Source organism: Geitlerinema sp. PCC 7407 (assembly GCF_000317045.1).
GTDB lineage: Bacteria > Cyanobacteriota > Cyanobacteriia > PCC-7407 > PCC-7407 > PCC-7407.
Genome location: NC_019703.1, coordinates 1 through 54,861, shown reverse-complemented (window position 1 = coordinate 54,861; position 54,861 = coordinate 1). Strand labels below are relative to the sequence as shown.

Annotated in this window: 58 protein-coding genes; 30 read left to right on the top strand and 28 right to left on the bottom strand. The window is 59.8% G+C overall.

Features of this window, described 5'->3' with window-relative positions; all coding sequences use genetic code 11:
* Window positions 1-355 precede the first annotated feature (355 nt).
* The 9 genes from GEI7407_RS00290 to GEI7407_RS00250 all read left to right on the top strand — a co-directional run bounded on the left by GEI7407_RS00290 (window position 356) and on the right by GEI7407_RS00250 (window position 8,422).
* Window positions 356-853: an HNH endonuclease gene (locus GEI7407_RS00290; protein WP_015170130.1), complete on the top strand. Its 498-nt coding sequence runs from the start codon at window positions 356-358 to the stop codon at window positions 851-853.
* A 235-nt stretch (window positions 854-1,088) separates the two neighbouring features.
* Window positions 1,089-2,360: a bifunctional oligoribonuclease/PAP phosphatase NrnA gene (locus tag GEI7407_RS00285; protein ID WP_015170129.1), complete on the top strand. Its 1,272-nt coding sequence runs from the start codon at window positions 1,089-1,091 to the stop codon at window positions 2,358-2,360.
* Between the two features lie 59 nt (window positions 2,361-2,419).
* The gene (gene sixA / locus GEI7407_RS00280; RefSeq protein WP_015170128.1) at window positions 2,420-2,911 is read left to right on the top strand and encodes a phosphohistidine phosphatase SixA; all 492 of its coding nucleotides are present in this window, start codon (window positions 2,420-2,422) and stop codon (window positions 2,909-2,911) included.
* Between the two features lie 102 nt (window positions 2,912-3,013).
* Window positions 3,014-4,186, top strand: a complete 1,173-nt coding sequence (locus GEI7407_RS00275) for a citrate synthase (protein WP_015170127.1) — start codon at window positions 3,014-3,016, stop codon at window positions 4,184-4,186.
* Between the two features lie 364 nt (window positions 4,187-4,550).
* On the top strand, window positions 4,551-5,669 hold the full coding sequence (gene nuoH, locus GEI7407_RS00270; RefSeq protein WP_015170126.1) for an NADH-quinone oxidoreductase subunit NuoH: 1,119 nt from the start codon (window positions 4,551-4,553) through the stop codon (window positions 5,667-5,669).
* Between the two features lie 84 nt (window positions 5,670-5,753).
* Window positions 5,754-6,368, top strand: a complete 615-nt coding sequence (gene ndhI, locus GEI7407_RS00265) for an NAD(P)H-quinone oxidoreductase subunit I (protein ID WP_015170125.1) — start codon at window positions 5,754-5,756, stop codon at window positions 6,366-6,368.
* Between the two features lie 44 nt (window positions 6,369-6,412).
* On the top strand, window positions 6,413-7,030 hold the full coding sequence (locus GEI7407_RS00260) for an NADH-quinone oxidoreductase subunit J (RefSeq protein ID WP_015170124.1): 618 nt from the start codon (window positions 6,413-6,415) through the stop codon (window positions 7,028-7,030).
* An 82-nt stretch (window positions 7,031-7,112) separates the two neighbouring features.
* Window positions 7,113-7,418: an NADH-quinone oxidoreductase subunit NuoK gene (gene nuoK / locus GEI7407_RS00255; RefSeq protein ID WP_015170123.1), complete on the top strand. Its 306-nt coding sequence runs from the start codon at window positions 7,113-7,115 to the stop codon at window positions 7,416-7,418.
* A gap of 80 nt (window positions 7,419-7,498) precedes the next feature.
* A complete protein-coding gene (locus GEI7407_RS00250) occupies window positions 7,499-8,422 on the top strand; it encodes an NAD(+) kinase (protein ID WP_015170122.1) in 924 nt (307 codons plus the stop codon).
* Between the two features lie 34 nt (window positions 8,423-8,456).
* Here GEI7407_RS00250 and GEI7407_RS00245 read toward each other — a convergent pair whose 3' ends face one another.
* From GEI7407_RS00245 to chlP, 3 genes are all read right to left on the bottom strand, one after another.
* Window positions 8,457-9,086 carry a class I SAM-dependent methyltransferase gene (locus GEI7407_RS00245; protein ID WP_015170121.1) on the bottom strand — a complete coding sequence of 210 codons (630 nt, stop codon included), beginning with the start codon at window positions 9,084-9,086 and terminating at the stop codon, window positions 8,457-8,459.
* An 8-nt stretch (window positions 9,087-9,094) separates the two neighbouring features.
* Window positions 9,095-9,577 carry an adenosine-specific kinase gene (locus GEI7407_RS00240; protein ID WP_015170120.1) on the bottom strand — a complete coding sequence of 161 codons (483 nt, stop codon included), beginning with the start codon at window positions 9,575-9,577 and terminating at the stop codon, window positions 9,095-9,097.
* A 192-nt stretch (window positions 9,578-9,769) separates the two neighbouring features.
* Window positions 9,770-10,990, bottom strand: coding sequence for a geranylgeranyl reductase (chlP, locus tag GEI7407_RS00235; RefSeq protein WP_015170119.1), 1,221 nt, complete (start codon window positions 10,988-10,990; stop codon window positions 9,770-9,772).
* 222 nt (window positions 10,991-11,212) lie between these two features.
* On the opposite strand from chlP, the gene yidD reads away from it, so the two are divergent.
* From yidD to GEI7407_RS00215, 4 genes are all read left to right on the top strand, one after another.
* On the top strand, window positions 11,213-11,686 hold the full coding sequence (yidD, locus tag GEI7407_RS00230; protein ID WP_015170118.1) for a membrane protein insertion efficiency factor YidD: 474 nt from the start codon (window positions 11,213-11,215) through the stop codon (window positions 11,684-11,686).
* A 219-nt stretch (window positions 11,687-11,905) separates the two neighbouring features.
* The gene (locus GEI7407_RS00225; protein WP_015170117.1) at window positions 11,906-12,922 is read left to right on the top strand and encodes a sulfate/molybdate ABC transporter ATP-binding protein; all 1,017 of its coding nucleotides are present in this window, start codon (window positions 11,906-11,908) and stop codon (window positions 12,920-12,922) included.
* Window positions 12,923-13,156: 234 nt separating this feature from the next.
* The gene (locus tag GEI7407_RS00220) at window positions 13,157-14,830 is read left to right on the top strand and encodes an ABC transporter substrate-binding protein (protein WP_015170116.1); all 1,674 of its coding nucleotides are present in this window, start codon (window positions 13,157-13,159) and stop codon (window positions 14,828-14,830) included.
* Between the two features lie 30 nt (window positions 14,831-14,860).
* The gene (locus GEI7407_RS00215) at window positions 14,861-15,886 is read left to right on the top strand and encodes an ABC transporter permease (RefSeq protein ID WP_015170115.1); all 1,026 of its coding nucleotides are present in this window, start codon (window positions 14,861-14,863) and stop codon (window positions 15,884-15,886) included.
* A gap of 105 nt (window positions 15,887-15,991) precedes the next feature.
* Here GEI7407_RS00215 and GEI7407_RS00210 read toward each other — a convergent pair whose 3' ends face one another.
* The gene (locus GEI7407_RS00210; protein WP_150109698.1) at window positions 15,992-17,653 is read right to left on the bottom strand and encodes a lipopolysaccharide assembly protein LapB; all 1,662 of its coding nucleotides are present in this window, start codon (window positions 17,651-17,653) and stop codon (window positions 15,992-15,994) included.
* A gap of 9 nt (window positions 17,654-17,662) precedes the next feature.
* On the opposite strand from GEI7407_RS00210, the gene GEI7407_RS20825 reads away from it, so the two are divergent.
* The 3 genes from GEI7407_RS20825 (at window position 17,663) to GEI7407_RS00195 (ending at window position 20,135) form a co-directional block, all read left to right on the top strand.
* Complete coding sequence (locus tag GEI7407_RS20825) at window positions 17,663-17,905, top strand: hypothetical protein (protein ID WP_150109697.1); 243 nt, start codon at window positions 17,663-17,665, stop codon at window positions 17,903-17,905.
* 95 nt (window positions 17,906-18,000) lie between these two features.
* A complete protein-coding gene (gene purD / locus GEI7407_RS00200) occupies window positions 18,001-19,290 on the top strand; it encodes a phosphoribosylamine--glycine ligase (protein WP_041268549.1) in 1,290 nt (429 codons plus the stop codon).
* A 104-nt stretch (window positions 19,291-19,394) separates the two neighbouring features.
* Window positions 19,395-20,135: a choice-of-anchor W domain-containing protein gene (locus GEI7407_RS00195; RefSeq protein ID WP_015170112.1), complete on the top strand. Its 741-nt coding sequence runs from the start codon at window positions 19,395-19,397 to the stop codon at window positions 20,133-20,135.
* An 82-nt stretch (window positions 20,136-20,217) separates the two neighbouring features.
* Here the strand turns inward: GEI7407_RS00195 and GEI7407_RS00190 are convergent, their stop codons facing one another.
* A complete protein-coding gene (locus tag GEI7407_RS00190; RefSeq protein WP_015170111.1) occupies window positions 20,218-22,434 on the bottom strand; it encodes a transketolase in 2,217 nt (738 codons plus the stop codon).
* Window positions 22,435-22,802: 368 nt separating this feature from the next.
* On the opposite strand from GEI7407_RS00190, the gene GEI7407_RS00185 reads away from it, so the two are divergent.
* A complete protein-coding gene (locus GEI7407_RS00185) occupies window positions 22,803-24,188 on the top strand; it encodes a cytochrome P450 (protein ID WP_015170110.1) in 1,386 nt (461 codons plus the stop codon).
* Between the two features lie 59 nt (window positions 24,189-24,247).
* Here the strand turns inward: GEI7407_RS00185 and GEI7407_RS00180 are convergent, their stop codons facing one another.
* From GEI7407_RS00180 to lgt, 3 genes are all read right to left on the bottom strand, one after another.
* Window positions 24,248-25,084 carry a dienelactone hydrolase family protein gene (locus GEI7407_RS00180; protein WP_015170109.1) on the bottom strand — a complete coding sequence of 279 codons (837 nt, stop codon included), beginning with the start codon at window positions 25,082-25,084 and terminating at the stop codon, window positions 24,248-24,250.
* Between the two features lie 40 nt (window positions 25,085-25,124).
* A complete protein-coding gene (gene cobM, locus GEI7407_RS00175) occupies window positions 25,125-25,934 on the bottom strand; it encodes a precorrin-4 C(11)-methyltransferase (RefSeq protein WP_015170108.1) in 810 nt (269 codons plus the stop codon).
* 228 nt (window positions 25,935-26,162) lie between these two features.
* On the bottom strand, window positions 26,163-27,047 hold the full coding sequence (lgt, locus tag GEI7407_RS00170; RefSeq protein ID WP_051030640.1) for a prolipoprotein diacylglyceryl transferase: 885 nt from the start codon (window positions 27,045-27,047) through the stop codon (window positions 26,163-26,165).
* Window positions 27,048-27,565: 518 nt separating this feature from the next.
* Here lgt and GEI7407_RS00165 point away from each other — a divergent pair.
* The 3 genes from GEI7407_RS00165 (at window position 27,566) to GEI7407_RS00155 (ending at window position 30,005) form a co-directional block, all read left to right on the top strand.
* Window positions 27,566-28,945: an NAD(P)/FAD-dependent oxidoreductase gene (locus GEI7407_RS00165; RefSeq protein ID WP_015170106.1), complete on the top strand. Its 1,380-nt coding sequence runs from the start codon at window positions 27,566-27,568 to the stop codon at window positions 28,943-28,945.
* A gap of 175 nt (window positions 28,946-29,120) precedes the next feature.
* Complete coding sequence (locus GEI7407_RS00160) at window positions 29,121-29,603, top strand: flavin reductase family protein (RefSeq protein ID WP_015170105.1); 483 nt, start codon at window positions 29,121-29,123, stop codon at window positions 29,601-29,603.
* Window positions 29,604-29,651: 48 nt separating this feature from the next.
* Window positions 29,652-30,005 carry a phenylpyruvate tautomerase MIF-related protein gene (locus GEI7407_RS00155; RefSeq protein WP_015170104.1) on the top strand — a complete coding sequence of 118 codons (354 nt, stop codon included), beginning with the start codon at window positions 29,652-29,654 and terminating at the stop codon, window positions 30,003-30,005.
* 81 nt (window positions 30,006-30,086) lie between these two features.
* On the opposite strand, the gene GEI7407_RS00150 is transcribed toward GEI7407_RS00155, so the two are convergent.
* The 4 genes from GEI7407_RS00150 to GEI7407_RS00135 all read right to left on the bottom strand — a co-directional run bounded on the left by GEI7407_RS00150 (window position 30,087) and on the right by GEI7407_RS00135 (window position 31,870).
* Window positions 30,087-30,452 (bottom strand): hypothetical protein, encoded by a 366-nt coding sequence (locus GEI7407_RS00150; RefSeq protein ID WP_015170103.1) that lies wholly within the window; start codon window positions 30,450-30,452, stop codon window positions 30,087-30,089.
* 61 nt (window positions 30,453-30,513) lie between these two features.
* The gene (locus GEI7407_RS00145; RefSeq protein ID WP_015170102.1) at window positions 30,514-30,774 is read right to left on the bottom strand and encodes a hypothetical protein; all 261 of its coding nucleotides are present in this window, start codon (window positions 30,772-30,774) and stop codon (window positions 30,514-30,516) included.
* 110 nt (window positions 30,775-30,884) lie between these two features.
* Entirely contained in the window at window positions 30,885-31,247 is a 363-nt protein-coding gene (locus GEI7407_RS00140; protein ID WP_015170101.1) for a hypothetical protein, read from the bottom strand.
* A gap of 251 nt (window positions 31,248-31,498) precedes the next feature.
* Entirely contained in the window at window positions 31,499-31,870 is a 372-nt protein-coding gene (locus tag GEI7407_RS00135) for a hypothetical protein (RefSeq protein WP_015170100.1), read from the bottom strand.
* A gap of 218 nt (window positions 31,871-32,088) precedes the next feature.
* Between GEI7407_RS00135 and GEI7407_RS00130 the strand changes: the two genes are divergently transcribed.
* The 4 genes from GEI7407_RS00130 to egtD all read left to right on the top strand — a co-directional run bounded on the left by GEI7407_RS00130 (window position 32,089) and on the right by egtD (window position 35,930).
* The gene (locus tag GEI7407_RS00130) at window positions 32,089-32,466 is read left to right on the top strand and encodes a DUF423 domain-containing protein (RefSeq protein WP_015170099.1); all 378 of its coding nucleotides are present in this window, start codon (window positions 32,089-32,091) and stop codon (window positions 32,464-32,466) included.
* Between the two features lie 117 nt (window positions 32,467-32,583).
* Complete coding sequence (gene egtC / locus GEI7407_RS00125) at window positions 32,584-33,372, top strand: ergothioneine biosynthesis protein EgtC (protein ID WP_015170098.1); 789 nt, start codon at window positions 32,584-32,586, stop codon at window positions 33,370-33,372.
* Window positions 33,347-34,669: an SUMF1/EgtB/PvdO family nonheme iron enzyme gene (locus GEI7407_RS00120; protein ID WP_015170097.1), complete on the top strand. Its 1,323-nt coding sequence runs from the start codon at window positions 33,347-33,349 to the stop codon at window positions 34,667-34,669. The genes egtC and GEI7407_RS00120 overlap by 26 nt, the downstream gene beginning before the upstream one ends.
* A 217-nt stretch (window positions 34,670-34,886) precedes the next feature.
* Complete coding sequence (gene egtD / locus GEI7407_RS00115) at window positions 34,887-35,930, top strand: L-histidine N(alpha)-methyltransferase (protein WP_015170096.1); 1,044 nt, start codon at window positions 34,887-34,889, stop codon at window positions 35,928-35,930.
* Here the strand turns inward: egtD and GEI7407_RS00110 are convergent.
* From GEI7407_RS00110 to coaD, 5 genes are all read right to left on the bottom strand, one after another.
* Complete coding sequence (locus GEI7407_RS00110; protein ID WP_015170095.1) at window positions 35,927-36,583, bottom strand: metalloregulator ArsR/SmtB family transcription factor; 657 nt, start codon at window positions 36,581-36,583, stop codon at window positions 35,927-35,929. The genes egtD and GEI7407_RS00110 overlap by 4 nt on opposite strands.
* Window positions 36,580-37,230, bottom strand: coding sequence for a GDYXXLXY domain-containing protein (locus GEI7407_RS00105; RefSeq protein WP_015170094.1), 651 nt, complete (start codon window positions 37,228-37,230; stop codon window positions 36,580-36,582). The genes GEI7407_RS00110 and GEI7407_RS00105 overlap by 4 nt, the downstream gene beginning before the upstream one ends.
* On the bottom strand, window positions 37,227-38,729 hold the full coding sequence (locus GEI7407_RS00100) for a DUF2157 domain-containing protein (RefSeq protein WP_015170093.1): 1,503 nt from the start codon (window positions 38,727-38,729) through the stop codon (window positions 37,227-37,229). The genes GEI7407_RS00105 and GEI7407_RS00100 overlap by 4 nt, the downstream gene beginning before the upstream one ends.
* A 277-nt stretch (window positions 38,730-39,006) precedes the next feature.
* The gene (locus tag GEI7407_RS00095) at window positions 39,007-39,762 is read right to left on the bottom strand and encodes a hypothetical protein (RefSeq protein ID WP_223294455.1); all 756 of its coding nucleotides are present in this window, start codon (window positions 39,760-39,762) and stop codon (window positions 39,007-39,009) included.
* Window positions 39,672-40,226, bottom strand: a complete 555-nt coding sequence (gene coaD, locus GEI7407_RS00090; RefSeq protein WP_015170091.1) for a pantetheine-phosphate adenylyltransferase — start codon at window positions 40,224-40,226, stop codon at window positions 39,672-39,674. Before coaD ends, GEI7407_RS00095 begins: the two co-directional genes overlap by 91 nt.
* A 224-nt stretch (window positions 40,227-40,450) precedes the next feature.
* Here coaD and GEI7407_RS00085 point away from each other — a divergent pair, with 224 nt between their 5' ends.
* On the top strand, window positions 40,451-40,696 hold the full coding sequence (locus GEI7407_RS00085) for a hypothetical protein (RefSeq protein ID WP_015170090.1): 246 nt from the start codon (window positions 40,451-40,453) through the stop codon (window positions 40,694-40,696).
* 160 nt (window positions 40,697-40,856) lie between these two features.
* Here GEI7407_RS00085 and GEI7407_RS00080 read toward each other — a convergent pair whose 3' ends face one another.
* Window positions 40,857-41,129: a GlsB/YeaQ/YmgE family stress response membrane protein gene (locus GEI7407_RS00080; protein WP_015170089.1), complete on the bottom strand. Its 273-nt coding sequence runs from the start codon at window positions 41,127-41,129 to the stop codon at window positions 40,857-40,859.
* A gap of 566 nt (window positions 41,130-41,695) precedes the next feature.
* Between GEI7407_RS00080 and GEI7407_RS00075 the strand changes: the two genes are divergently transcribed.
* The gene (locus GEI7407_RS00075) at window positions 41,696-43,015 is read left to right on the top strand and encodes a hypothetical protein (RefSeq protein WP_015170088.1); all 1,320 of its coding nucleotides are present in this window, start codon (window positions 41,696-41,698) and stop codon (window positions 43,013-43,015) included.
* Here the strand turns inward: GEI7407_RS00075 and GEI7407_RS00070 are convergent.
* On the bottom strand, window positions 42,987-43,499 hold the full coding sequence (locus tag GEI7407_RS00070; protein WP_015170087.1) for a GNAT family N-acetyltransferase: 513 nt from the start codon (window positions 43,497-43,499) through the stop codon (window positions 42,987-42,989). The genes GEI7407_RS00075 and GEI7407_RS00070 overlap by 29 nt on opposite strands.
* A gap of 181 nt (window positions 43,500-43,680) precedes the next feature.
* Between GEI7407_RS00070 and GEI7407_RS00065 the strand changes: the two genes are divergently transcribed.
* Complete coding sequence (locus tag GEI7407_RS00065) at window positions 43,681-43,896, top strand: DUF2949 domain-containing protein (protein WP_015170086.1); 216 nt, start codon at window positions 43,681-43,683, stop codon at window positions 43,894-43,896.
* On the opposite strand, the gene GEI7407_RS00060 is transcribed toward GEI7407_RS00065, so the two are convergent.
* The 6 genes from GEI7407_RS00060 to glyA all read right to left on the bottom strand — a co-directional run bounded on the left by GEI7407_RS00060 (window position 43,893) and on the right by glyA (window position 49,359).
* The gene (locus GEI7407_RS00060; RefSeq protein WP_015170085.1) at window positions 43,893-44,498 is read right to left on the bottom strand and encodes a tRNA-(ms[2]io[6]A)-hydroxylase; all 606 of its coding nucleotides are present in this window, start codon (window positions 44,496-44,498) and stop codon (window positions 43,893-43,895) included. The genes GEI7407_RS00065 and GEI7407_RS00060 overlap by 4 nt on opposite strands.
* 148 nt (window positions 44,499-44,646) lie before the next feature.
* Entirely contained in the window at window positions 44,647-45,096 is a 450-nt protein-coding gene (gene aroQ, locus GEI7407_RS00055; protein ID WP_015170084.1) for a type II 3-dehydroquinate dehydratase, read from the bottom strand.
* A gap of 33 nt (window positions 45,097-45,129) precedes the next feature.
* The gene (locus GEI7407_RS21235) at window positions 45,130-45,267 is read right to left on the bottom strand and encodes a hypothetical protein (RefSeq protein WP_015170083.1); all 138 of its coding nucleotides are present in this window, start codon (window positions 45,265-45,267) and stop codon (window positions 45,130-45,132) included.
* A 128-nt stretch (window positions 45,268-45,395) separates the two neighbouring features.
* A complete protein-coding gene (locus GEI7407_RS00050; RefSeq protein ID WP_015170082.1) occupies window positions 45,396-46,667 on the bottom strand; it encodes a competence/damage-inducible protein A in 1,272 nt (423 codons plus the stop codon).
* Window positions 46,668-46,745: 78 nt separating this feature from the next.
* Window positions 46,746-47,789 carry a glycosyltransferase family 4 protein gene (locus GEI7407_RS00045; RefSeq protein WP_015170081.1) on the bottom strand — a complete coding sequence of 348 codons (1,044 nt, stop codon included), beginning with the start codon at window positions 47,787-47,789 and terminating at the stop codon, window positions 46,746-46,748.
* Window positions 47,790-48,075: 286 nt separating this feature from the next.
* The gene (gene glyA, locus GEI7407_RS00040) at window positions 48,076-49,359 is read right to left on the bottom strand and encodes a serine hydroxymethyltransferase (RefSeq protein WP_015170080.1); all 1,284 of its coding nucleotides are present in this window, start codon (window positions 49,357-49,359) and stop codon (window positions 48,076-48,078) included.
* Window positions 49,360-49,686: 327 nt separating this feature from the next.
* On the opposite strand from glyA, the gene GEI7407_RS00035 reads away from it, so the two are divergent.
* Together GEI7407_RS00035 and GEI7407_RS00030 are read left to right on the top strand one after the other, a co-directional pair.
* Entirely contained in the window at window positions 49,687-49,884 is a 198-nt protein-coding gene (locus GEI7407_RS00035) for a hypothetical protein (RefSeq protein ID WP_015170079.1), read from the top strand.
* 137 nt (window positions 49,885-50,021) lie between these two features.
* The gene (locus GEI7407_RS00030; protein ID WP_015170078.1) at window positions 50,022-50,498 is read left to right on the top strand and encodes a Tic20 family protein; all 477 of its coding nucleotides are present in this window, start codon (window positions 50,022-50,024) and stop codon (window positions 50,496-50,498) included.
* Here GEI7407_RS00030 and GEI7407_RS00025 read toward each other — a convergent pair.
* The gene (locus GEI7407_RS00025; protein WP_015170077.1) at window positions 50,495-51,313 is read right to left on the bottom strand and encodes a fumarylacetoacetate hydrolase family protein; all 819 of its coding nucleotides are present in this window, start codon (window positions 51,311-51,313) and stop codon (window positions 50,495-50,497) included. The two genes, GEI7407_RS00030 and GEI7407_RS00025, sit on opposite strands and share 4 nt — an antisense overlap.
* 223 nt (window positions 51,314-51,536) lie before the next feature.
* On the opposite strand from GEI7407_RS00025, the gene rpsF reads away from it, so the two are divergent.
* Window positions 51,537-51,857 (top strand): 30S ribosomal protein S6, encoded by a 321-nt coding sequence (gene rpsF, locus GEI7407_RS00020; protein ID WP_015170076.1) that lies wholly within the window; start codon window positions 51,537-51,539, stop codon window positions 51,855-51,857.
* A gap of 632 nt (window positions 51,858-52,489) precedes the next feature.
* Here rpsF and GEI7407_RS00015 read toward each other — a convergent pair.
* On the bottom strand, window positions 52,490-52,759 hold the full coding sequence (locus tag GEI7407_RS00015; RefSeq protein WP_041268209.1) for a hypothetical protein: 270 nt from the start codon (window positions 52,757-52,759) through the stop codon (window positions 52,490-52,492).
* Window positions 52,760-53,436: 677 nt separating this feature from the next.
* Entirely contained in the window at window positions 53,437-54,849 is a 1,413-nt protein-coding gene (gene dnaA / locus GEI7407_RS00010; protein WP_015170075.1) for a chromosomal replication initiator protein DnaA, read from the bottom strand.
* Between the last annotated feature and the right edge of the window lie 12 nt (window positions 54,850-54,861).

Below are 54,861 nucleotides of genomic sequence, written 5' to 3'. Positions count from 1 at the left end.
ACCTAGCGAACCTAAACGCTCTAGCACGTCCGCTCACTCCTTGCTTTGTCACACCACAGGAAGCATTACACCTAGAGCCCGCCTGCATCCGTATCCACAGCGCCTCTCGGCCAAGCTGCAAACTGGGTTTCTGGGCGCTTCCCTTGAGAGGCAGTCTAGCCAGGGCCTCCCGTTCGCACAAGGGACAGTTGGCAGGTTTTCGGGCCTCAAGTGTCTTGCGATCGCCCCGAGTCGGCCCCAGCCACCAGCGCCACGCCAAAATTTCTTGGCAGATCCCCCGGGCCGATCCCCAGAACCCAAACCAGCTGTGCTAACATCTGTGAAAAATTCTTTAACTCAATAACCTGTAGACTCGATGGGCAAGGTCTTAGTCCTGAATGCCTCCTACGAGCCGCTCAATATTACGAGCTGGCGAAGGGCGGTTGTTCTGCTATTGAAGGGCAAGGCAGAACAAGTTGAGCACAATGGTAAGGTTCTTTACACCGGGCTGCCGCTTCCGACCGTTATTCGGCTCCGCCACTACATCCGAGTTCCTTACAAGGAGATTCCGCTCACTCGCCGGAATATCCTCCACCGAGACGGCCACTCTTGTCAATATTGCGGCTACACCGGTGACGAGCTGACCCTAGATCACGTCTTACCGCGATCGCGCGGCGGCGACGACTCCTGGGAAAACATGGTCACTGCCTGCGTCCGCTGCAACGTCAAGAAAGGAAACCGCACCCCCAAAGAAGCCAACCTCCTGTTGAGGACCACCCCCCGCAAACCTTACAGCGGTCTCTACTTCGAAGTGGCCAAGCATCTCAAAAGCGGCGTGCACCAAGAGTGGAAAAAGTATGTCATCGGAATTTGAACCCCCTGCCACTGAACGATGGGCAGGGGGTTTCGCGTTTCAGACCGGGAACGCCTAGACTCGCGTTCAAAATCTGTCTTTCGAGGGGGTCAAGGCCGCTTTTCTCTCCCTGAGAGACCCGTGTCAATTGGGGAGTTTTTTGCAAAGATCTAGGAAGTACCCTTGCTAATGCCCTGAAATTTCCTTGGGGGTTAGCACCACCGGACTTTCGAGTACCTTGCCTCCAGAACTTTTTATGAACTCTGACGTGCTCCATGGGCCTGACGCTTCCATTACAGCGCTCATGGCACTCAACGATGATGGTCATAAGCTCCCAGGAACAGAGGGCGATCGCGCATCTGAGGGATTCTCAGAAACGGCGATCGCGTCCAAACCCAACGGCACCCCTCCCCGCCGCACGCCTTCCAAGATCGAGGCGCTTCAGCAGACCCTGGAGCGCCATCGAGGCGAGCGACACCTGGTGGTGCTGCAAGACTTTCCAGACCCAGATGCGCTCTCGAGCGGCTGGACCTACCAGCTGATCGCCCAGCAGTACGACATCCAGTGCGACATCGTCTACGCGGGCAATCTCAGCCACCAAGAAAATATCGCGCTGGTGAAGCTGACCAATCTGCCGGTCAGCCGCTGGCCGCTGCAAGTGGCCCGGGAAAAGGACCTATCAATCTACAGCGGCGTGGTGCTCGTGGACAACCAGGGCACCACGACGCAGCTGATGCCCCTGATCCGCCAGGCTGAGCTGCCCATTTTGGTCATCGTGGATCACCACAGCACCCAGGACGAGCTGCGGGCGGAGTTTACGGACATCCGCCCCAGCACCCGCGCCACGGCGACGATTTTCACCCAGTATCTGCAAGCGGGGCTGCTGCGCCTCGACAGCAGCATCGGCAAGCACGTGAAATGCGCCACGGCCCTGATGCACGGACTGCGATCGGACACCGATCGCCTGATGCAGGCCCGCGAAGAGGATTTTTTGGCGGCGGGCTATCTCAGCCGGTTCTATGACACCCAGCTGCTGACGGCGGTGCTCCAGGCGTCGCGCTCCAAGCGGGTGATGGACGTGATCGAGCGATCGCTGCGCAACCGCATCGTCCAAAATAGCTTTTCCATTGCGGGGGTTGGGTATCTGCGCTACGACGATCGCGACGCCATTCCCCAGGCCGCAGACTTTTTGGTGACCGAAGAGAACGTCCACACCGCCGTGGTCTACGGCATTGTCCACGACGAAGACGAGGAGCTAGAGCTGGTGGTGGGCTCTCTGCGCACCAACAAGATCACCCTGGACCCGGACGAGTTTATCAAGGAAGCCTTTGGCCGTGACTCCCACGGGCGCTTCTTTGGCGGTGGGCGATCGCAGGCGGGCGGCTTCGAGGTGCCCATTGGCTTTTTGTCTGGCGGCTACGAAGACACCGAGTACGCCCGCCTGAAGTGGGAAGTCTTTGACATGCAGATCAAGCAAAAGCTGCAAGAGCTGGTGAACCCCAAAGACAATTTGATCCAGGCTAGCTAGGCGATCGCCCCCAAACACCCTAAAATCCTGGAATTTGCGCGCCGGGAGGGCTCCCAACCATGACCGAACTGTATCTGATCCGGCACGGCATCGCCGCTGAGCGAGGGACTTACGACCAAGACGGCGATCGCCCCCTCACCGAGGTCGGCATCCACAAGACCCGGGCGATCGCCAAGCGGTTGCGCAGCCTCAACCTCGAGTTTGACCTGATCCTCACCAGCCCCCTGGTCCGCGCCCAGCAAACTGCTCACCTGCTCCAGGCCGAGGGATTGGGCGATCGCCTGGAGGTCAGCCCCACCCTCGCCCCCGACGGCAGCCTCCAGGACTGGCTCACCTGGTTTGAGCAGCACCGCTCCCAGTTCACCACCCTCGCCCTCGTCGGCCACGAGCCCGACCTCAGCCGCTGGGCCGAGCAGCTCCTCTGGGGCCAGGCCCAGGACAAGCTCGTCCTCAAAAAAGCTGGCATTATTGGCCTCGCTCTGCCCGAGCACGCATCGCCCCTCGGCCACAGCAGCCTCTTTTGGCTGACGCCGCCCCGCTTCTGCCTGTAGGCGATCGCCTCACCCGCCCCAACAATTCACCCCCAAGGGCTCACTCACCGCACCCTTTCTGATAACTTAACCTGAAGATTCTTCAAACAAAGCAGGAAAGCCATGTCTGTCGGCGAATTTAAGCCAGGTCTGGAGGGCGTCCCCGCAACCCTGTCCAGCATCAGCTATGTAGATGGACAGCGGGGCATTCTCGAATACCGTGGTATTCGAATCGAAGAGCTCGCTCAAAAAAGCAGCTTCCTCGAAACCGCCTATCTCTTGATCTGGGGCGAATTACCCACCCAGGATGAGCTTGAAGCTTTCGAACACGAGATTCGCTACCACCGGCGGCTCAAATATCGCATTCGGGACATGATGAAATGCTTCCCCGAAAGCGGTCACCCCATGGACGCCTTGCAGGCTTGTGCCGCCGCTCTGGGCCTCTTTTACTCCCGACGGGCCCTCGACGATCCCGCCTACATTCGCGCGGCTGTCGTGCGGCTGCTGGCCAAAATCCCCACCATGGTGGCGGCCTTTCAGCTCATGCGCAAGGGCAACGACCCCGTCCAGCCCCGCGACGATCTCGACTACTCCGCCAACTTCCTCTACATGCTCAGCGAGCGCGAGCCAGACTCCCTCGCCGCTCACATTTTTGATATCTGCCTGACCCTGCACGCCGAGCACACCATCAACGCTTCTACGTTTTCCGCAATGGTGACGGCCTCCACCCTCACCGACCCCTACGCGGTCGTGGCCTCAGCGGTGGGCACCCTCGCCGGTCCCCTGCACGGCGGCGCCAACGAGGAGGTGATCGACATGCTGGAGACCATCGGCAGCGTGGACAATGTGCGCAGCTACGTCGACCACTGCGTCGAGAAGCGGCTCAAGATCATGGGCTTTGGGCACCGGGTGTACAAGGTCAAAGACCCCCGGGCCATTATTCTTCAAGATTTGGCCGAGCAGCTTTTTGAGAAATTTGGCCAGGACAAGTACTACGACATCGCGGTCACCATGGAGCGCGTCGTCGAAGAGAAGCTGGGCCACAAAGGGGTTTATCCCAATGTGGACTTTTACTCTGGCTTGGTCTACCGCAAGCTGGGGATCCCCACCGACTTGTTTACGCCGGTCTTTGCGATCGCCCGCGTCGCTGGCTGGCTCGCCCACTGGAAGGAGCAGCTCGGCGAAAACCGGATCTATCGTCCCACCCAGATCTACACCGGCTCCCACGACATGCCCTATATCCCGATCGGCGATCGCCAGCCTTCGAGCAGCGACCTGATCGCCAGCAAAGTCTAGAGTTTCAGAGCGCGATCGCCCATTTTTGCCCCCCTGGAGGGTCAGCCCCCTCTTGCGGATCGTCCCAAGCATTGCCAGGATCTGGGCAGTGACGATTTTCAGGAACTCCAGCCCTCAGACCCATCAACGTCTGAGGGGTTTTTTTTGCCCATTTTTCGGCTTGCCTGGTTCTAAACTAATCATTGCCATAGGCATAATTTGCTACGGCTCAACCGACTTGCCAGCCATCGGACGATATACTAGGCAGTGGCAAGGCAAAGAATCTTTATACGAGACCAAAGCTGCTCCACCGTTGCTGCCGGAGTCCATTCATCACAGTGGTTTCCAGGCATCTCGTTGACCGCAATGCGCTGGTACAGGAAACATGAACTCGGGAATTGACCTGCAAGAAAGTTTTATTAAGACCCTCATCGACCTGGGGCTTTCGCCCGGAGCGGCAAAAGCCATCTGGATGCCCCTGCCGATGCTGCTTATGATCATCGGCGCAACGGTAGGCGTCCTCGTCGTTGTATGGCTTGAGCGCAAAATTTCCGCCGCCGCTCAGCAGCGAATTGGCCCCGAATTCGCGGGCCCCCTGGGCACGCTCCAGCCCGTTGCTGACGGCCTCAAGCTGATTTTCAAAGAAGACGTAATTCCCGCCAAGGCAGACCCCCTCCTCTTCACCTTGGGGCCTGTCATTGTCGTAATTCCGGTCTTTTTGTCTTACTTGATCGTGCCCTTCGGGCAGAACATGCTCATCACAGACATCAACATCGGCATCTTTTTGTGGATTGCCCTCTCCAGTGTTGTCCCCATCGGCCTGTTGATGTCTGGGTACGCCTCCAACAACAAGTACTCGCTGCTGGGAGGACTGCGCGCCGCTGCTCAGTCCATCAGCTACGAAATTCCCCTGGCGCTGTCGGTCCTGGCCATCGTCATGATGTCCAACAGCCTCAGCACCATTGACATCGTCAATCAGCAGTCGGGCTACGGCATTTTGGGCTGGAACGTTTGGCGTCAGCCCGTGGGCTTCTTGATTTTCTGGATCTCGGCCCTGGCGGAGTGTGAGCGTCTACCCTTTGACTTGCCAGAGGCTGAGGAAGAGCTGGTCGCTGGCTACCAGACCGAGTACGGCGGCATGAAGTTTGCCCTGTTCTACTTGGGCTCCTACGTCAACCTGGTGCTGTCGGCGCTGCTGTTTTCGATTCTGTATCTGGGCGGCTGGGATTTTCCGATTCCGCTGAATCTGGTGGCTGGCTGGCTGGGTATCGAGGAGTCGAACGCAATTTTGCAGGTGGTGACGGCCTCTTTGGGCATTACCATGACCCTGCTGAAGGCCTATTTCCTGATCTTCCTGGCGGTGCTCCTGCGCTGGACGGTGCCTCGGGTGCGCATTGACCAGCTGCTGGATTTGGGCTGGAAGTTCTTGCTGCCGGTGTCGCTGGTGAACCTGTTGCTGACGGCGGGGCTGAAGCTGGCGTTTCCGGTCGCCTTTGGGGGCTAGGTCTCGGGCGATCGCCCCACAGACAACGAGACTATCCCCTCCCTTTGCCCCTTCGTAGCCGATTGCAAACGCGAGAGAAGAACCATGCTGAAATTCCTTAAACAGGTCGGCGACTACGCCAAGGAAACTGTTCAGGCAGCTCGCTACATTGGTCAGGGCCTCTCGGTCACCTTTGACCACATGCAGCGGCGACCGGTGACGGTGCAGTATCCCTACGAAAAGCTCATTCCCTCCGAGCGTTTCCGGGGCCGTATTCACTTTGAGTTTGACAAGTGCATTTCCTGCGAGGTGTGCGTTCGGGTTTGTCCGATCAACCTGCCGGTGGTGGACTGGGAATTCAACAAAGAGACCAAGAAGAAGAAGCTCAACAGCTACAGCATTGACTTTGGCGTGTGCATCTTCTGCGGCAACTGCGTGGAGTACTGCCCCACCAACTGCCTCTCGATGACAGAGGAGTATGAGCTGGCGGCCTACGATCGCCACGAGCTGAACTTTGATAATGTGGCTCTGGGACGTCTGCCCTATAAGGTCACGGATGACGCAATGGTGACGCCGTTACGAGAACTGGCGTACTTGCCCAAGGGGGCTCTCGATCCCCACGATCTGCCTGCGGATGTCCAGCGGGCTGGTCTGCGTCCCGAGGAAATCATTGCTCAAGCGGAAGCGGCCCAGGGCAAGCAGCCCGAAGAGGCCAAGTAGTTCCGCCGATTCATTCGTAGCCATTGTAGGGAGACAACACTGCTGTGAATTTAGCTGAAGGGGTCCAGATTGTTGCCTTTGCGCTGCTCGCGCTGATGATGATCGGCAGCGCGCTGGGGGTTGTGCTGCTCAGCAACATTGTTTATTCGGCGTTTCTGCTCGGGATGGTTTTCACGAGCATTGCTGGACTCTACATTCTGTTGAATGCGGGCTTTGTGGCAGCGGCCCAGGTCCTCGTTTATGTCGGCGCGGTGAACGTTCTGATCTTGTTCGCCATCATGCTGGTGAACAAGCGCGAAGAGTTTCCGGTGATGCCGCGAGCCTGGATCCGCCGGGGCGCAACGGCGCTGGTGTGCATCGGCCTGTTTGTGCTGCTCGGCGCCATGGTGCTGTCCGGTCCCTGGAACCTCTCGGGAGAGGTGCCAGCCGGAGACGCGGCGACGGTGGTGATTGGTGAGCACTTCTTTAGTGACTTCCTGCTGCCGTTTGAGCTGGCCTCAGTGCTGCTGCTGGTGGCGCTGGTGGGTGCCATCATGCTGGCTCGGCGAGAGTTCTTGCCGGATGAGGAGCTCGACGCGACGACGGCACCGGAGTTTACGCTGCCGGAGCGGCCTCGGGAAACGGCGACGAGCGGTCAACTGCCGCCGTCAGGCTCGGTTTAGAGATTTTGGGCGATCGCCCCTGACACGGTTCGGGGGCGATCGCGCGTTGTGTCATTCGTTGGGCTAAGGGCAATCCACGGTTATGCATCTGGAATATTTCTTGCTGCTGGCAGCCGCACTTTTTTGCATCGGCATCTACGGCTTGGTGACGAGCCGCAACGCGGTGCGTGTGCTGATGTCCATTGAGCTTTTGCTCAACTCAGTCAACCTCAACCTGATGGCGTTTTCCAACTATCTGGATCCCCAGGGCATCAAGGGTCAGGTTTTCTCGGTGTTTGTGATTACCATTGCGGCGGCCGAGTCGGCGGTCGGTCTGGCGATTATTCTGTCGATCTACCGGAACCGCGACACCGTCGACATGGAGCAGTTTAACCTGCTGAAGTGGTAGACCTTTGGTGTTAACGTGAAGCAGGCCTTGCGGCGCTCTGGGAGCGGGCGCGAGGTCTGTCGTTTTTTGCTGACCGGGCGGTGAATTTAGATCAGGTCATCGTTGCATACAAGGCGGGAGATAGCTTGAGCCGCCGGAGTGCTGAGCGCTGTACCCAAGAGCTAGAAGCTCTTGGGTGTAAAGTGCTGCTCGGCCCGAGTGGCCCTAAGGACAACCCCTACCCCGTCTTTTTGGCGTCTACCAGCAAGAGGATTGACTTGGCGGTGGTGCTGGGGGGCGACGGGACGGCGCTGGCGGCAGCGCGGCACCTGTCGGAGGATGAGGTGCCGATTTTGGCAGTGAATGTGGGCGGCCACTTGGGCTTTCTCACGGAGCCCGCGGATCTGTTTCAGGATACGGAGCAGGTGTGGCAGCGGCTGCTGGAGGATCGCTTTGCGGTGCAGCGGCGGATGATGCTGCAAGCGCGGCTCTATGAGGGCGATCGCAGTAACCAGGAGCCGGTGAGCGATCGCTACTTGTGCCTGAATGAAATGTGCGTCAAGCCTGCCTCGGTCGATCGGATGCCCACCTCGATTCTTGAGATGGAGGTGGACGGTGAGGTGGTGGATCAGTATCAGGGAGACGGACTGATCGTGGCCACGCCAACGGGCTCGACCTGCTACACAGCCTCAGCGAACGGGCCGATCATGCATCCCGGCATGGAGGCGATCGCCGTCACGCCCATCTGTCCCCTGAGCCTGTCGAGCCGCCCGATTATCCTGCCAGCGGGCTCGGTGGTGAGCGTTTGGCCCCTGGCAGACCCCGATCTGAGCACCAAGCTGTGGATGGACGGAGTGCTAGCAACGGCGATTTGGCCCGGCCAGCGCGTGGACATCCGCATGGCCAACTGTCAGGCCCAGTTCATTATTTTGCGAGAAAACTATTCCTACTACGGGACGCTGCGCGAAAAGCTGCTGTGGGCCGGGGCGCGCATCCGCTACAACAACAACCACCGCCTCAACTAGCGGTCGAACGCATTCGTCTTGCCAAGCAAGCGCCCTAGGCCGGTTTTTGGGCCTGGAGGACTTGCAGGCTGCCGCCCGCGTGGAGCGATCGCCCGCTGACTCGAAAGCCCGCCTGCTCTAGCACCTGGGCCAGGTCCGTGGCCAGCAGTTGCCATGCAGTCTCTGTCTCAAAGAGCCACAGAAAAGCCGCCACGCCGGGCCAGAAAACGGGATTTGTCGGCTGGTGCAGGTCAATTAGGGCAAAGTAACCACCGGGCTTGAGCACTCGGTAGACCTCCGCCACAATCTGCCGCAGCTGGTCCGGGGCCATCTCGTGGAGGGCGGCGCTGGTGTGCACCAGGTCAAACTGCGCCTCCGGGAAGGGCATTTTTTCGGCGAAGGCCTGGACATAGGCGGCCTGGGGGACGTTGCGCTGGGCTCGCTGGAGCGATCGCGGCGAGGCGTCCAGTCCGGTCACGTGGCGCGATCGCTGGACCAGAAACTGCGTCGTTTGACCACTGCCGCAGCACAGATCCAACACCTGAGTGTCTTCCTGCAAGGGCAGCCCTTGCAGCGCGAGCTGCCGAAAGCGCGCCTCTCCGCCCACGCTCAGAGCCGACAGGCGCGCGATCGCGTCATAGAGCCACTGATAGCGATAGCTCAAATCCCGTAAAATCGTCGCCACGGTCCCTCCTAAAGCTTGTAGCCAATCTGGCGCAAGAAATCCCGGCGCACCTGCTGCTCCGCCGGCCCCTCCACCCCTTTGGGCGAGAAGCCATCGATGACCCCCAGAATACCGCGCCCCTGCTCCGTTTCCGCCACGATCGCCTGCACCGGATTGGCCGTCGCGCAATAAATCGTGCAGACTTCCGAGCACTGCTTGATGGCATTGAGGAAATTCACCGGGAAGGCCTCGCGCAGCAAGATCACAAAGCTGTGGCCCGCCGCGATCGCCTGGGCATTGCCCACTGCGGCCTGCTGCAGCCCGTCGTCATTGCCCGACACCCGAATCAAGCACGGCCCAGACGCCTCACAAAAGGCCAGCCCAAACTTTACCTGCCCCGAAATTCCGACCAAGATCTCGTGCAAATCCTCCACCGTCTTGATGAAGTGGCTGTGGCCGAGGATGACGTTGCAGCCCTCCGGAATCTCAACCGGAACAACCTTGAGCTCCATACTTGACCTCCTTTGCAAACCTGCGATGCCCGCAAGACGCGAAAAAGGCGATCGCAGCCTGATTTCATTCTAGAAAGGCAGCCGCCAACCGCAGAACAAAAAGCCAGCACTTTTTGAGTGCTGGCTTACAGAGGTCTAGGAAACTGAAAGCTTCTCGATGGAAACCGAGAAATCTATCGGCTAGGGAACTCCCTAGGGTGCGAGAGCATTGCCGCGCAGGAGGCTACCGATCGTCTTGGCCGTGATCTTGAGCTGCACCAGAGGATTGGCGGGGACCACGGTCTTGTAGAGGTAGCTGTCGAAGGTGAGGCGCTGCACATCGCGATCGGCGCACATCTCCACAAACGCTTCGCGGGTCGCGTCAGAGCGATAGAAGACGTTTTGCAGCAGATCCAGCACCTTGTAGGTGAGGCCGTACTTCTTATCCCAGCGCTGGAGGTAGAGCTTCAGGTCTGCCTCGGTGGGAATGCGCGCGCCATTGTTGGAAACTTCCACAATGGTTTCTGCGCACATGCGACCGGACTTGGCCGCGAAGTAGATCCCTTCACCCGAGGACTTGGTGACGTAGCCCGCAGCGTCGCCGACGAGGGCTGCGCGACCCACCACCCGGCGAGGACGGGGATGCTCAGGAATGGGGTGAGCTTCGACCTTGATGATCTTGCCGCCTTCGAGGCGCTTGGCAGCCCGGGCGCGAATCCCTGCTTGCAGGCTCTTGATCATGGCCTTGTTGACCTTCATCGTGCCGGTGCCGACAGCGACGTGGTCATACTTGGGGAAGACCCAAGCGTAGAAGTCGGGCGAGACGTCGTTACCGACGTACATCTCCGCCAAGTCTTGGTAGTAAGCCATTTTGTCTTCGGGGAGACGGATGCGCTCTTGGAAGGCGATCGCGTAGTTGTAGTCCCCGGCGTCCATGGCCTTGGCAACGCGAGAGTTTGCTCCGTCAGCGCCGATGACGAGATCGACTTGGAGGGTTTTAGCCGTACCTTCAATGCTGCCGTCAGAGTGATCGGCGTAGTGAAGGGTATAGGGATCTGTGCTATTGGTGGGCAGATCCAGTTTATGAACGGTTCCATTAATGAGTTTTGCACCCAGTTTGGCAGCCCGATCGCGCAGGAAGCCATCGAGGACTTCCCGGCGGCACATGCCAATATATTCGTCTTGATTGTCCAGGTTAATATCAACTTCGACATTAGAGGGGGAGATCATTTTCATGCGTCTCACCCGCCGATCGATAATTTCGGGGGGCAAATCGAATTCGCTCACCATGCAGAGGGGAATTGCACCACCGCAGGGTTTCGCGTTGTCTAACTTGCGCTCAAAAAGATAGGTTTCAATACCAGCTTTCGCGAGCGTCTCGGCAGCGGAGGAGCCTGCCGGACCGGAACCAACAACTGCAACCCGTAGTGCCAAAGGTCTTCTCCCAATCTCGTACGGCTACAAGTTGTGATGGTATCACGGAGCTTTTGCCCGCTGGCGCTGCGTTTCAGGGACATCACCGAATTGAAACACAGCGTAATATTTCGACACAAAACGGTTTTGTTGCGCATTTTAGCGCTGTGCGGAACGCGATCGCTCCAAGGGGATGTCATCTTTTGACAACTTTTTTCGACAACTTTGTGGGTTTTCGCCGTGATGCAGGTTCCTTGGGTCCATCAAGCGCTCGACCGAGCTGCGATCGCCTCGATTAGTGGCTATCAGCGCCATCTTTCGCCCCATAAGGGCTTTTCCTGTGCCTACCGCGTGCTGCACGGCGGGGAGTCCTGCTCCCAGTACGTCAAGCGCATGATCGCTGAGCAGGGCTGGCAGGGGGCGATCGCCGCTGCTCGGGAGCGCTTTGACGCGTGCAGCGCCGCCAACACTCAGATCAAGGCGCGCCCCCTCTGCTCCCAAACCACCCATAGTACAAATCGCCCGCACCCTTGCCAGCGCAGAGCCCAAGACTGCGCAGACCTTAGCTGTGACGGGGTCGAGTGCTGCGACGCTTTTGATGGCTGCCTTGAGATCGAGGGCTGCGCTTTTGATGGCTGCGAGAGTCCGGATTGCGGAGACTGCGGCGACTGTAGCGGGTGCGATGTGGGCAGCGTGGACTGCTGTAGTTTCGGCTGATTCCTCGCAGGCGATCTCTCAAGAATCTTGCCGCAGGGGCCGGTCATTCATGATATAAAACTACAGTAACCCCATCGACTAACCGTGGATTTATTTTGCCTTCCCAGGCGCAATTGATGTGGATCATTTGTGGTGGGAAGGGCTAGGCGCGCGAGAATTTTTCTAGGTTCAAGCGATGGGACCGCTGTTTTCATATCACCAGACCAGAGGTCGCTGACTGTGGGCATTGTCGTTGAGAAAGTCTCCAAGCGCTTCGGCAGTTTTCAGGCTGTCGACCAAGTGGATCTTGAAATCGAATCGGGCTCCCTCGTGGCGTTGCTGGGGCCTTCTGGCTCGGGGAAGTCAACGCTGCTGCGGCTGATCTCGGGTCTGGAGATGCCGGATTCGGGGCGAATCTTGCTGACGGGTAAGGATGCCACCTATCAGAGCGTCCAAGAGCGCAACATTGGCTTTGTGTTTCAGCACTATGCCTTGTTCAAGCACATGACGGTGCGCCGCAATATTGCCTTTGGGCTGGAGCTGCGCAAGGTCCCCCGCAACCGGATCAAAAATCGGGTGGAGGAGCTGCTGGATCTGGTGCAGCTGAGCGGACTGGGCGATCGCTATCCATCCCAGCTCTCCGGGGGTCAGCGGCAGCGGGTGGCGCTGGCGCGGGCCTTGGCGGTCCAGCCCAAGGTGCTGCTGCTGGATGAGCCCTTTGGGGCGCTCGATGCCAAGGTGCGCAAGGATTTGCGGGCCTGGCTGCGCCACCTGCATGACGAAGTGCATGTGACGACGGTGTTTGTCACTCACGACCAAGAAGAAGCGATGGAGGTCTCGGACCGCATCGTGGTGATGAATAAAGGAAAAGTAGAGCAGGTGGGCACGCCCGCTGAGATCTACGATCATCCAGCGTCTGCCTTCGTGATGAGCTTCATCGGGCCGGTGAACGTGCTGCCCAGTACGTCGCGCATTTTCCAGGGAAATGGCTTTGATTCGCCCCATCCAGAGATTTTTGTGCGGCCGCGGGATGTGGTGATCGAGATGGAGGCGGACAGCGTCAGCGCGCCGGCGCGGGTCCACCGAATCATTCACCTGGGCTGGGAGATTCAGGCGGAGCTGACCCTCGATGATGGTCAGGTGGTGACGGCTCACCTCACGCGCGAGCGCTTTGATGAGCTGCAGCTTGAGCCTCAGCAGCGCGTGTATGTGAAGCCCCGAGAGGCGAAGGCGTTTCCGCTGTACTACTCGATCTAGCTGTTTTTCCCTAGGTTGACTCAGGATAGGTGAACGGGCACTGAGGCGATCGCTCCCAAATTTTTGTGCTTGGGGCTTCCTGATGCAGTGATGCGGCGGCAGAATTGCGTCTGGCATATCGGTATGATTGAATGTCGGGAACGCTCCGAAGGCGGACTTTTTTCGGGTCGGGCCTAGAGCGATCGCCGTTCTGCCGTGGGTTTCCTGAGCCAATATCCAATGGGGAAAAGTTTTATGGGCCAGCCGCACCAATTGCGTTCGTTTTGGGGAGTTTGGCGGCGATCGCGGCGATCGCTCTGGCAGTATCTGGGTCTCTTCTTGGGCTGCTGCCTGCTGGTGGTGGGCTGCTCCAGCGATCGCCCTTCTCCCTCGGCTTCCAGTCCCGCCGCCACGGACAGCAACCGCATCGTGCTGGGCACCACCGCCAAGGTGCGCACCCTCGACCCGGCGGACGCCACCGAGATTTTGGCTAGCAATCTGCTCTACAACCTGGGCGATCGCCTCTACGCCTACAAGTCCGGCACCAATGAGCTACAGCCCCAGCTCGCTACGGCGCTCCCCACCGTCAGCGACGACGGCCTCACCTACACCATTCCTGTCCGCGAAGGCGTCACGTTTCACGACGGCGAGCCCTTCAATGCCGAAGCGATGGCCTTTTCCCTGCGGCGCTTCATCGAGAACGGCGGCCAGCCTGCCTTTTTGCTCGCTGACATCGTCGAGTCCGTCGAGGCAACGGGCGACTACGAGCTGACCATCAAGCTGCAAAAGCCCTTCGCAGCCTTCCCCAATCTATTGACCATCTCCGGCACCTGCGCCGTCTCCCCCAAGGCCTACGCCATCGGCGCGGGCCAGTTCAAGCCGGACACCTTCATCGGCACCGGCCCCTACAAGCTGGCCCAGTACAACACGGACTCGCTGCGCTTCGACGCCTTCGAGGGTTACTGGGGCGAAAAACCCAGCAACGACGGGGTGGACATCCAGATTTTCTCCAGCCCCGCCAACTTGTTTAATACCTTCCGGACGCGGGGGGTGGATGTCGCCTACCAAAACCTGGACCTAGACCAGATTCGGACCCTCCAGCAGGGAGCTCAGCAGGGCGGCTGGCAGGTGATCGAGGGCAATGGTAACGGCATTCATTACGTCAGCTTGAATGTGCTGAGCGAGCCCCTCGACAAGCTGGAAGTGCGTCAGGCGATCGCCGCCGCCATTGACCGGCCTCTGCTGCGCGATCGCGTTTTCCAGGGCCAGGTGGAGCCCCTCTACAGCCTGCTGCCCAACACCCTCGACGCCAGCGAGCCCACCTTCCAAACCGCCTACGGAGACGCCAACAAGGCCAAGGCCCTGGAGCTACTGCAAAAGGCGGGCTATTCCAAGGAAAATCCCCTCACCATCGAGTTTTGGTATCGCGCCAACCTGACCAGCAACGCCCTGGCCGCCACCACCCTCAAGGCCGCCGTGGAGCAGTCCCTAGAAGGGGCGCTGATTTTCGACCTCAAGAGCGTGGAAGCCGCCACCGCTTACCAGAACCTCGACAAGGGCATCTATCCGACCTTCCTGCTGGACTGGGCACCGGACTTTTTTGACGCGGACAACTACATTCAGCCGTTCCTGGCCTGCGCCCAAGGATCAGCGGAGCAAGGTTGCCAAGAAGGCTCCACCAAGAGCCAGGGCTCCTTTTACTACAATGCGCGGATGAATGAGCTGATCGATCAGCAGCGCCAAACTCAGGATGACGGCGATCGCCAAAAGCTGCTCGCAGAAATTCAGACCATCACCGCCCAGGACGTGCCCTTTATTCCGCTGTGGCAGAACAAAGAGTTCCTGTTTGTGCAGCAGGGGGTCAGCGGCGCTGGCCTCGATCCCACCCAGCGGGTCGCCCTTTGGGCCATTCGCAAGTCACCCGCCTAACGTCGTCTCAGCCCTTGGCCCCGCTTCCCCATGTCCCGCTCTCGCGCTCTCCAGTCCTACATCACGGTCCGGCTGCTCCTCGCCCCGCTCATGCTGTGGACCATCACAACGGTGGTGTTTCTGCTGCTGCGGGCGACGCCCGGCGACCCCATTGACGCCATCTTGGGACCCCGGGCCCCGGAGGCCGTCAAGGCCGCACTGCGGGAGGAGCTGGGCTTGGGCGGCCCCCTCTGGAAGCAGTACCTGATCTACATGGGGGACCTGCTGCGCTTTGACTTGGGAACCTCGCTGACCAGCCGCGGCCAGTCGGTGTGGGACATCATTCAGGCGTTTTTTCCGGCGACGGTGGAGCTGGCGGTGATCAGCATGGCGATCGCCTTCGTGGTCGGTATTGGCGTCGGGGCGCTCTCGGCCTCCCGCCCCGACACGCCTTGGGACGCGGGGGGCCGACTGTTCGGCATTTTGACCTATTCGGTGCCCGCCTTTTGGGTGGGGATGCTGTTGCAGCTGGTTTTTGCGGTGCAGCTCCAGTGGTTTCCCCTGGGGACTCGCTTTCCCATCACGACGCCGGCCCCCGTGGGTCCCACGGGCCTCTATACCCTAGATAGCCTGCTGAGCGCCAATCTCGGGCAGTTTTTCACCGCGCTGCACTACTTGGCGCTGCCTAGTCTGACCTTGGGGATTTTGCTGAGCGGCATTTTTGAGCGAATTGTGCGGGTCAATCTTCGTCAAACCCTGAAGTCTGACTACGTGGAGGCGGCCCGCGCGCGGGGAATCCCCGAAGGCCGCATTTTGTTTGCCCACGCCCTGAAAAACGCCATGATTCCGGTGATCACGGTGCTGGGCCTGACCCTGGCGGCGCTCCTGGGGGGCGCGATTTTGACCGAGGTTACCTTCTCGTGGCCCGGCTTGGCCAATCGCCTCTACGAAGCGATTTCGCTGCGGGACTATCCGACCGTCCAGGGAATTGTGGTGTTTTTTGCGGCGATCGTGGTGTTTGCCAGCATCTTGATCGACATTCTCAATGCCTTGGTGGACCCCCGAATTCGCTATTAGGCCCGTCGCCAGCCCCTCACCCAAGAGCTGGCTTTTCCCAGTTATCCAATTTTCGGCCAGATTCTAGCCAAACTTCCAGCGTGCTGGAAGTCAGGTGATCCAGCCCTAGGGAGGTGAAAGGAGCGGGTCAACGACGGTGCCGGGTAGACCCGTCGGCAGCGTGCGCGTCGGCACCTCAATGGAAGGGGAGGCTGGAGGGCGTGCAGGCGGCGTCTGGCGAGGCTCGGGCTGAGCGGGCTGGGCCGGGGGTGTCGCAGGCTTGGGCGTGGGGGTGGCCGGGGTACCGGTGGCGGCGGTGGTGGTCCGCTGGATTTGCTGGTTGAAGTAATCAACCTGGTGCTTGAGCTGCTGGGCGAGGGTGAGACCGCTCTGGAAAGCGGCGATCGCCTGGTCGTATTTTTTCTGCTCGCGGTAGATCTGGCCGATCTGGTCGTAGGCCTCCATGGTGCCGTAGGCATCGTAGGTCTGGCGGGTGACGCCGAGCAGAACCTGATAGGACTGGAGGGCCGTATCTAGGGCGTTGTGGGTGCGATACAACTTGCCCAATCCGGCCAGGGCGTCGCCCGCGCGGGCGTACTGCTGGAGGGACTGGCCTAGGGCGTAGGCTTCTTGGTAGTTTCGCTCTGCTTCGGCCAGTTGGCCCGCGGCTTCGTGGTACTGGGCGATCTTCAGCCGCAGGGTGGGCAGGTCCGTCAGGTTGGCTTCGGTTTGGTAGAGCGCCGCGAGCTGCTCTGAAATCTCGATGGCCTGAAGAAACTGCTTGTCCTGCTCGTAGATGTAGGCCAGCTTGCGCAGGACGATCACTTCGTCAGCTTTTTGGGGCGGGCGATCGGCCTTGGCCCGGACAAACTGGAGCAGCTCTTGGTAGGTCTCGGCGGCGGCGGTGTACTGAAACCAGCCCTGCTGGAGCTGACCAATGGTGTTGAGGGCGGCTTCTTCGGAGAGGCGATCGCCGGTTTGGCGCGATCGCTCCAGGATTTGCCGGTAAACGGCGATCGCGGCGTCTGGCTTGCGCACCTGCTGGTAGGCAGCGCCCAGGGTCCGCAGAAGAGCATCATCGAGGGTGTTGGCCGTGCGGGCCTCTGTTTCGATTTCTTGCAGGCGGGCTGTGATGTAGCGCAGCTCTTTGGTTTCTCCCTCGAGCCAGGCCACCTCGCCGACGCGGCTAAGGGCAATGATTTCTTCGAAGGGTCCCAAAGCCCGCCGCAGCCGCAGCTCCCGGAACCACACCTCAAAGGCCGTCGGCAGGTTCCCCAAGCGATAGAGGGCCGAGGCGCAGGTGTTGAGGGCGTCGAGGTCCGATCGCAGTCGCTGCTGAGCCTGGGGACTCAAGGGTCCGGTCACCTTGGGATTGGGCAGCAGGGGGTCCGGCGGATTCTTTTCGATGTCGAGAGGATTAATTTCCTCTGCATATTCTTCTTCTTCGTCCTCGTCTTCATCTTCCTCGTCGGCGACCTCGGCGGGCTCCGGCGTCAGGTCCGCCAGGGAATAGCCCGGACATAGGGGCAGCACGTCCGCCAGGGATCGCACGGCTGGACTCGGGGTCGGCGGCGCCGGGGCGGGGCTCGGCTCCGTTGGCTCCGCCGGATTGCCCAAGCGCGGCTCGATGATCACATCGGGGCGATCGCCCGGTGTCGGCTCAGCGGCCTGGACCTCCGGCAGCCAACCCAAACCCAGGACGAGCGCACCCATCAGCGATCGCCATCCCAGCATCAGCGCAAAATATCCCAGCTTTTGACCCTTTCGCCGCCCCATTGCTTTGTCCACAGCCTTCTGGTGAATTTGCGAGAAATCGGCGATCGCCTGGAGATTCGCAGGCATCAGGCGCGATCGCTCCTTGGCACCCTCGCCCTAGAAACTCTCCCAGACTACCGCGCTCCCAGCAGCGGCTCAATGCTCTGCTCCATCGCGCGCTGCCTTTCTCTTATTCCCCAAGAAGCTCAGCTGTCGGGGAAAGTTCCGACGGCGCTGGGCGATCGCCAGGGTCAAGACACACGCCGGTCTCTCAGCGCTCTATAATACGCTCTGTGGAAATTCCTGAGCGGCGTTTGAAGTGCCATCGGGCGATCGCCGCCCACCAGTCTTTTGTCTCGAATTTTGAGAAGGTAGCTACTGTGAAGGTTCTAGTCGTCGGTAATGGCGGGCGGGAACACGCCCTGGCCTGGAAACTGCTGCAATCCCCGCGTGTCAAGCAGGTCATCTGCGTCCCAGGCAACGGCGGCACGGCAACCTTGGAGCGCTGCCAAAACCTTCCCCTCCAGGTCAACGATTTTGAAGGCATTCGCCGCTTCGTCAGCACCAGCGGCGTCCAGCTCGCCGTGATCGGTCCCGAGGCTCCCCTCGCCGAAGGCATCACCGACTATCTGCAAAAGCTGGGCATTCCTGTCTTTGGTCCCACTCAGGCCGGCGCCCAAATCGAGGCCAGCAAGGCCTGGGCCAAAGCCCTGATGGAGGAAGCGAATATTCCCACGGCCAAAGCCGCCGTCTTTACCCAAGAGGCCGAGGCGATCGCCTACGTCCAGGCCGAAGGCGCGCCCATCGTCGTCAAAGCAGACGGCCTCGCCGCCGGTAAAGGAGTCACTGTCGCCGCCACCGTTGCCGAAGCAGAAGACGCCATTCGCCAAGCCTTCCGGGGCCAGTTTGGCGACGCGGGCAGCCGCCTGGTGATCGAAGAGTGCATGGTGGGCCAAGAGGTCTCCGTTCTTGCCCTCACCGACGGCCTGACCATTCGTCCTCTTGTCCCCGCCCAGGACCACAAGCGCATTGGCGAAGGGGACACCGGCGCCAACACCGGCGGCATGGGCGCCTACGCCCCGGCTCCCCTCGTGACGCCCGAGCTGATGGCCCGCATCCAGGCAGAAGTCCTCGAACCGGCGATCGCCGCCCTGCGCAACCGGGGCATCGACTATCGCGGCGTCCTCTATGCGGGCCTGATGATCACCCCCGAGGGCGATCCCAAGGTCGTCGAGTTTAACTGCCGCTTTGGCGATCCCGAAACCCAGGTCATCTTGCCCTTGCTCGATACGCCCCTCGACGAGCTGCTCCTGGCCTGCGTCAACCAGCGCCTCGCCGACACCGCGATCGCCTGGAAATCCGGCGCCGCAGCCTGCGTCGTCATGGCCGCTGGCGGCTATCCTGGCTCCTACGAAAAAGGCAAAGTCATCAGCGGCATCGCTGATGCCGAAGCCACCGGTGCCGTCGTCTTCCACGCTGGCACCCGCATGCAAAAGGACGTCCTCACCAACGGCGGCCGCGTCCTGAACGTCACGGCCCTTGGCGACTCCTTCGACGAGGCCTTCGCCAACGCCTACGCCGCCGTCGACAAAATCCGCTTTGACGGTGCCTACTGCCGCCGCGATATCGGTCACCGCGTGCGCACCGCTTCGGTCTCTCCCAGCGCCTAAGAGCGCCAGCCTACGGGCTCTGTGACAAATCGCGAACTCCGACCTCCGGGGCCTCGACACTGTGCCAATCTGGTGGTGTCCCATTGCCCCTGGGGTTTCGTATTATGGCGAAGCTTTTTCTCCTGTCGCTTTCCGCCCTTGCGGGAAGCTCTGTGCTGTTGGCTAGCCTGCCCGCTCAGGCCGTCACCTTGACCCCCGCCTCGGATCCCACTGACTGGACCGATCTCGGCTGGGCCGTAGAAGGGCGGGCCGGAGCGACCGGGTTTCGTGACTATGAGTACGCCATCGGGCCGGATGGCGCTCAGGCAGGTAACACAGGCCAGATCTACCGCGACTGGACCAATGGTGAAGATGTGCCCTGGAGCCTGACCTGGAATGGCAGCACCGCCGCTTTTACCCTTGGCTCACAAACCATTTCCTATGCTCCCGTCGGCGCTGCGTCCAATGTCTTCGACGGGTTCTACTTGCTGACGAGGTCTTTGACCCGCGACGCGTCTGTGGCCCCCGGCACCCGCATGGCGCTGTCAGTTTCTAGCGTTAACGGGGCGGGCATCACGCCAGTGTCCAGCGTGAGCACGGCCCCAGCAGCGGGCCAAGACTTGGATCAGTTCTTTTTCCGCAGCGACACTCCCATCAGCTCCCTGGCAGGACTGGCCAGACTGAGCTGGGATCTGGGCGCACCAAACCCCAACGCGAATGACGCGCGGGGCGCGGTGACCTTCAAGCTGCGGGGCTTCGACGCCATCGGGGATAACCAGACTGTACCGGAGCCGGGGGCGATCGCCGCTTTGGCCGCTCTGGGTCTCTGGGGATTGGGCGATCGCTGGCGTCGCCGCGCCCAATAAACCGGTTAACAAAAGCAGATTGCGGGCGGGCAAAAGGTCTGGTTCACAGGCCTTTTGCCCCGGGGAATCAAAGGCCCCTCACCTAGCCCAGCAGCTCCGTAGCGCGCTGAGACAAGGCTTCAGCCGTCAGGCCATTGAAGCTCATCAGGTCGCCTGCGGTGGCCGTCGTTTCGCCGCGCTTCCAGGCGAAGATGTCTCGCTTGGCGGTGCTGCGCAGCATGAGCGGCTCCAGCATGGCGCTGCTGCCCCCCGTCACCCCGATCACCGCATCCCCCCCAAAGAACCGCTCAAACTCAGCGTCCTCGAGGAAGTGGCTGTCCGGCTCGGTGCAGGTCTCCCAGGCGACGTCCGTGGGCCGGTAGAGTCGGCGCGGGTTGATCACCGACACCACGCGCACGCCGATACCCTCGGCTTCTAGGTGGGTCGCCGCATCCAGCACCGGCAGCAAGGTCATATCCCCAACCACCGCGAAGACGACTTTGCGGGAGCCTTCGCTGTCGTGGAGGACAATGCCACCGTCCTTGAGGCCCTGGCGGGTCTGCTCGAGGGTGGTGCGCACCGGCAGCGGGGACTTGCTGGCGGTGATGGTGATGCCTTTGTTTTTCGTGCCCAGAGCCCACTCGTAGCAGGCCTGGATGCTGTTGGCGTCGCAGGGAAACAGCGGGAAGATGTTGCCGTTCCGCATCATGGCGGCGAAGTAGTTCTCGATCTCGGGGCGCTGGTGGGTCCAGCCGTTGCGGCCCTGCTCGAGGGCTCCAGCGGTGAACAGGGTGATGGTGGAGGGCGTCGGACGCCGCAGCTCCGTCATGGCCTGGGTCACCGTTTGCCAAATCGGCAGGCCGTTGATAGCGAAGGACTCGTAGGAGCACCAGAGCGATCGCGCGCCAAAGAGGGCCAGACCCACCGCCAGACCGGCGCAGGCATCTTCGCTCAGGGGCTCATACACTTGGCCCTTGGGCGCTTGGAAGTAGGTGTCATCGAGGGTGGGGTGAATGATTTTCAGGCCCACGTTGATGTTGTTGATGCCCGAGGCGGCGTTGCCGTCCGCGTTGGTAACCACAAAGTTGGGGTCTTTTTGGCCCACGTGGACCACCAGTTCGCCCATGGCCGTGGTGGCCACCTGCTTGTCACCCTTGACCGGGAACTCCGTCAGGGGCAGGGTGCCTAGATCGGGCAGGGGCAGCTCTTTTTCGGTGACGACGTGGGTGGATGCGGGACCGCCAGCAGCGCGCTCGAAGTTGGTGCGCACGAGCTGCCAGGCCTCGGCAGAGAGCGATCGCTCCTGGAGGGCGCTCACGATCTCAGGGTTGTCAAGGGTGTGCTGGGGATAGAGGTTGTGGGACTTGGCGCCGCGCGCGTGGACCCCAGCGCCCTTAAGCTGCTTGATAATCAAGACCGTCAGCTCGCCGCTGAGGGCGGCCTGGGCGGCTTTTTGGGTGGCTTCGAGGACCGCCTGGGTGAAGGCCAGCCGCTGCTGGATCGAGAAGGCGGTGCTGTCGACGTAGTCGCCGGGCTGGTCGGCATCGTCGAAGTCTTTGGCGTTGACGAGGATGACGTTCTGGAAGCCGTTGCCTTTCCAGTAGGCGATCATTTCCTCGTTGGGCTTGGTGGAGACCATGCTGTGGTGCTCCTGGCTGTAGCCGTTCCACACCAGGATGGGCAGGAAGTTGGTGGCGTGGGGGTAGGCCGTGTGGAAGTGGGCCATGCTGCTCATGATGTAGGGCTCCCCGAGGCCGCCGTCGCCGATGGTGACGGGGAAGAGGGTGCCCGGGTGGAGCAGGGCGCCGGCCATGGCGAAGTGCTGGCCTTGGCCGAGGGGACCGGCGGGGTTCAGCAGGCCGGGGATCTGGCCCGAGAGGTGGCCCAGCAGGCCGTGCATTTCCCGGAAGCGCTCGCCCATCTGCTGGACGGTGCTGATGCCCATGGCCTCGAGGGAGCGATCGAGGAACATGGTGCTGTAGAAGCCGGGGGCGTGGTGGCCGACTTCGGTGATGATGTTTTTGTAGCCCAGCATGACGAGGGCGGCGATCGCCTCTGCGACGCTGGCGAAGCCGCCGGGGTGACCCGAGGCCTTGCTGGCGGTGACCTGGAGGGTCAGGTATCGCAGGGCGTCGGCAGCTAGCAGGGTTTGGAAGACGGCGGCAGGATCGCTCGGTTGGGCGATCGCCGTTTGACCCTGGGCGATCGCCGGAGCCTGCCCGTGGGCCTCAAAGCCCGGTAGCGACTCGCCAAAATGCAAAATCCCTTCGCAAAAGGCTGGGGCCGAGCGCGCAGCGCCCTGGGCGGGGGTGGTTGTCATGCTGAGATACCTATCCGAACGGCGTCATGGTTGGAGGACTTACAGACAGGGCGGAAGAACAAACGCCAAAAAACCGGCAAGCCTGCTTTTTTCAAGGACTGACGGTTTGCCGAGCATTCGTCACCGCAAAATCGCTGTAAGTTGAATCGATTTTACAATTTTTTCCCATTTGAACAACTTTAGTGTTGCAAAAGTCGCCCATCAAAAATTCTGGTCTTTGTTTGGGCTTTAAAAATCTTTTGTTCAGAGATTTTTAAGGTTAGAGACCTAAAAAGTGGCTTTAAAATGGGCCTCAGAAAAGAGGTCATGCTGAAGTTTTCGCTGTTCGCTGTCCATCACAGGATTGCATTCTAAGGATTGCTAGTGCCATGGTTTCAACTTTGCCCCCAAGCCCCAAAGCCCCCACGCTGGTGCAGCTCGTCCGCTGGATTTTTGATCCGCTGGGCTATATGGAATCCAGTCGGCAAGAGTGCGGCGACACGTTCCAGGCCCGCATCGGCCGCAACTATGATCAGCTGACTTTCATTGGCGATCCCAAGCTCATCCAGGAGCTGCTGAGCGATGATACCAATCGCTTTAATGCTGGCAAGGCCAACCATTTGCTGCGGATTTTGGTGGGCGACTACTCGCTGCTGCTCCTCGATGGCGATCGCCACCAGCGCCACCGCAAGCTGCTGATGCCGCCATTTCACGGCGAGCGCATGAAGGCCTACGGGCAGATCATGGTGAATATCGCCCAGTCGGTGAGCGATCGCTGGCAGGTGGGCAAGCCCTTTGAGGTGCGGCTGGAGATGCAAAAGATCGCGCTGCAAGTGATTTTGCACGCGGTCTTTGGGCTGGAGGAGGGCGATCGCGCCGAGGCCATCCAGCGGGAGCTGAGCGCCGTCCTCGACAGCATTGGTTCACCCCTCAGCTCGACGCTGCTATTTTTCAAGTTTTTGCAAAAAGACTGGGGGCCTTGGAGTCCCTGGGGCCGCTTGCTGCGCCAGCAGCAGCGCATCACGGAGATGCTCTACGCCGAAATCGCTGAGCGTCAGGCCGAGGGCGAGAGCGATCGCGTGGATATCTTGTCGCTGCTGCTGGCGGCGCGGGACGAAGCCGGTGAGCCCATGACCCAGCAAGAAGTGCGCGACGAGCTGATGACCCTGCTGCTGGCGGGCCACGAAACCACGGCGTCGGCCCTGGGCTGGGCGCTGTACTGGATTCATCGGGACCCGGCGGTGCGCGATCGCCTGCTGGCAGAGCTGGCGTCGGTGGCCGGAACGACCGATCCCATGGCGATCGCCCGCCTGCCTTACCTGACGGCGGTGTGCCAGGAAACCCTGCGCCTCTATCCGATCGCCATGATCGTCTCGCCCCGCGTCACCAAGGAGCCCTACACCCTCGGCCCCTACCAGTTCCGAGCCGAGACGCCCCTAGCGCCGTGCATCTATCTGACCCACCACCGCGAGGACCTCTACCCAGAGCCCAAGCGGTTCCGGCCCGAGCGCTTCCTGGAGCGGCAGTTCTCGCCCTACGAATATTTGCCCTTTGGCGGCAGCAACCGGCTCTGCATCGGCGCGGCCTTTGCCATGTTCGAGCTAAAGCTGGTGCTAGCAACGCTGCTCCAGCGCTATGACCTGAAGCTGACGAGCGATCGCGACCTGCGACCGACCCGGCGCGGCGTCACGGCGGCCCCGCCGGCCCAGCTGCGTATGGTGGTGACCCAGGCGCGATCGCCCCAAGCCAATCCCGAGGCCGTTGCAGTCCGCTAGCTCCGAGAAAAACACCGCCAGAGGGGCGATCGCCCCTCTAGCTGATTCGCGGCGAAACCCTAGGCCACGCCGTGCCACTTGAACCAGCCCTGGAGACGGCGCCACGCATCTTCAGCGTCCGCCTGACGATAGGACGGGCGATAGTCCGCAAAGAACGCGTGGGGAGCGTCGGGATAGACAATGATGTCCGAGCCGCTGTCGCCCTGCTTGAGGGCCTCCCGCATTTGGTCCACCGTCGACACCGGGATCCCGTCGTCCTGGCCGCCATACAGGCCCAGCACCGGCACATCGAGAGAAGCTGCGATGTCCACTGGGTGCTGGGGCGTCAGTTCGGTTTCATTCCCCACTAGGCGGCCATACCAAGCCACCCCGGCCCCCACCTTGGGGTTGTGAGCCGAGTACAGCCAGGTGATTCGGCCTCCCCAGCAGAAACCGGTGATCGCCAGCTTGTTGGTGTTGGCCTTGCCGGTGCTTTCGGCCCAGGCCACGGTGGCATCTAGGTCCGACATCACCTGCTCGTCGGGCACCTTGGAGACCACCTGGGAAATGATCTGCTGCACATCGCTGAGCTGAGACACGTCGCCCTGACGCACAAACATCTCGGGGGCGATCGCCAGGTATCCCAGCTGCGCGAACCGGCGGCACACGTCCTGAATGTGCTCGTGGACGCCAAAAATCTCCTGAATCACCAGCACCACCGGGAAATTGGACCCGGTGGCTGGCATGGCCCGGTAAGCCGGAATTTCGCCATCCGCCACGGGAATTTTGACTTCGCCCGCCGTCAGGCCTTGGGGACTGGTCTGGATCACCTGGGCCATGAGGGGGCGAGCAGCCAGGGCAAAGCCCGCAGCCAGCGTCGATGTGATCAAAAACTTGCGGCGCGTGAGTTCGTTCATGGAATTTGTGTGGGCGTTTGAGTGGGCTACAGAGGGGATTCTAGCGTTTTGCCGATTTGGGGCGGAATAAATGGGTGTGCTCGGGGTGGTACAGGCGCGATCGCGTTTCGCCCGCCGCTAGGGCCGGACTGATCACGTACAGCGTCGTCCGAATCAGGTCCTCGTCCCGCGTCACCTGGGCCATCTGGTGCAGGGGCACCACCCGGATCCGCTCGTCAGGCCACCCCAGCCGGAAGCAAATGGCCACCGGCGTTTCGGGGTCGTAGTGGGCCAGGAGCTTTTCCTGGGCCGACTCCACGTGGCGCGCCGCCAGGTACAGGCACAGGCTCGCCTGGTGGGCCGCCAGGGACGCCAGCTCTTCTCTCTCGGGCACGGCGGAGGCTTGGCCGCTGATGCGCGTCAGGATGATCGTCTGCACCAAGTCCGGAATGGTCAGCTCGGCCTTGAGCTTGGCCGCTGCTGCCTGGAAGGCGCTAATGCCGGGCACCACCTCCACCGGTACCTCGGCCTCCGTCAGGGCCAGGATCTGCTCGTGGATAGCGCTGTAGAGGCTTGGATCGCCGGAGTGGAGGCGCACCACCGATCGCTGCGATCGCACCCGGTCAATCATGATGGGCAAAATGTCTTCGAGGGTCTTGTTAGCCGTGCGGATCAGCTCTGCATCGGGCCGCACCCCGTTGAGCACCTGGGTCGGCACCAAGGAATCTGCAAACAAAATCACATCTGCCTGGGCCAAAATCTTTTGCGCCTTGACCGTCAGCAAGTCAGGGTCACCAGGGCCAGCCCCCACGATGTACACCGCAGGGGTCAAAGGCAACGCGTCGGGAGCAGCAGGGGAAGTTTGGGTCACAGTCGAGTCACAGTTAATGGTTGGAGGACAGCAGCAAAGGTCGAATCAGCAAAAGGGTCAAGGGTCCCGGAGTCGTGGCTAGGGGCGATCGCAACGGCCCACACCGACGCAAATTGGGGCCAACTTTCCGGACTCCGGAGTGCCACTGCGAAGAAATAGATGGTAGATGCACCCTGAATCCACCCCGGAGGGAGACCTTCGGGGCTTTTTTTTGGCCAAATACCCGGTCTAGCGATCGGCCCGAGAGGGGGCAGACTCCGGTGACGCCTCCGCCTCAGAGACAACGTCCGGGAGCGATCGCCTCAGGCCGTACAGCCAGTAGAGTCCCAGCGCCCCGATCGCCACCCCCACCAAGCTGACCACCTGGGCAATCCGCAGCGGCCCCAGCATCAAGCTATCGGTCCGCAGCCCCTCGATCCAGACCCGACCGAGGCTGTAGGCCACCAGATACACCAGCAGCAGCGTGCCAGGCTTCAGGCGCCAGCGCCGCAGCCCCCGGAAAAACAGCACCATCAGCAGCCCAAAGACCGCCAGATTCCACAGCGACTCGTACAGAAACGTCGGATGGAAATACTCAAAATTCATCAGTCCCGGCGGCCGGCGGGCTGGTGGAATGTAGAGCTTCCAGGGCAGGTCCGTCGGCGCACCAAAAGCCTCCGAGTTGAAGAAGTTGCCCCAGCGGCCAATGGCCTGTCCCAAGATGAGTGACGGGGCCACCACATCCGCCAGCTGCCAAAACGACACCCGCTTGAGGCGCGCAAAAATCCAGGCAGCCAGCGTTCCCCCTAGCACCGCCCCGTGAATCGCAATTCCACCATTCCAGATCGCAATGATCTGTCCTGGGTTGCGGGCGTAGTTTTCCCACTCGAAGAGAACATAGTAAAGGCGAGCCGCAGGAATCGCCCCAATCACCAGCCAAACCGCTAAGTCTGCCACCAAATCGGGGTCGAGATGCCGACGCTTGGCCAGCGCCATGGAAAGAGTCACCCCAATCAAGACCGCTGAGGCGATCAGCAAGCCATACCAGCGAATTGCGATCGGCCCCAGCTCAAACAGGATCGGTCCTGGCGAGGTGAACTGAAAGGCAAGCAGCATGGAAACGTCCTGTAACATACCCCCAATTTTGCCGCGAATGCCGCCCAAATCCCAACTCAGAACCAATTCAGAAGCGATCGCCCTTGACCCAAGGCGATCGCCCTTTGGCAGCTCTCCCCTCCTACTGGCTCTTTTCCAGAATCTTTGACTTTGTCAGCAGACACTCACGCGAAACCTGATTCCAAAAGGCTTCGTAGTATTGGCCACCATTTAGGAAACAGGCCCCTTCTACACTGATTTTCCTACCAGTGTCTTTTGGCAGGCTGGCCCCTCAACTGATACGCAAGATAACGGATTGTCTTGGAAATAATTTTTGATAACTTAGGTTAAAAGATGTAAATTCAATACTAATTAAGTATTTTTTCTTATTCAGCGTTTCAAGCACCGATTTCCATACAGCAATTTCTCACTCGTAAATGCACCACAAGTCGAACCGTGGAAACCTTCCCCCAAAAGCATTACCGGCGATCGCCGGTGGTGTGCGTCTGTGGAAATTGTTGTAGGAACCCAGTAGGCGATCGCAGGTAGGTTCATCCATGTCAAACGCAGCTCAAACAGAAACGAAGGCACCTCACCACGCCGTTATTGTCGGCGGGGGTTTTGGCGGTCTATACGCCGCTAAAGAACTGGGCAAAGATCCCAATGTGAAAGTCACGCTCATCGACAAGCGCAACTTCCATCTTTTCCAGCCCCTGCTGTACCAAGTCGCCACCGGCGGATTGTCTCCGGGAGACATTTCTTCGCCGCTGCGCGCCGTCCTGGGCCGCAACAAGAATACCCAGGTCCTGATGGCTGAGGTCAAAGAAATTGACCCCGCTGGCCAGACCGTGACCCTGCCCGACGGCAAAATTTCCTACGACTCGCTGATCATCGCCACCGGCGTCAGCCACCACTACTTTGGCAACGACCACTGGTCCGATGACGCCCCCGGCCTCAAGACCGTCGAAGACGCCCTCGAAATGCGTCGCCGCATTTTCCTGGCCTTCGAAGCCGCCGAGAAAGAAACCGACCCCGAAAAGCACAAGGCCTGGTTGACCTTCGTGGTGGTGGGCGCGGGTCCGACCGGCGTCGAGCTGGCCGGAGCCCTGGCGGAGCTGGCCCACACCACCCTCAAGAACGACTTCCAGACCATTGACCCGACGGAAGCCCAGATCATCCTGCTGGAGGGCACCGATCGCGTCCTGCCGCCCTACGCCCCCGAGCTGTCGGCCAAGGCCGAAGAGTCCCTGACCAATCTGGGGGTCACCGTCCGCACCAAGACCCTGGTCACCCACATCGAAGATGGCGTGGTCACCGTCCGCAACGGCGAGAAGATCGAGTACCTCCCCTCGCAAACCATCCTCTGGGCAGCAGGTATCAAGGCTTCGCCCATGGGCAAAGAAATCGCGCTGCGCACTGGCGCTGAGCTCGATCGCGTGGGCCGGGTGATGGTGGAGCCGGACCTGAGCCTGCCCAACTACCCGAATATCTTTGTGATCGGGGACCTGTCCAACTTCTCTCACCAGGGCGATCGCCCGCTGCCCGGCGTCGCCCCGGTGGCCATGCAGGAAGGCCGCTACGTCGCCAACGTGATCAAGCGGCAGGTGCGGGGCAACCATGAGCGATCGCCCTTTGAATACGTCGATCGCGGCAGCCTAGCCGTGATTGGCCGCAACGCCGCCGTGGTAGACCTGGGCTTTGCCCGCTTCGCTGGCTTCCCGGCCTGGCTGACCTGGGTGATCGTCCACATCTACTTCCTGATCGAGTTTGACAACAAGCTGCTGGTGATGCTCCAGTGGGGCTGGAACTACTTCACCCGCAAGCGGGGCGCTCGCCTGATCACCGGCAAGGAGGGCGGCTTCCAGCCGTTCCAGCGATCGCGCGCTGAGGCAGCCCGAGTCGAGCCCAAGGTCAACCCACCTGAAGCCGTCGCCTAGCCCTCGGCACTATTTCTGGGCGCTTCCGGTCCGCGTATTTTTTAAAGAGCAGCCCTGCCACCCCAGCCTTTAGGCATCGGTGGCAGGGCTACTTGGTATCTCAGCGCCCACCGATGCCGCTCCAGAAGCCCTTGGTACACTGGCAGTGTAGTGATCCTCCAGGGAGACTGGCACCTTGCTAGACGAACAAGCCAAGAAAACGATGCTGCGCAAAATCCCCCACGGCATCTACGTTTGCGGCGTGAAAGAGGGTGAGGAAGTCAACGGCTTCACCGCCAGCTGGGTCATGCAGGCATCCTTCAATCCGCCGCTGGTCGTCAACTGCGTCAAGCAGGACTCCCGCTCCCACGCCATGATTCAGGCCAGCGGGGTGTTTGCCATGAGCTTTTTGGAAGAAGGCCAAAAAGATTTGGCAGCCAAATTCTTCAAGCCGCTGCGCCGCGTGGGCAACAAGTTTGAGGACGTAGATTTTTATCTGGGCGCAGAAACGGGCTGCCCGATTATTCAGGACTCTCTGGGCTACGTGGAATGTCGCGTCGTCGGCCAGGTCGACCAGGGCGATCACACAGTCTATGTGGGTGAAGTGATCGGGGCCGGGGTCCATCGGGAGGGCGCACCTCTGCTCCTGGAAAGCACCGGCTGGAACTACGGTGGCTAGGGCGATCGCCCCCAACTTTTCCCCAAATCTTTTCGAAAATCCTTCACCATGCCCCTGATCAAAGTTCAGACCTCTGCCTTGCGGCCAGCCCCCGCAGCCGCCGAGGCCCTCTTAAAATCCCTGTCGGCCAGCCTCGCCCAGCACTTGGGCAAGCCCGAGTCCTATGTAATGACCGCCCTAGAACCAGAGGTCAGCATGACCTTTGGCGGCACCACGGAGCCGGTTTGCTACGTGGAAATCAAGAGCATTGGCACCATGGCGCCGGACAAGACGCGGGCGATGAGCCAGGACTTTTGTCAGGCCCTCAGCAGCGCGCTGGGTGTGCCGGCCAACCGCATCTACATCGAGTTCGCGGATGCGCGCGGCGCGATGTGGGGCTGGAACGGCAGCACGTTCGGCTAGGGCGCTGCAAAGGAGCCCCAAAATGCCGGTTGGCGGCGATCGCCCTTGATTCCCAAAAGGGGCGATCGCCGCATTTTCACCTTAGAGGCCGACGAGTTCGCGGGCCTCTAGGCCCATCAGCTTTTCGGCGATCGCCCAGCGCGCCTCGAGCTTGGCCACGCTGAACTGGTTGCGCAGCTGCTCCAGGTAGGCGAAGGCGTTGGCCTTGGCCGTGGTCAATTCCAGCAGCTTGGATTGACAGACGAGATATTGCTCGTCGAGCTGCAAGATTTCGAAGCGGCGGGCTTTGCGCTGGGCATCATTTTTGAGTTCTTCGAAGGCCACGATGAGATCCGCTTGGCCTTCCCGAGCAGCCAGCAGCTGGCGCAGCTCGCCAAGGTCTTGATCGAGCTGGTTGACCGCCTCGGTGGCAGCGGCGATCGCCGCTGGATATTGGTGCAGTTTCATAAAACTCCTTTCTCAGCAAACGATTCTCAGCAAGCAGTAGACCCGCAGGGCGATCGCTAGACTAGGCGACTCTTTCGGCAGCCGGAGGCACCATGGCCGCTCGCGGCTTCATCACCGGCATCGCTTGGGCCAAAGGAGCCTGCTCTAGCACTTTGACCTCGACTTTGACTTCTACGAGATAGGCTCCGGGCTGATTTCCGACAGCCTCAGCCACCAGGCTCGCCAAATCTGGACGTTCTGTCGTGATCGGATCACGCAGAGTGCATCGCTCCCACTCATATTCAGCAGACGGATTGAGGCTGAAAACGTAGTGCTTCGTCATGGGATTCACGATTTAGTTCGCTTGTTCTATTGTAGTGTTTTTCCACTACGACTGCCAAGGGTTTTGAGACAATTTTTAGCCCTCTGCCCGAGGGGGCTGGGAAGCGCTTTTTAGGCCGCGATCGCGCCCTTGACTGGGCGATCGCTAGGAGCAGGATGGGGCTCGTGGCGCTCCCAGTAGGCCAGAGTTCGAGCCAGGGTCCGGGCCGGGTCTGTCAGGCCCCAAAGCACCACCTCGTAGGGGTAGTGGTGCAACCACTCGGGCGATCGCATCCGGCAGGGGTAGCCGGATCGCGACAGGAATTGGACGAAGCGCTGGGCCTGCTTTAGGTCTCTAAACCCAAAACAGCAGCCTTCTTGCTGGCGCAGATCTCTCGAAAGCGAGCGGAAGGGCATCCGCACCACCAAAACCCGCTCTGAGAGGTACTGACCGACTCGCCCTCCTCCCAACGAAAAGAAGCGACCGATCTGCATAAGATAGTAGAAAACTCGTTATCTCTATTGTAGTGTTTTTTCACTACAGTTAGGGGCGATTTTTGGACGGTTTGCGAGCAATTTCGGGCCAGATTTCCGGGCTTTTTTGCCTCCGGCGGCGATCGCCCCGCTCTTCTATTTTAAGTACATTTGTACTAATATGTGAATCTAAAAAAGGCCGCCGGCTCGAGCCCAGGTGAGGCCTTGAAATCCAGCAGCTTGGCGTCCCTCGCTGAGCGATCGCCCAGGGGTCAGAGCTTCTCCTCGAGCGGCTTGCAAAAAGGCTCCACGCCCATCATCTGCACATAGAGAATCACAATCAGCGCTAGGGCAGGCGGAATCGCTGCGATCGCCGCCAGCGCCTCCACCGCCGCCTTCAGGTCTTGGCCCACCAACTCCCGCAGTCGCACCTGGCAGACCACCGCCCGAAACCGCTTCGACAAACCATCCAGCCAGCGATCCGAGGTGTCCGGCTGCATTCCGGCCCGCAGCGCCAGGGAGATCGCGGCATCCTCCAGCTCCCCCTCACAATCCGCCAACAGGTCCAGACCCTTGAGGGCCTCCGGGTAATCCGCCAACTGCGCTCGGTACTGCTCGATTTGGTCTGCGGTCACTTGAATCATCGAAAACTCCTGCGGTTGAAACCCCGTTCTTCTAAGACGGTTTTACAAAGCAAAGTGGGTGGAATGTCGTGTTTAGCGGCCTTCGCCGCAGTCTGCCTAGTTTTTTGGCTCCTCAGTACAAATGTAGTGCCTTGCTCCTGGGAAACTCCTGAAGTTTAAGCGGTACAACCAAAGCAAGGTCTAAAAGATCGGATTTCTAAACACCAGGAGACTTTTCGATGATGAATGCTTTTTTGGCGATCGCCGCAGTTCTGGGAGGCCTATCCGTAGCCGGTGGCGCCTTCGCGGCCCACGCCCTAGAAAATCGGCTCACCGAGCGGATGCTGACGGTTTTTGAAACGGGGGCGCGCTATCAGATGTATCACGCGATCGCCCTGCTGGCCGTGGCGCTGCTCCTGGGCCGTCCCGAAGCGCCCCAGGGACTGCTGAACGGAGCGGGCTACTGCTTCATCGCTGGCACCGTGCTGTTTTCGGGCAGCCTGTACGTTCTGAGCCTGAGCGGCCTCAAAAGCCTAGGGGCGATCGCGCCGCTGGGGGGCCTGACCCTCATTGCTGGCTGGCTCTGCCTGGCGATCGCCGCCTTCCGTTTCCCCTAGAAATCAGCACATTTCCGCCTTTTGTGGGGGGTTCCCCTAGTCAGTCTCTGGCACAATCAGCACAGCGCCCCATCATGGGCGTTTTGCTGTCTATTCATTTTTGCCCCTTCGCTGCCTATGTGCCGACTTCTGGGCTATCTGGGACCGCCCCGCCGCCTCGAAACCTTGCTGACTGAGCCCCAGCATTCCCTGGTAGTCCAGAGCTACCAGCCCCAAGAAATGACCGCCGGTTTGCTGAATGCCGATGGCTTTGGCATCGGCTGGTACGACCCCCAGCGCCACCCAGAACCCTTTACCTACAAGAATCTGCTGCCCATCTGGAGCGACATCAATCTTGCACCCCTCAGTCGCTACATCGAGTCGGGCTGCGTGTTGGCGAGTATCCGCAGCGCCACGACCGGCCAGGCCGTGGACCTGAGCAACTGTCAGCCGTTCCAGCGGGGCCGGATTCTGGGCATCCACAACGGCTTCGTTGAGCGGTTTCGGGCGACGCTGTATCGGCCCCTGCGCAGCTTGCTCAAGGACGAGCTGTACCAGGCGATCGGCGGCAGCACCGACTCTGAGCACTTCTTCGCGCTGTTTCTCAACACGCTGCAAACGGAGCCGGGGATGTCCTGGGCCGGGGCCTTGGCGAGCTGCCTGGCAACGGTGACCGACCTGGCGGCCCAGCACGACACGCGGTTTGCCGCCAACCTGATTTTCAGCGATGGCGATCGCCTGGTGGCCTCCCGCTACGCCAACCGCTCCCCCGCGCCGTCCCTCTACTGGCTGCGCGATGAGGCGGCCTTTCCCGACGGGATCGTGATTGCGTCAGAGCCCATCATCCCCGGGGACTGGCAGGCTCTGCCCGAAAACAGCATTCTCAGCGTAGGACGGGACTGTGAAATTCAATATCACTCCATCTAACAGCGCAACCTCTGGCAGCGCAACCTCTGGCAGCGCGACGGCGATCGCCCCCCTCGCCCATCGACGGGACGCCCTGCGCCAAGACTTGATCGACGCTCGCCGCGCCACCCTGGCCATTTTTGAAGGCATTGACGCCGCGACCTTTTGCTACCACGCCCATCCGGACTTTAGCCCCGTGGGCTGGCATCTGGGCCACATCGGCTTCACCGAGGCGCTGTGGCTGCTGGAGCCCCGGGGCGTCGGGGACTTTTTGACGCCGGAGAGGCGGCGGCTGTACGCCGCCGACGGCCTGCCCAAGGCTGCGCGGGCTCAGTTGCCGACGCTGGCCCAGACGGTGGACTTTCTAGAAGCGGTCCGGCAGGCGACCCTCGAAACCCTAGAGCAAGTCTCCCTGGAGAGCGAAGAACGGCTGTGGCGCTGGCTGTTGCAGCACGAGGCCCAGCACAGCGAGACCATTCGCATTGTGCTGCAAATTCAGCGCTGGCCGGAGGGCGCGCCCACGGTGGCAAAGGGCGATCGCACGGTGCCGCCGTCCGAGGACATGGTGGCCATTCCCGGCGGCAGCTTCGAGATGGGCTCTGGGGCGATCGCCGCCATCGACAACGAGCGGCCCAGCCATCGGGTCCAGGTGGAGCCCTACTGGCTCGATCGCGCGCCGGTCACCGTGGCCCAGTATCGCCACTTCATCGCGGCGGGAGGCTACGAAACCGAGCGCTGGTGGCATCCGGAGGGCTGGGCCTGGCGCCAAGCCGCCCAAATTCGCCGTCCTCGCTACTGGAGCAATGACCCGTGCTGGGACGACCACCCAGTCTGCGGCGTGAGCTGGTACGAGGCCGACGCCTACGCCCGCTTCGCCCACAAGCGGCTGCCCACCGAGGCCGAATGGGAAAGGGCCGCCCGCTGGCAAGCGTTCTCTCAATCGGGCGAAGCGGGGCCGCTCTATCCCTGGGGAGAGGCACAGCCAGCACCCCAGCACGCGAACTTTCAGGGATATCAGGGCCAAACCACGCCCGTGGGCACCTATCCCGCCAGCGGCGCTGGCTGCCACGACCTCCTGGGCAACGTCTGGGAGTGGACCAACACGTGGTTTGCACCCTATGCGGGCTTCGAGGCCTATCCCTACCGGGGCTACTCCCAGGCCTACTTTGATCAGCAGCATCGGGTGCTGCGGGGCGGGAGCTGGGCGACCCCTCGGTGGACCCTGCGGAGCTCCTTCCGGAACTGGTACCACCCCTCGGTGCGGGAGATTTTTGCGGGATTTCGCTGCGCCCGGGATCCATCTCCTCAACGGAAATAAGTCTTGAGAAAGACCAGAAGCCCACAGAGGGGTGCGAGAATACGAAAGGAATTTTGCAAAAATTAGAATATTCAGCCCACGTTCGCCGGATTTTGAGCGATCGCTCGTTCTGGGGTGACTGCATCCTGTACAACGCCCCTCAACGCTCTTCTATGAGGTCTGCGCTTCAGCCTCGGCGATCGCCCGTCTGCATCGATCTGCATCTCACGGAGGTAGAATGTCCCCTTTCCAATCCGTCAGCCGTCAATCGAGTCCCGTCGGTGAAGTGGTCACGCTCTCACCCCGCCTTCAGCTCCAGCACCTCATTTGCGCCCACACCCCCTCCGAGGAAGAGCTTTCCCCCGGCAGCGATGTGGTGCAGGGCCTCAGCGCCACCCCCAAGACCCTCTCGCCGCGCTACTTCTACGACGATCAGGGCTCCCAGCTTTTTGAGGCGATCTGTGAGCTGCCCGAGTACTATCTGACCCGCACCGAGACCCTGATTTTGCAGGACTTTGCCGAGGCGATCGCCCACCTGACTGGCCCCTGCGAAATCGTCGAACTGGGCAGCGGCAGCTCCACCAAAACCCGTCTGCTCCTCGACGCCTACCAGTCCCTAGGCCATCCGCTGCGCTATGTGCCCATCGACGTGAGCGCAGGCATCCTCCAGAGCAGCGCCCAGGCTCTGCTCCAGGCCTACCCGACCCTCCAGGTCCAGGGCCTCATTGGCACCTACGAGCAGGCGATCGCCCAGCTCGCGCCTACCCCCTTGGCGGCGCGGATGATTTGCTTTATCGGGAGCTCGCTGGGCAACCTCGACCCCGAGACCGCTGACCAGTTCTTTGACCAAATCACTGCGGCCCTCCAGCCGGGGGATTATTTCCTGCTGGGCATCGATCTGCAAAAGCCCAAGGCCATTTTGGAAACGGCCTACAACGACGCTCAGGGAGTGACGGCGGCCTTCAACTTGAACATGCTGAGCCATCTCAACCGGCGCTTTGTGGGCAATTTTGAGGTGGCGCAGTTCGAGCACTGGGCGTTCTACAACGAGACAGCCCACCAGATCGAAATGCATTTGCGCAGCCGCCAGGCCCAAAGCGTTCGCCTAGAGGCTCTCGACCTGACGGTGGCGTTCGAGGCGGGCGAAACGGTGCGCACCGAGATCTCGCGCAAGTTTGATCTAGCGGCGATGCAGCAGAACCTCGCGAGCCACGGCCTGCAAACGCTGCATACCTGGACGGACCCGCAGAGCTGGTTTGGGCTGGTGCTGGCCCAGCGCTAGGCTGAGCGGCGAGTGATGCGGTAGGCGCAGCGGCGATCGCCCTGCAAGAGGTGCTCGACCCGCTCGACGGCCACCTCGGGGCCGAGCACCGTCCGAAACACGTCTAGCTCCGAGGCACACAGCTTGGAGCAGGTTTGGGCAGCGGCGCAAATGGGGCAGTGGTTTTCGACCAGGAGCAGGGTCTCGCCTTGGTCAATGACTTCGGCCATGTAGCCTTCTTGGCTGCGCCAGCGGGCGATCGCTCCCACCCGCGATCGCCAGTCTTCTAGGCCGGGCTCCGGCGGAAGGGGGGCGCTGTAGTACTGGATTTGGCGCTGGGTCCGCTCTGCAATCAGCTGCGTCAGGCCCGCCTCCCCAAACAGCGCCTCGACGCCTTTGAGCAGATCGACCACCAGATCGGCGTGGCTGTTGGGAAAGTGAACGCGGGCTTGGTCGGTGAGCTGCCACAGCTTGACCGGACGACCGAGGGGGCGACGCTCTTCTTGGTAGGTGACCCAGCGATCGCCCCGGAGACCTTGGAGGTGTTGCCGAATTGCCATGGGAGAGAGCCCCAGCCCTTCTGCAAGCTGGGCAGCAGTCTGGGGACCTTCCATTTTCAGCAGATGCAAGATCTGCTCCTTGGCTTTCTGTTTATCCTCGACGCGGTCGGTCATTTTCCGTTGCCGAAACCATACCCATAGTCGCGATCGCCCACCCACAGGCGGGTCAAGACCGCGTTGCCTTGTTTATCTACCTTAGCCTCAACCACGATCGGCTGCCGACCGCGACCCCAGCTGCTTTGGTTAATGTCGTTGTTGATGCGATCGCGCTCGTCCTCGGGAATGTAGTAGGTTTCGAGGCCGTACTGAATCCAGCCGTTGTTGTAGGTACCCTGAAGAGCGACCTCGTCTGCCGCCAAATCCGTGGGGCGATCGCCACTCACCCGCACCGGCTTCCAAGCCTTGGGGGGGCGCTCAGGGGAGCCAGGCGGCGCTTTGAGCACCACATAGAGTGGCTGCACCCCCACAGGGCCACCTTGGCTGGGAGACAGCTCCTTCCAACCCGGCAGATCGTCTAGAGGACCGGATTGGGAGATCTCGTAGTTGAGGGTCACCGAGTAGCCTCGCAGCAAATCGTAGGGATCCACCGGCGCTGTCTGGATCACCACATCGCGCCCCGACAGCTGGGTGTAAATGCTCTTGGCCGGAATCGCCACAATCAGGGCTGCCTGGAGCAGCAGCGGCACCCAAAATCGCCAGGACGGCACTGGGCGCAGCGGCAAGGGAGCAGTTGTTTCGGCGGGAGAAGGAGTGGTCGTCATCGGGGGGGCTCCTCATTCGTGGAAGGGGCAGAAGGTAGGGAGGCGAGCTGGGGCGATCGCAGGGTGCGGACGTAGCGCTCAAACCAGAGCCCCACGGCTATGATGCCAATGCCGCACAGCACAAACACCAGGGACTTGAGCAGCAGCCCCGTGTCGTACTCCAGCACGCGACTGATAATTTGCAGGGTCAGCAGCAGCAGGCCCGACCAGAAGGTTTTGCGGTCTTCATTGGCCAAGCCCTCTCGCATCAGCCCGACCGCCAGCAAGAACAGCAGCACATTTAGCAAGAAGGGTCCCAGCATGGGCAGCGGCCCCAGAGCAAAGTGCCACAGCAGGAGCAAACCGGCCAGCACGGTGATGTAGGAGATGACGCTGCTGGTCAGCCCCGCCTCCGATCGCAGCGATCGCTGATCCGGCTGCCGCGCCAGATGGAACCATTCCAGCAGCGCCAGCAGCCCAAAGCCACTCACATTCACCCACAGCGCCAAGGTCCGGCCCCAGTCACTGCTCACTTCTACCAAGTTGCCGTAGTAGTTGTCGTAGAGCGGCTCCGTCGGCGCGATCCAGATCCAGTGGAAGGAGAAAAAGTAGAGCATCATGCCCAAAAAGATCACCGCCAAAATCCGCGCGATGGGCCGGAAGGGCCGCACGGCGGAGGTCGGTCGGGGCCGGCCAGCCCAGCGCCACAGCGTGTCATCGTAGCCCCACAGAAGGGCTGCGGGCAGCGCTGCGCCAAAGGGCAGCAGGGCATTGCGCCAGAACTCAGCCACCCACCACGGACCGGGAATCAGCCAAAACAGGTTGCCTTCGAAGGACGAGACCGCCGCGATCGCCCCCAAACCAAAAATCACCCGCGATCGGCACCCGTGGGCCAAGGGCCAAAACATCAGCAGCGCCGCAACGGGCATGTAGCGCAGCAGCGCCTCGATCCACAGCGCCCCCGGCCCCATATAGCCATCAAAGAAGCGCCACCAGTAGCCAATTCCCATCAGCAGGAGCGAAATCACGCCCAGGGACGTCAGCCGCAGGCAGTAGGCCATCGCTAACACGCCCAAGGCCCAGACGATGTAGAGATCGTGGGCCGGGCCGGTCAGGTGATAAATCTGGGCCATCAGGGCCAAGTTGGCGCCCAGCACCAGCGTCCCCAAGATCAGCAGGCCGTGGCCCAAGCGCCGCTGCCAGCGAGCTGGATCGGGCGATCGCCACAGATAAAAGCCCGCGCTATTGACGCTGACAAAGAGCGTCAACAGCATGATGACCTTGGTCAGTCGGGAGTAGGTCTGCCAGTTGGCCGCCACAAAGCTAATGACGCCCAGCCCCAGCAGAATGCAGCCCAGCCCCAGCAGCACCGCCACAAAGCGATTGCGGGCCGCCGTTTCTAGCTCTTCAAAACGATAGCGCTCAGCCAGTCGCTGCAACAGCGATGGGTCAATCAACCCCTCTGTTTGCCAGCGCTCGGCTTCTTGGCGCAGTTGACGGCGAAATTTCTCAGAAGCCATCGCCACTTCATCCTTCGATCCATCGATCAATAAAGGCGATTATTGGGGCAGTCAGGGATCCAAAATCAGCCCTGAGAGCTAAGCTCTTTGTCCTGGTGCGATCGCGAACAATCTCCCAATTTTGAGAAATTCGCCAGCCTTCGCAGCCATTACTGCCACATCGCTAATTTGGCACTGATCGCCGCGATCGAATCTGGCACTGTGCCACCAAGCCGCAGCGCACACCCCCGCTTCTCCAAAAATTTCACCGCCGCCCTGGGTCCAATTCGGCCCCAGTCTAGGCTTTGGGGCGATCGCCGCTGCGTCCCTGACTGGGCGGCTCTCGGCGCGCCGCTCCCTCGGTCGACGGCGATCGCGGTGCAGGCCGCGCGCTCGGCGCAGGGGCCGCTGGTCGCGGGGGCGGCGGCTCTACGTCTAGCTGCTGCCGCCCATTGCGCACGATGCGCAGCATTTCGTTGAGCTGCTGCTCTAGGCTGCCCAGCAGGCCGTCAGCGTACTCATCCGCACCTTCCTGAATGTCTTCGCACTCGGCGATCGCCCGCTGCCGCAGCTCCTCCAGCTCCTGCTGGGCCTGTCGGCGCAGACGCTCCACCTCATTCATCGTCTGCTCAAGGGCGATGTCGCACTCCTCTTGCACCTGCTGGCGGATTTGCTGCGCCTCCAGCTCCGCCTGCCGAATAATCCCCAGCTCATCGAGGATCTGAGCCGCGCGCTGCTCCGCCGCCTCGATCAGCTCCTGGGCGTACTGCTCCGCCTCCGCCAAAATTTCTTCTTTTTGCCGCAGAATCTCTTCTGCCTGATGGAACGCTGGCGGCAAACTCACCCGCACCAAGTCCAGCTGGTCGAGCACCTGCTCTTCGTCCACCATCGTCCGCCGCGTCAGCCAGATGCGCGGACTATCCAGAATCATTTCCTCGAGGTGATTGAGTTCCTGCTGAATGTCTATGCCCCCTGCTCCGCTGGCGGCTGCTCCGGCGTTTGAGCTGGCTCCATTCCGTTCAGGTTCGGTTCTGGACTGGTCTTGGCGCAACATCGGCTGTAGATATCTAGGGCAACATGCTGGGGCACAAGGTGATCGACAGAGCCGCCAAAACGGGCGATCTCTTTCACCACACTACTACTTAAGAAACTGTACTCGTTCGAAGTGGCGAGGAAAACTGTTTCAATCTGCTGAGAGAGGGTTTTGTTGGTGTGGGCCATCTGGAGCTCCATTTCGAAGTCCGACAGCACCCGCAGTCCCCGCAGCAGCACCGTTGCGCCCCGCAGGCGAGCGTACTCAACCGTTAGCCCATCAAAGCTATCCACCTCGATGCCGTTGAGATGGGCGGTTGCTTGGCGAATTTGGGCCACCCGCTCGGCGATCGCAAACATCGGGCTCTTGTTGGGATTGCGCACAACGGCCACAATGACTTTTTCGAACAGACGGCTGCCCCGCTGAATGATATCAAGGTGTCCGAAGGTTATGGGGTCGAAGCTGCCCGGATAGATTGCGATCACAGCAATGGCCGAAAATGACTGAACTGAAGTGATTATACTGGCCTCGCCTCGCTCTCAACCCTGGCAGCCGCATTGCCACGCAAAGGGCGATCGCCCCCCATCCGAGGATCGGTGGTAGCACTGCTGTGAAACCCGCGATCGCTTCCGAGAATCGATAGGTAGAAATATTCCGCTGCGCCTGCTTGCTTTAACCTCTCTGTTTCCACCCTAACGCTTGGTTTGCTATGGCTCGCACTTTCAATCGCTTCTACCTTTACATTGCCGCTTGTAGCGTTGCTGGCGTCATCCTAGGCGGCACCGCAAGCCGAGCCGAGCTGGCCCAGTGCCAGAGCGCTGCGACTCCCTCCCTCGAATGCCTGACCACCCACCCCACCCAAAAAACCCTCGAAGGCATGGCCTTTGGGCTGCTGGCGGGGGCAGGGGCCGCCGTGGGCGCGACCTGGAAGATCCGAGAGGGGAGCGATCGCTAAGCCAAGCCCCACGCGCTGAGCTTTTCCCAAACAAAAAGCCTTGGAACCTGCCTCTACGAAACGTTTGGCAGGGTTCCAAGGCTTTGTTGTGAGATCAGTAGCCAGCGGCTAGCAGTGAACGGGGAAGTCAGCATTCTGGGCGCTCCCACCGAACATCTCGCTAAGCAGTGCGACGTGTCAGCAGACCCCACAGGAAAATCAAAATCATCGCGCCGACGATCGCAAAGATAATGCTCGGGATGCTAATTGCACCCGCTGCGGCCCCGGCACTCGTTCCTAGCAGGAGCTGCCCCAAATATCCGCCGACCAGCGCACCCAAAATGCCCAGAACGATCGTGGCAATGATGCCGCCGCCCTGCTGGCCGGGATAGATCAGTTTTGCAAGGGCACCGGCGATTAGACCCAGCACGATCCAAGAAATAATGCCTGCCATGGGAGTTTCTCCTTGAAGTTTCGCTCAGCTTGGTTCCAATTCGATTGCAGTCAATTAGTTCCAACTGACGTTCCTAAGTTATCAATGTTGAATCTCGGTTTTCTTCTATCAAAGGAAGGAGTAAAAGGCTTTCTTTTCAAAGTCTTGTGAACATTTTTTCAGGCAATTATTTTTGGTCTTTGTAAACAATTATTTAATAAATTTTCTTGCCTATTTTTAGGCGATTCTTGTGTTTTCCTATACTAATTTTAGATTGTTTTTGATTGATATAAATTTCACCTCCGGAGTCTGGGGTCATTGAGCTACGCCAATGGAGGGATTCCGGCGGACAGGGGTTTTTGATACCCTGAGTGTTCAGCAAGTGATCGCTTGATAAGTTTCAGATTTTTGTCGCTTTTGCCGATCGTTTCAAAGGGCTTTCATCAAGCTTTCGAACTCGAGAAAGGATGATGAAGACGCTGAGCTATTACGCAAGACAGAATGCCGCTAGCGTCGTGTCTATCTTGAGAGCGATCGCGGCTAGGGCGATTGCTTTTTGATTGATTGTTTTTGATGACCAAGACTCCATGACAAACGCGGTTCTAGAACGTGCTCATTCTCTCAAGCAGGATTTAGTGAATTTTGTCTATGACGCTGAGGGGGCAGTCGCCGAGGCTCTCGAGACCTACGCAGCAGAGCAGCTCAAACGGCGCAAGCTGGACCCCGATTTGCTGTTGGACTGCTTTTTGACTGAGGGGCAGGTGGGCGACCGCACGCCCATTGAGGTCTTTTTGGCGGAGCAGCCTGAGCTCTCGGAAAGCGATCGCGCTTTGGTGCGGGGCTGGCAGCGGGCCTTTGCGGGCTTATTTGCCGTCGAGGCCCTGGAGGGCGATCGCTTTGAGCTGCGCAACTGGCTGACCACCCAGCGCTACACCGTGCGCGCTCTCGCCCCGACAACCCGCTCCACCCTCAGCCGCGTCAAGCCTGGGGAGATCTTGAGTACGCGCATTGCCCCCCTCGACGAGACCACCTGGATGTTTTCGGGTCCCCAGAAGCTCCTGGGCAACCTGGGCAAGCCCAAACTGGCCGTCGCCATTGGCAACTTCCGCGACAACCACCGTCCCGACCTGTACGGCGACGCCCCCGAACTGGAGGCCGAGGCCTGGAAATCCGTCGAGGTCTACCACGAGGTCTTTGTCGACTTTTTTGGGGCTGAGGAAGTGACGATGTCCGGCTACGAGCTCAACCAAAAGATGGACGAGTTCAGCACCCGCTTGACCCAGCGCACCCTCGCCGCAGCCGGGCTTGACCCCTCCAAGTCCCTAGATGAACTGGCGGCAGAAGCCGGCCTGTCCGAGGCGGAGCTCGTGGCCACGGCCGAGGCTGAGGGCATTGACCCCCAGGCCGTGGCCGAGGCCCTCGGCACCCAGGGCAAGCCCGCCATGCGCATGCCCAAAATTCAGCTGCCCGACGAACTCAAAAAAGCCGAACAGGTGACGGTGCTGACCCATCCGCGCTGGGGTCAGGCACTGCTGCCCACCTATCAGCGCTTTCGCAGGCTGCTGACAACGCCGGAAGAGGGCACTGAGCGGCTAGTGCGCCACTACCTTGAGGAGCCGACGATCTCGGTCTATGTCTGGCACCAGCTGGCCGCGGAGTTTCCCCAGGCCCTCGAAGGGCTGCTGCAAACGACGCTGGCCAACCCGGAGTTTCGCCTCGATCGCGATCTCGATGAGCTGCTGAAGGCCCACGGCAAGCCCCTGGAGCCGGAGCTGCCAGACATTGCCAGCGTGCCTGTGCATCTGCACGAGCTGTTTGAGGCGGCGCTCAAGGAGGTCCAGGGTGCCAACAAGGACTCGAAGCGCAAAAAGGGCGCTGCTACGGCGAAGCGGGGCTTTGGGGGCTAGGAGCGGGCAGCACCTTCACGTAGACGCGATCGCACCGCTGGGTTTCGACGCCGCTGCTGGGCTGGTAGCCGCTCCCTTCGTAGAGGGCGATCGCCTCCTGGAGCACGCTGGCCGTTTCGATCCAGATCATCCGAAATCCTCGCCGGGCGATCGCATCCTCAAGGGCTTCTAGCAAGTAGCGCCCGAGCCCGAGCCCCCGCACCGGCGATCGCAGGTACATTTTGCGAATTTCGACCGCTCCTTCTCCCCGAGCCACCGGATAGTAGGCCGCCGTTCCCACGACTTCGCCGCCCCGCTCCACAACCCAAAACTCGCCCCCCCTCTGCTGGTAGCTTGCCTCTACCTCCAGCACGTCGCGGTCTGCGCCCTCCGGCTCCCAGCCGAGGCCATACTCCGCCAGCACGTCTCCGATCACCGCCGCTGCCGCTGCGCGATCGCCCGGCTGCCAGTCCCGCACAATAAAATCTTGATAGCGCGCTTTCATTCCCGTTTTGATGTAATTTAAAGCACAGTTTTATCAAGCAACGATCACGAAGGTTGCTGCTTGCGATCACCCCTTCATCCTGGCAAAATCACCGTGTCGCGGTAGAAAAACCAGCATATTGGGAGCCATCATCTGAGACTCGCTGCGGCTTTGATTCCTCTTCAACCGAGATGCGCCCGCAATGATTGATCTCCAATCCCGCGATCAACTGAATTTGCTGATTGGCTTTCTCCGGTACGAGCTAGCCCTGCCAGAAGCGTCGATCGCCATGGCCCTGCGCCAAGCTGAGCGGAGTCCCCATCTACTGCCTTTTGTGCTGTGGCAGTATGGCTTGGTCTCCCTCGACCAGCTCGAAGCCACCCTTGACTGGCTCGAGACCTGCCAGCCCGTCCTCTAGCTATGAACTCGCGGTTCGGGATGCAGGGTCGCGAGGACCTCGCTTTCGACGGCGGCCAGTTCCTCTAGGCGAGCATTCACGTCACTGCGATCGAAGTACGTCGTGGCCAGAACCCAGTACGCACCGTAGTGCCGCGCCTCCGACGCCATCAGCGCCCGATAAAAGCGTGCTAAATCCGGCTCCGGGCAGTGCTCGGCCAGCAGGCCCAGACGCTCGTGGCTGCGGGCCTCGATCAGCCCCGACACCAGCAGCGAATCCAGAAGACGCTGCGGCTCTGCTCGCCGGACCTGGGCGCTGAGGGTGGCGCCGTAGGGCGGTGCAGATAGTGGCCCCAGGGCAATGCCGCGCCGCTCCAGGATTTGGTTGACCTGCTCGAAGTGCTCCAGTTCTTCTTGGGCGATCGCCGTCAAGGTGCGCACCAGCTTGGCGTTGGAGGGATAGCGAAACATCAAGTTCAGCGCCACCCCTGCCGCCTTGCGTTCACAGTGGGAATGATCGAGCAAAATCACGTCTAGATGGGCGATCGCCTGCTCCACCCACGCGGGAGACGTCGCGCTCTGCAAAAACTTGATCGTCGGTGCCGAAGACGATGCAGTAACCATGGCCTGAAACTCCGAACCTTGCCTTTCCACTCTCAGGCCCAGAGCGGCGTTGCGTCAACGCCAGCGCTTCCGGGGAGCGCTGGCGTTGACGTTGTATGGGTTAAAAAAACTTTCGAGCAAATCGCTCTGGGTGCTTTCCCAGCTTGCATTACGCTGGGTCCAGAGATTGCAGGTGAGCGACCAAAGCCCGCAGGCCAAGGCGATAGCTTTCGACCCCAAAGCCGCTGATTTGACCAATGGCGACAGGGGCAATGTAGGAATGGTGCCGAAACGCTTCCCGGCGATGAATATTGCTCAGGTGGACTTCTACAGTCGGAATCGCCACACCGGCGATCGCATCTCGAATCGCTACGCTCGTGTGGGTGTAAGCCCCGGGGTTGATCAGCAATCCATGATGCTTGCCCCGGGCTGCCTGAATCGCATCGATCAGCACGCCTTCATGATTGGACTGCAAAGCCGTAATCTCAGCTTGGAGCGATCGCGCCTCTTCTTCCAGCAAGCGATTGACATCGTCCAGCGTCGATCGCCCATAAACTTCGGGCTCTCGCAACCCCAGCAAATTGAGATTAGGGCCATGCAAAACAAGAACACTCAGCAAGTGTCACCATCCAGTGTCCAACAACAATCGAACCTAGCGTCGCCGCCGTCGGTCATCCACCGGAATCGGAATGGGCTCAGGCTCGGGCTGAGCCTCTGGACCTAGCAGGGCCTCAATCAGCCTCCGGGCCAATTCCCTGAGCTTTTCTAGCACCTTTTCGATATAGTCCATTCGACCGAAAGCTCCTTAACGCTGCATGCCTTGTTTTTAAGGTTCCCTGGAGCGGGGCTGAAGGCTTTAGTGAGAGGTCTAATCCTCAATCAACATCATAACGAATGATCCCCAAGGGACAACCTCTCCTAGTCAGAGGATTGTGATAGGGCCAATAATTTTCGGCGCAGCAAATCGAGGGCCGCGCTGGCGCTCACTTGGCGGATCCAGTCTCGGCCGCGCAGCTCCCCAAAGCGGTGCTCCACGCTGGTCACAAAGCCATCCGGGCCGGCCAGACCGATGTACACCAAGCCGACGGGTTTCTGGACCGTCCCGCCACCCGGACCTGCGATGCCGGTGATGCTGAGGCCCCACGTGGTGCCTAGGCGCGATCGCGCGCCCACCGCCATCTGCTGGGCGATCGCCTCACTCACAGCGCCGTGGGTCTCTAGGTCCTCCCCATTCACCCCCAGCAAGTTCACCTTGGCCTGGTTGTCATAGGAGATCAGGCCGCCCATAAAGTACGCCGAGCTGCCGGGCACCTGGGTCAGCATCGCGCCCAGTCCGCCGCCCGTACAAGACTCTGCCACGCCTAGGGTGTGCTGATGCCCTTGCAGCAGGCGACCCACCACCGCCGCCAGGGTGTCATCATCCCTGCCGTAGTAGTCCAGGCCAGCAATTTGGCGCAGCTGGTGCTCCACCGGCTCGATCAGCTGCAGCGCCGCTGCCTCCGAGTCTGCCCAGGCCGAAACCCGCAGACGCACTTCTCCTTTCCCGGCATAGGGGGCCACCGTCGGGTTGGCGGCCGTGAGGAAGGGAGCGACTTTTTCGGCCAGGGCCGATTCGGCGACGCCCCAGAAGCGCAGCATCCGGCTGTAGAGAATTTCGCGTCCCCAGCCCTGGCTGCGCAGGTAGGGCAGCGCGGTCTCGCGCCACATCATTTGCAGCTCCTGGGGCACGCCCGGAAAGGTCAAGATCGTCAGGCCGGTGCGGGGCTGCCAGATCATGCCGGGGGCCGTGCCCGAGGGGTTTGGCAAGACTGCGGATCCTTCCGGCAAGAGGGCTTGCTTGCGGTTGCTGTCGGTCATCGTGCGGCCCCGCCGAGCATATTTTTGCTCGATATCGGCGAGAACTTCGGGGTGCTCTACGAGGGGCGCTTCAAAAAAGTCGGCCAGCGTTTTAGTGGTCAGATCGTCGGGGGTCGGTCCGAGGCCACCGGTAAAGATAAGCAAACGCGATCGCTCACAGGCGATCGCCAGCACCTTTTTGAGCCGCTCTGGATTGTCACCCACCACCGTCTGGTAGTAGTGCGGGACCCCGATTTCTGCAAGCTGCTGCGCCAAAAACTGCGCGTTGGTGTTCAAAATGCTGCCGAGCAGCAGTTCCGTCCCAACACAGATCACTTCAGCGCTTACATTCATTGATTTGTCAGGCTTCGTTGAAGGGGAAATAGACCCAAGTTGCCGACTAGCACCAGGGCCAAAACCTTGCAGTTTCAACTAGCGAGCATGCTTACTCGCTTTCCAGCCCGTGTAGCTCAGCAAAACGGTCGCTCCGATAGCATAGCCCAAACCGCTCGGAACCCCCGAAAAAGCCAGTGCCAAAGTCCCTACCCAAAGCGTCAGGGAATAGATAAACAGCACCGTCAAACGATGGGATAGCCCTGCCTGGAGCAGGCGATGGTGCAAATGGCGCTTGTCTGCGGTGAAGGGAGATTTGCCGCTGAGAAGCCGGTTCAAAATTACCGCTGACATATCCAGGATGGGAACCGCCAAAATCAGGTAGGGCAGCAGCACGGCCACAGTCGTCACGCTCTTGACGAGGCCAACGACGCCAACCCCTGCCAGCACAAAGCCCATGAAATACGCCCCGCCATCCCCCATAAAGATCTGGGCTGGATTGAAGTTGTAGCGCAAAAAGCTGAGGGCACCGCCGGCTAGAGCCGCAGCCACCAGCGCAGCGGCGGGCTGGCTCATGGACAGACACACCATCAGCATGACTAGGGCTGCAATGCCGCAAACTCCCGCCGCCAAACCATCGAGGCCGTCGATCCAGTTGATGGCGTTGGCCATCCCCACCAGCCAAATGACCGTAATCGGCAGGCTAACCCAGTCCGGCAATGACAACAGGCCCGCTAATGGGACAGTCAAAAACTCAATTTGGACACCGACTTTCCAGGCGATCGCCGCCACAATGGACTGCATCAGCAATCGGCTCAAGGGCGATAGGCCTACCAAATCATCGGTTAAACCAATCAAAAAGAACGCTAATCCGCCAATTGTGACGCCCCAAATTTCGTATTCTTTGGTTGGAGGCAAAACACCAAATCCCCCCAGCCACCAAACAATGAGAAGGGCAATAACGGTCCCCAAAAAAATTGAGACGCCCCCCAGACGAACCATGGGGCGTTGGTGTACTTTGCGCCCTCCTGGCAAGTCGACGCGTCCGCTTTTGAGGCCGATTCGCTTGACGATCGGCGTGCTCCAAAGGACCACAAGCGATGCAACGACGAATGCAACCAGATGATAGAGCTGGTAGGGCATTTGAAGAGTAGGTGGAGGACTGAATGAAGGCGGTGTCAGGCAGAGTCTACTACATTTCAGAGGATTAAGAACAACTGAATCTTGGTTGCTGCTGACAATCTCCCAAAGCTTGAGAGAATCGGCAATTTTCTGAGTAGCCACGTCCTCGCACTGTACGGTCAGAGGCTGTACATTTCCGCACAACTTTTTGCGCAAAGGGACAATCAGTGCTTAAGAAAAAGCCCCCAAGATTTTTGAGTTTGCTCAAAAATCTTGGGGTGACTGAAAGGCGCCTTGCTCAAAGAAACTAAGCGAGGGCAGGCACCGGAATGGTGAGGTGAGGATAGAGGGGGAAGCGATCGCACAGAGCGGCCACACGCTGGCGGCAGTCTTGGGCGACGGCTTCGTCCTCGGGGTTCAGCAGGCGATCGCTGATGATGTTGGCAATCTCCTGGAACTCCGTCGTCCCCAGGCCCCGGGTGGTCATCGCTGGCGAACCCAGGCGCAGACCGCTGGTCACAAACGGCGACTCCGGATCAAAGGGAACGGTGTTCTTGTTGGCAGTAATGTTGATGCCGCTCACCAGCTGGTCTGCCACTTTGCCCGTCATGCCGATGGAGCGCAGATCCACCAGCATCAGGTGGTTGTCCGTGCCGCCGGAGACAATCTTGAGACCCCGCTCTTGCAGGCGCGCCGCCATGGCTTGGGCATTGGCGATGACCTGAGCCGAGTAGGTCTTGAACTCGGGCTTGAGAGCTTCGCCAAAGGCCACGGCCTTACCGGCGATGACGTGCTCCAGGGGTCCGCCCTGGGTGCCGGGGAAGACAGCCTTATCGAGCTGCTTGCCCAGATCGGCATCCCGAGTCAGGATCAGGCCGCCCCGAGGACCGCGCAGGGTCTTGTGGGTAGTGGTGGTGACGACGTCGCAGTAGGGCAGCGGGCTGGGGTGCAGGCCGGTGGCGACCAGGCCCGCGATGTGAGCGATGTCCGCCAGCAGGTAGGCGCCCACCTCATCGGCGATCGCCCGGAACTTGTCGAAGTGGATCGTCCGGGGATAGGCCGAATAGCCGCACACCAGCAGCTTGGGACGATGCTGCAGCGCCAGATCACGAATCAAGTCGTAGTCGAGCTGCTCAGTCTCGGGGCTAACGCCATAGTGGCAAGCCTTGAACCACTTGCCGGACACGTTCACCGGCGAACCGTGGGTCAGGTGACCGCCATGGGACAAGTCCATGCCCATGATCGTGTCTCCGGGCTGGAGCAGCGACAGGAAAACGGCAAAGTTTGCCTGGGCACCCGAGTGGGGCTGGACATTGGCGTGGGCTGCCCCAAAGAGCTGCTTGGCCCGATCGATGGCCAGCTGTTCTGCCTCGTCTACAAATTCGCAGCCGCCGTAGTAGCGCTTCTTGGGCAGGCCTTCAGCGTACTTGTTGGTGAGGACCGAGCCCTGGGCCGCCATGACTGCCGCCGAGGTGAAGTTTTCGCTGGCAATCAGCTCTAGGTGATCCCGCTGACGCTGCAGCTCGTGCTGAATGATTTCGGCGATCGCCGGGTCTGTTTTGGCCAGAAAGTCTAAATTTGTCTCCGTCACAGAGCGAACCCCCAGAGAAACGTGCGAATTACAACCACAAGCGCAAAGGAGACAGCGCCACCCTGCCACAAGAGCAACGCCAATTTCGGTTCCTTTGCTTTAGTCAAACAATCCTGAATTAATCATCATAACCCCCTTTCTCCCTGGTCTCCTCGACAAGTTCCACAGACGATCGCTGCTCCTGAGCATTCTGTTTTGGCTCAAAGGTGTTGCCAGATACCCCAGCGCTTTTGGCCGCACATTAAGCTGTATGAGAATTTGTCCGATCGCGCCAAACCCCTAACATACAATGGGTTCAGGGACACTGGGGCCTGACGGAGGTGCTGAATGCTCGTCATCATGATGGACAACCAACTCCTTTCCGCACACCAAGTTTGCCAAGGCTGCTTGCTCGCCGACCAAAAAGGTCAGCCCCGCTGGCAGCAGGGGCAGCTGCGATGTGGTCACGCGCTACGCAAACTGAACGCCAACCAGCCTGAGCAGTTCGAATGCGTCATGGGCTTTCGAGTTGCCAACATCGAATAGCGCTGCGCCACTCCAGCAGCAAACTGTTCTGCCAAGGTCTCTCCCCACCGCGCTGCAGCCAAGCCCTGCGGGAGCTGCGCTATCCTGAGCGTATTGCCAACGCACGTCCTCTACGCAAATTTCTAGGAGAGCCCACCATGACATGGCGCGGATCAGCCACTCCCGCAGACAGGATTTTTGCGGCTTTGCCCTATTTGCTTCCCTTGATTGAGGGGTTGATCTTCGGGCAGTTTTTGTTCGCTCAGTTTCCCCAGCTGGCGCTTATTTTCTTGCCGCTGTTTCCCTTGCTACAGCTGTACGCCAGTATTCCTCTGGCGGGACTGATTATTTTCTTTGCGCTCTTTTTCCTGGTGGTGCGCAACGAAAACATCAGTCACTTCATCCGCTTCAACACCATGCAGGCAATTTTGATTGACATTTTGCTGTCAATTACTCGCCTGATTGTGCAGCTTTCGGGGTCTGCGCTGAGCAGTGGCTTCCTTGCTGAAACGCTGTTCAACGTGATTTTCTTGGGCGTTTTTGCAGCCTGTGCTTATAGCATCGTGCAGTCGCTCTTGGGCCGATACGCCGAGATCCCAACCCTGTCGGAAGCGGTCCATATGCAGGTTCGCTAGACGCTGTCGTCTTCGGTTTCGGGAGGCGGAGCAACGGGCTGTAAACGCTTGATAACGGGATTTTCGAGGGTGCCGATGCCCTCGATCTCGACCCGAACGCGATCGCCCACGGACACTGGCCCAACGCCCTCTGGCGTCCCGGTCAAAACGACGTCTCCCGGCAGCAGCGTCATGATGCGGCTGATGAAAGCCACCAGGACGTCGGGCGAGAAAACCATCTGGTCGATGCAGGCAGACTGAACGGGCTCCGGAGCGTCGTTGAGAAAGGTCTGGAGACGGGCTGCAGGGCTCAGCTCTCGCACTAGCCAGGGACCCAGGGGGCAGAAGGTATCGAAGCCCTTGGCGCGAGCCCAGGGGCCGTCTTGGCGCTGGAGGTCACGAGCGGTGACGTCGTTGGCAATGGTGTAGCCCCAGATCTTGGCTTGGGCTTCCTCGGGCGTGCAGTCTTTGCAGCGATCGCCGATCACCAGGGCCAGTTCTCCCTCGTAGTCGACTCGCTGGGATTGGCTCGGATAGGCGATCGCCTCTTCTGTGGGGATGACCGCCGTCGAAGGCTTGAGAAATATCAGCGGCTCAGCCGGAACCGGCGTTCCCATTTCTGCGGCGTGGGCCGCATAATTTTTGCCGACCGCCACAATTTTGGACGGGGAGCAGGGAGCCAGCAAGCGGTAGCTCTCCGGTGCGAGAACCAGTCCCGTTAACTGCCCCTTCAACCAAGGCGGGGCATCGAGCACTTGGACTTCTTGGTTGAGCTGCAACAAGCCATAGTGTACTTGCCCCTCAGTGGTTTGGACTCGGACGTAACGTTGCGCCATACCGTTTTTCAAAGTGCTGAAGTTCGCCCCACCCCGAGCTCAAAATGATTTTCAAGTTGAGCCAGCAGTGAATTACCGATCACCCCTCAAGTGCGATCGAAAACTGGTATAAGATTGTAATTCCTTGCTTCTTGATACGGGCGTGTATCTTGGCAGATTTTCTGCCAAAAGCGCGCCGTATTCCCCAAGAAGCCATTCAGCCCACAAGGAATCCTGGGTAATCATGAAAAATTTTCTGTACGAAACCATGTACATCCTGCGCCCCGACATGGGTGAAGAGCAGGTCGATCAGGCGATCGAAAAGTACCAAAGCATTTTGCGGGACCAAGGTGCCGAGATCGTTGAAACTCAGCACCGCGGCAAGCGCCGTCTGGCCTACGAAATCAACCGTCACCGGGAAGGCATTTACGTACAAATGAACTACAATGCTCCCGGCAACGCGATCGCCATCATGGAGCGCGCAATGCGCCTGAACGAAGACGTCATTCGCTACCTGACGGTGAAGCAAGAAGTCGTCGCGGCTGAAGCTGAGCAAGAAGGCTAAAAGCTTCAAAATACGAGCGATTTGTAGCCAGTTTTTGAACACAATACCTGTAGGCGGTGAGAACTTTGCTCACCGCTTTTTTTATAAAATTTTCTACAGAAACATATTAATCTTTTCCGAGAAATTTCGGAGTCACAGAGCATCACGCTGCTACAAGCGATCGCGTGTTTTTCCGAAAGCCAGCTCTACAGACCACGGATTTAGGGCGATCGCTCTTAGACGAACCCCCGAACGTCTGCAAACGCTTTCTGGAGAAAGCCTTCCGAGAAAACACGCACCATCGCAAGCTGCTGCAGATTTGCCAAAAGGCGACGCAAGTTTTGGCATCGAAAGGGTGCTTTAAAAAATTTCTTCAGCTCAGGCCGAAGCTTCAACAACGCAAAAATCGGCAATTTAAAAAAACGCCTTCAAACCCAAAGTTTTTAAATTTTTGGATTCTGCATTTTTCGGCGAAGACTTCGCCGATTGGGGCCTGTTTTTTGAAAAAACAAACTGGCCTTTCAGAGGCTCTAGAAGGCCCCTAAAAAAGTCTAAACGGGTATAGCCCTATCTAACTAGGTAGAGGGGCTTCTGTAGGCCAGGAAACAGCCAATCAGACGAAAGTCTGCTTAGGGATGCAGTGGCTACTGCGTTTAACCGGCGATTTTGGGGCGCGGATCAAAATTTTTGCGCGTGCCGATCGAGGTTTTTGTTTTTTTTGCAAAAACTTCGTTGCACGTTCCGGATCCGAGGTTTTTGTTTTTTTTCGAAGCGATCGCTGCTTCCGGATCGGATTTCGGATCGGAAATTTCCGTTCGGGGTCTTTTGGTTTTTTGCAAAGCGCTTGCTTTTTCCGGATCGAAGCCTTTGGTTTTTTGCAAAGCGCTTGCTTTTTCCGGATCGAAGCCTTTGGTTTTTTGCAAAGAGCTTTTCAACTTCCGAATCGGGGATTTGTGCTTTTTCCGGATCGATCGGGGTCTTTGCTTTTTTCAAAGTTCTGGCTGCTTTCGGATCGGAAACTTCCGTTCGGGGTCTTTTGGTTTTTGCAATGACTCCTGCTTGCAAAGCCAACCGCTTCAGTCCCCCGTGTGCGTGTCTAATACTTCTACTACTTTTAAAACTTTAAATTTAAACAGTAGTAGTAGGGGCTGTGGAAAATGTGGAAAAAGTTCTGGAACCCTTTTCCAGTAAAGATTTGAGCGATCTAGTGCCTGTGGAAAACCTGTGGAAAAAGTGGCTAGTTTTCCACAGAGTATTTATACCTAGGCTAGTTTTTCCACAATTTGGGTCGAGTTTTCCACAGGTTTTCCACAGAGTTTTCCACAGAAAATAGGGGTTTTTCCACAGGTTCAAATGTACTTTACATAAATAAATTATTTTTGCTAAGTTCTGTAAACAAATTCTCATAAAAATAGAGCTCTTAGAGCATAGAAAAGTCTCTTGACTCCAGCTTCAATAAGTCTTTGATGAGTTTTTACAGCCTGTGGAAAACTTACCCTGATTTCTGAGAATGGCCCTAAACGATCGCCTGACCCAGAAAGCAGCAAAAGCAGCGATCGCCTTTCGTCGCTGCTCCAAAAACGGCTTCCACAACTGGTTTTCATGAGGTTTGGGGGTTGTTTTGGCTTTGGGCCTGACTGGCCAGGTTGATGCGATCGCTCAGCTGGCGGATCGTCTGGGCAAGAGTTGGGTCATTGTTCTGTAATTGGTTGATTTTGTCGCAGCTGTACATCACCGTCGTGTGGTCTTTGCCGCCAAATTCTTCGCCAATTTTGGGCAAGCTCAGCTCGGTGTGTTGGCGCATCAGGTACATGCCCACTTGGCGCGCTAGGCTGATTTCCCGACGTCGCGAGTTGCCCTTGAGATCTTCGATGGACACGTCAAAGACGGCGGCCACGGCGTTAAATACCGACTCTGGGGAAGCTGCGACCTTCTTCTTGGGGGAGTTGAGGACGGGGGCGATGTTGTCCACCGTCATGGGCAGCCCCGAAATCGAGATGTAGGCGACAGCGCGGATCAGCGCTCCTTCGAGCTCACGAATATTGGAGGTGTAGTGGGAGGCGATGTACTCGATCGCCTCGCGAGGCAGGCGCATGTTTTCGTATTCGGCCTTCTTCTGCAAGATGGCCATGCGCGTCTCAAAGTCGGGAGGCTGGATGTCGGCGATCAGGCCCATGGAGAAGCGAGAGCACAGCCGCTCCTGAAGACGGGGAATTTGATCCGGTGGTCGGTCCGATGCCAGGACTACTTGTTTCCCGGCTTCGTGGAGGGTGTTGAAGGTGTGGAAAAACTCTTCCTGGGTGTATTCCTTGCCTTCGATGAACTGGATGTCGTCGACCAGCAGGACGTCCGCTGCGCGGTAGTGCTCCCGGAAACTCTGCATGCTGTCGCGGCGGATGGCGGCGATCAGGTCATTGGTGAACTGCTCCGTCGAGACATAGAAAATCTTGGCGTCGGCGTGAATTTCGAGACGATAATGGCCGATCGCCTGCATCAAGTGGGTTTTGCCCAGGCCTACGCCGCCGCAGAGAAACAGCGGGTTGAACTCCCGCCCGGGGGACTCGGCCACGGCGAGGGAAGCGGCGTGGGCCATGCGATTGTTGGGGCCGACGACGAAGCGCGAAAAGACGTATTTGGGGTTGAGCTCGGTGGGCCGAGCAGAGCGCAGGGCCGTGACGGGCGGCGGCGGTGGCTCGATGGGGTTCGCTGTCGGGGTGGGCGGCCAAACGACTTCGGTGTCGTCGCTGGCGCTGGCGTTTTCCCCTTGGGCAACGGTGATGTGCAGCTCGACTTCGTGGCCGATGATGTCTTTGACGGCGTCGGCGATCGCCTTGGCATAGTATTTTTGGAGCCAGTTGCGCGCGAAGGGATTGGGCGTCGAAATAACGAGGGAATGCTCGTCAAAGCCCTCGGCGCTGGCGGTTTTGATCCAGGTCTCAAAGGTCGGGCGGCTGAGCTGTAGCTGTAGCCGCTCCAAGACCTGATTCCAAAGAAGCTCGAGGGAAATGGACACTGCTGACCTCTA

What these genes read in the sequence shown, in the direction of transcription:
- GEI7407_RS00290 (WP_015170130.1), top strand. Translation starts at nt 356, where the DNA reads ATGGGCAAGGTCTTAGTCCTGAATGCCTCCTACGAGCCGCTCAATATT.
- GEI7407_RS00285 (WP_015170129.1), top strand. Translation starts at nt 1,089, where the DNA reads ATGAACTCTGACGTGCTCCATGGGCCTGACGCTTCCATTACAGCGCTC.
- sixA (WP_015170128.1), top strand. Translation starts at nt 2,420, where the DNA reads ATGACCGAACTGTATCTGATCCGGCACGGCATCGCCGCTGAGCGAGGG.
- GEI7407_RS00275 (WP_015170127.1), top strand. Translation starts at nt 3,014, where the DNA reads ATGTCTGTCGGCGAATTTAAGCCAGGTCTGGAGGGCGTCCCCGCAACC.
- nuoH (WP_015170126.1), top strand. Translation starts at nt 4,551, where the DNA reads ATGAACTCGGGAATTGACCTGCAAGAAAGTTTTATTAAGACCCTCATC.
- ndhI (WP_015170125.1), top strand. Translation starts at nt 5,754, where the DNA reads ATGCTGAAATTCCTTAAACAGGTCGGCGACTACGCCAAGGAAACTGTT.
- nuoK (WP_015170123.1), top strand. Translation starts at nt 7,113, where the DNA reads ATGCATCTGGAATATTTCTTGCTGCTGGCAGCCGCACTTTTTTGCATC.
- GEI7407_RS00240 (WP_015170120.1), bottom strand. Translation starts at nt 9,577, where the DNA reads ATGGAGCTCAAGGTTGTTCCGGTTGAGATTCCGGAGGGCTGCAACGTC.
- yidD (WP_015170118.1), top strand. Translation starts at nt 11,213, where the DNA reads ATGCAGGTTCCTTGGGTCCATCAAGCGCTCGACCGAGCTGCGATCGCC.
- GEI7407_RS00220 (WP_015170116.1), top strand. Translation starts at nt 13,157, where the DNA reads ATGGGCCAGCCGCACCAATTGCGTTCGTTTTGGGGAGTTTGGCGGCGA.
- GEI7407_RS00215 (WP_015170115.1), top strand. Translation starts at nt 14,861, where the DNA reads ATGTCCCGCTCTCGCGCTCTCCAGTCCTACATCACGGTCCGGCTGCTC.
- GEI7407_RS00195 (WP_015170112.1), top strand. Translation starts at nt 19,395, where the DNA reads ATGGCGAAGCTTTTTCTCCTGTCGCTTTCCGCCCTTGCGGGAAGCTCT.
- GEI7407_RS00190 (WP_015170111.1), bottom strand. Translation starts at nt 22,434, where the DNA reads ATGACAACCACCCCCGCCCAGGGCGCTGCGCGCTCGGCCCCAGCCTTT.
- GEI7407_RS00185 (WP_015170110.1), top strand. Translation starts at nt 22,803, where the DNA reads ATGGTTTCAACTTTGCCCCCAAGCCCCAAAGCCCCCACGCTGGTGCAG.
- GEI7407_RS00180 (WP_015170109.1), bottom strand. Translation starts at nt 25,084, where the DNA reads ATGAACGAACTCACGCGCCGCAAGTTTTTGATCACATCGACGCTGGCT.
- lgt (WP_051030640.1), bottom strand. Translation starts at nt 27,047, where the DNA reads ATGTTACAGGACGTTTCCATGCTGCTTGCCTTTCAGTTCACCTCGCCA.
- GEI7407_RS00165 (WP_015170106.1), top strand. Translation starts at nt 27,566, where the DNA reads ATGTCAAACGCAGCTCAAACAGAAACGAAGGCACCTCACCACGCCGTT.
- GEI7407_RS00155 (WP_015170104.1), top strand. Translation starts at nt 29,652, where the DNA reads ATGCCCCTGATCAAAGTTCAGACCTCTGCCTTGCGGCCAGCCCCCGCA.
- GEI7407_RS00150 (WP_015170103.1), bottom strand. Translation starts at nt 30,452, where the DNA reads ATGAAACTGCACCAATATCCAGCGGCGATCGCCGCTGCCACCGAGGCG.
- GEI7407_RS00145 (WP_015170102.1), bottom strand. Translation starts at nt 30,774, where the DNA reads ATGACGAAGCACTACGTTTTCAGCCTCAATCCGTCTGCTGAATATGAG.
- GEI7407_RS00140 (WP_015170101.1), bottom strand. Translation starts at nt 31,247, where the DNA reads ATGCAGATCGGTCGCTTCTTTTCGTTGGGAGGAGGGCGAGTCGGTCAG.
- GEI7407_RS00135 (WP_015170100.1), bottom strand. Translation starts at nt 31,870, where the DNA reads ATGATTCAAGTGACCGCAGACCAAATCGAGCAGTACCGAGCGCAGTTG.
- GEI7407_RS00130 (WP_015170099.1), top strand. Translation starts at nt 32,089, where the DNA reads ATGATGAATGCTTTTTTGGCGATCGCCGCAGTTCTGGGAGGCCTATCC.
- egtC (WP_015170098.1), top strand. Translation starts at nt 32,584, where the DNA reads ATGTGCCGACTTCTGGGCTATCTGGGACCGCCCCGCCGCCTCGAAACC.
- egtD (WP_015170096.1), top strand. Translation starts at nt 34,887, where the DNA reads ATGTCCCCTTTCCAATCCGTCAGCCGTCAATCGAGTCCCGTCGGTGAA.
- GEI7407_RS00110 (WP_015170095.1), bottom strand. Translation starts at nt 36,583, where the DNA reads ATGACCGACCGCGTCGAGGATAAACAGAAAGCCAAGGAGCAGATCTTG.
- GEI7407_RS00105 (WP_015170094.1), bottom strand. Translation starts at nt 37,230, where the DNA reads ATGACGACCACTCCTTCTCCCGCCGAAACAACTGCTCCCTTGCCGCTG.
- GEI7407_RS00100 (WP_015170093.1), bottom strand. Translation starts at nt 38,729, where the DNA reads ATGGCTTCTGAGAAATTTCGCCGTCAACTGCGCCAAGAAGCCGAGCGC.
- GEI7407_RS00095 (WP_223294455.1), bottom strand. Translation starts at nt 39,762, where the DNA reads ATGTTGCGCCAAGACCAGTCCAGAACCGAACCTGAACGGAATGGAGCC.
- GEI7407_RS00085 (WP_015170090.1), top strand. Translation starts at nt 40,451, where the DNA reads ATGGCTCGCACTTTCAATCGCTTCTACCTTTACATTGCCGCTTGTAGC.
- GEI7407_RS00080 (WP_015170089.1), bottom strand. Translation starts at nt 41,129, where the DNA reads ATGGCAGGCATTATTTCTTGGATCGTGCTGGGTCTAATCGCCGGTGCC.
- GEI7407_RS00075 (WP_015170088.1), top strand. Translation starts at nt 41,696, where the DNA reads ATGACAAACGCGGTTCTAGAACGTGCTCATTCTCTCAAGCAGGATTTA.
- GEI7407_RS00070 (WP_015170087.1), bottom strand. Translation starts at nt 43,499, where the DNA reads ATGAAAGCGCGCTATCAAGATTTTATTGTGCGGGACTGGCAGCCGGGC.
- GEI7407_RS00065 (WP_015170086.1), top strand. Translation starts at nt 43,681, where the DNA reads ATGATTGATCTCCAATCCCGCGATCAACTGAATTTGCTGATTGGCTTT.
- GEI7407_RS00060 (WP_015170085.1), bottom strand. Translation starts at nt 44,498, where the DNA reads ATGGTTACTGCATCGTCTTCGGCACCGACGATCAAGTTTTTGCAGAGC.
- GEI7407_RS21235 (WP_015170083.1), bottom strand. Translation starts at nt 45,267, where the DNA reads ATGGACTATATCGAAAAGGTGCTAGAAAAGCTCAGGGAATTGGCCCGG.
- GEI7407_RS00050 (WP_015170082.1), bottom strand. Translation starts at nt 46,667, where the DNA reads ATGAATGTAAGCGCTGAAGTGATCTGTGTTGGGACGGAACTGCTGCTC.
- GEI7407_RS00045 (WP_015170081.1), bottom strand. Translation starts at nt 47,789, where the DNA reads ATGCCCTACCAGCTCTATCATCTGGTTGCATTCGTCGTTGCATCGCTT.
- GEI7407_RS00035 (WP_015170079.1), top strand. Translation starts at nt 49,687, where the DNA reads ATGCTCGTCATCATGATGGACAACCAACTCCTTTCCGCACACCAAGTT.
- GEI7407_RS00030 (WP_015170078.1), top strand. Translation starts at nt 50,022, where the DNA reads ATGACATGGCGCGGATCAGCCACTCCCGCAGACAGGATTTTTGCGGCT.
- GEI7407_RS00025 (WP_015170077.1), bottom strand. Translation starts at nt 51,313, where the DNA reads ATGGCGCAACGTTACGTCCGAGTCCAAACCACTGAGGGGCAAGTACAC.
- rpsF (WP_015170076.1), top strand. Translation starts at nt 51,537, where the DNA reads ATGAAAAATTTTCTGTACGAAACCATGTACATCCTGCGCCCCGACATG.